General features: G+C 66.5%; 43 protein-coding genes and 1 tRNA gene. 35 read left to right on the top strand and 9 right to left on the bottom strand.

What is annotated here, in order from left to right:
• Positions 1–245: 245 nt before the first annotated feature.
• The 18 genes from rpe to E3O54_RS06300 all read left to right on the top strand — a co-directional run bounded on the left by rpe (position 246) and on the right by E3O54_RS06300 (position 19843).
• Positions 246–914, top strand: coding sequence for a ribulose-phosphate 3-epimerase (rpe, locus tag E3O54_RS06385; RefSeq protein ID WP_134401186.1), 669 nt, complete (start codon positions 246–248; stop codon positions 912–914).
• 12 nt (positions 915–926) lie between these two features.
• Positions 927–1190, top strand: coding sequence for a phosphoribosyl-ATP diphosphatase (locus E3O54_RS06380; RefSeq protein ID WP_104100525.1), 264 nt, complete (start codon positions 927–929; stop codon positions 1188–1190).
• Between the two features lie 78 nt (positions 1191–1268).
• Positions 1269–2108: an ATP phosphoribosyltransferase gene (gene hisG, locus E3O54_RS06375; RefSeq protein WP_104100526.1), complete on the top strand. Its 840-nt coding sequence runs from the start codon at positions 1269–1271 to the stop codon at positions 2106–2108.
• A gap of 51 nt (positions 2109–2159) precedes the next feature.
• Entirely contained in the window at positions 2160–2921 is a 762-nt protein-coding gene (gene hisF, locus E3O54_RS06370; protein ID WP_104100527.1) for an imidazole glycerol phosphate synthase subunit HisF, read from the top strand.
• Positions 2922–2959: 38 nt separating this feature from the next.
• Entirely contained in the window at positions 2960–3379 is a 420-nt protein-coding gene (gene hisI / locus E3O54_RS06365; protein ID WP_104171001.1) for a phosphoribosyl-AMP cyclohydrolase, read from the top strand.
• Between the two features lie 2 nt (positions 3380–3381).
• Entirely contained in the window at positions 3382–4923 is a 1542-nt protein-coding gene (locus tag E3O54_RS06360) for an anthranilate synthase component I (protein WP_134342453.1), read from the top strand.
• On the top strand, positions 4924–5580 hold the full coding sequence (locus tag E3O54_RS06355; protein WP_241976773.1) for a Trp biosynthesis-associated membrane protein: 657 nt from the start codon (positions 4924–4926) through the stop codon (positions 5578–5580). It abuts the gene before it with no gap.
• Between the two features lie 100 nt (positions 5581–5680).
• The gene (locus E3O54_RS06350; RefSeq protein ID WP_104100531.1) at positions 5681–5905 is read left to right on the top strand and encodes a DUF6704 family protein; all 225 of its coding nucleotides are present in this window, start codon (positions 5681–5683) and stop codon (positions 5903–5905) included.
• 4 nt (positions 5906–5909) lie between these two features.
• Positions 5910–6680: an indole-3-glycerol phosphate synthase TrpC gene (gene trpC, locus E3O54_RS06345; RefSeq protein WP_104194870.1), complete on the top strand. Its 771-nt coding sequence runs from the start codon at positions 5910–5912 to the stop codon at positions 6678–6680.
• Positions 6681–7898, top strand: a complete 1218-nt coding sequence (gene trpB, locus E3O54_RS06340; protein ID WP_104100533.1) for a tryptophan synthase subunit beta — start codon at positions 6681–6683, stop codon at positions 7896–7898.
• Complete coding sequence (gene trpA / locus E3O54_RS06335) at positions 7895–8731, top strand: tryptophan synthase subunit alpha (RefSeq protein ID WP_104100534.1); 837 nt, start codon at positions 7895–7897, stop codon at positions 8729–8731. The genes trpB and trpA overlap by 4 nt, the downstream gene beginning before the upstream one ends.
• Before the next feature lie 72 nt (positions 8732–8803).
• Positions 8804–9799, top strand: coding sequence for a prolipoprotein diacylglyceryl transferase (gene lgt / locus E3O54_RS06330; protein ID WP_134401185.1), 996 nt, complete (start codon positions 8804–8806; stop codon positions 9797–9799).
• Between the two features lie 124 nt (positions 9800–9923).
• Positions 9924–14501: a glutamate synthase large subunit gene (gene gltB, locus E3O54_RS06325; protein ID WP_134401184.1), complete on the top strand. Its 4578-nt coding sequence runs from the start codon at positions 9924–9926 to the stop codon at positions 14499–14501.
• Entirely contained in the window at positions 14494–15951 is a 1458-nt protein-coding gene (locus E3O54_RS06320; RefSeq protein ID WP_104100537.1) for a glutamate synthase subunit beta, read from the top strand. The genes gltB and E3O54_RS06320 overlap by 8 nt, the downstream gene beginning before the upstream one ends.
• Before the next feature lie 110 nt (positions 15952–16061).
• Positions 16062–17507, top strand: coding sequence for a pyruvate kinase (gene pyk / locus E3O54_RS06315; RefSeq protein WP_104100538.1), 1446 nt, complete (start codon positions 16062–16064; stop codon positions 17505–17507).
• A 322-nt stretch (positions 17508–17829) separates the two neighbouring features.
• Positions 17830–18324, top strand: coding sequence for a hypothetical protein (locus tag E3O54_RS06310; RefSeq protein WP_104100539.1), 495 nt, complete (start codon positions 17830–17832; stop codon positions 18322–18324).
• A 122-nt stretch (positions 18325–18446) separates the two neighbouring features.
• Positions 18447–19367, top strand: a complete 921-nt coding sequence (locus E3O54_RS06305) for a DUF6545 domain-containing protein (protein WP_134401183.1) — start codon at positions 18447–18449, stop codon at positions 19365–19367.
• Positions 19364–19843: a hypothetical protein gene (locus tag E3O54_RS06300; RefSeq protein ID WP_233191355.1), complete on the top strand. Its 480-nt coding sequence runs from the start codon at positions 19364–19366 to the stop codon at positions 19841–19843. Before E3O54_RS06305 ends, E3O54_RS06300 begins: the two co-directional genes overlap by 4 nt.
• Before the next feature lie 101 nt (positions 19844–19944).
• Here the strand turns inward: E3O54_RS06300 and E3O54_RS06295 are convergent.
• A tRNA-Leu gene (locus E3O54_RS06295) sits at positions 19945–20030 on the bottom strand.
• A 38-nt stretch (positions 20031–20068) separates the two neighbouring features.
• On the opposite strand from E3O54_RS06295, the gene E3O54_RS06290 reads away from it, so the two are divergent.
• A complete protein-coding gene (locus tag E3O54_RS06290; protein ID WP_104100541.1) occupies positions 20069–20674 on the top strand; it encodes an ANTAR domain-containing response regulator in 606 nt (201 codons plus the stop codon).
• Between the two features lie 19 nt (positions 20675–20693).
• On the opposite strand, the gene E3O54_RS06285 is transcribed toward E3O54_RS06290, so the two are convergent.
• A complete protein-coding gene (locus tag E3O54_RS06285) occupies positions 20694–21170 on the bottom strand; it encodes a hotdog fold thioesterase (protein ID WP_104100542.1) in 477 nt (158 codons plus the stop codon).
• Positions 21171–21226: 56 nt separating this feature from the next.
• Between E3O54_RS06285 and polA the strand changes: the two genes are divergently transcribed.
• The 15 genes from polA (at position 21227) to E3O54_RS06210 (ending at position 41684) form a co-directional block, all read left to right on the top strand.
• Complete coding sequence (gene polA / locus E3O54_RS06280; protein ID WP_134401182.1) at positions 21227–23905, top strand: DNA polymerase I; 2679 nt, start codon at positions 21227–21229, stop codon at positions 23903–23905.
• Between the two features lie 75 nt (positions 23906–23980).
• A complete protein-coding gene (locus E3O54_RS06275) occupies positions 23981–25657 on the top strand; it encodes a DUF885 domain-containing protein (RefSeq protein WP_134401181.1) in 1677 nt (558 codons plus the stop codon).
• A 178-nt stretch (positions 25658–25835) separates the two neighbouring features.
• Positions 25836–27293 (top strand): 30S ribosomal protein S1, encoded by a 1458-nt coding sequence (gene rpsA / locus E3O54_RS06270; RefSeq protein WP_104100545.1) that lies wholly within the window; start codon positions 25836–25838, stop codon positions 27291–27293.
• A 99-nt stretch (positions 27294–27392) separates the two neighbouring features.
• Positions 27393–28022 carry a dephospho-CoA kinase gene (gene coaE / locus E3O54_RS06265; protein WP_104100572.1) on the top strand — a complete coding sequence of 210 codons (630 nt, stop codon included), beginning with the start codon at positions 27393–27395 and terminating at the stop codon, positions 28020–28022.
• Positions 28023–28032: 10 nt separating this feature from the next.
• Entirely contained in the window at positions 28033–30096 is a 2064-nt protein-coding gene (gene uvrB / locus E3O54_RS06260) for an excinuclease ABC subunit UvrB (protein WP_134342446.1), read from the top strand.
• Between the two features lie 98 nt (positions 30097–30194).
• A complete protein-coding gene (gene uvrA / locus E3O54_RS06255) occupies positions 30195–33062 on the top strand; it encodes an excinuclease ABC subunit UvrA (protein ID WP_233191356.1) in 2868 nt (955 codons plus the stop codon).
• 17 nt (positions 33063–33079) lie between these two features.
• Positions 33080–34948, top strand: coding sequence for an excinuclease ABC subunit UvrC (uvrC, locus tag E3O54_RS06250; RefSeq protein ID WP_104100548.1), 1869 nt, complete (start codon positions 33080–33082; stop codon positions 34946–34948).
• A 62-nt stretch (positions 34949–35010) separates the two neighbouring features.
• Positions 35011–35886 carry an RNase adapter RapZ gene (rapZ, locus tag E3O54_RS06245; protein WP_104100549.1) on the top strand — a complete coding sequence of 292 codons (876 nt, stop codon included), beginning with the start codon at positions 35011–35013 and terminating at the stop codon, positions 35884–35886.
• Between the two features lie 98 nt (positions 35887–35984).
• A complete protein-coding gene (whiA, locus tag E3O54_RS06240; protein WP_104100550.1) occupies positions 35985–36965 on the top strand; it encodes a DNA-binding protein WhiA in 981 nt (326 codons plus the stop codon).
• Between the two features lie 125 nt (positions 36966–37090).
• Positions 37091–37717, top strand: a complete 627-nt coding sequence (locus E3O54_RS06235; protein ID WP_104100551.1) for a superoxide dismutase — start codon at positions 37091–37093, stop codon at positions 37715–37717.
• 83 nt (positions 37718–37800) lie between these two features.
• Positions 37801–38805 carry a type I glyceraldehyde-3-phosphate dehydrogenase gene (gene gap / locus E3O54_RS06230; RefSeq protein WP_134371569.1) on the top strand — a complete coding sequence of 335 codons (1005 nt, stop codon included), beginning with the start codon at positions 37801–37803 and terminating at the stop codon, positions 38803–38805.
• Between the two features lie 11 nt (positions 38806–38816).
• A complete protein-coding gene (pgk, locus tag E3O54_RS06225) occupies positions 38817–40031 on the top strand; it encodes a phosphoglycerate kinase (protein ID WP_134342444.1) in 1215 nt (404 codons plus the stop codon).
• Positions 40022–40822: a triose-phosphate isomerase gene (tpiA, locus tag E3O54_RS06220; RefSeq protein ID WP_104100554.1), complete on the top strand. Its 801-nt coding sequence runs from the start codon at positions 40022–40024 to the stop codon at positions 40820–40822. Before pgk ends, tpiA begins: the two co-directional genes overlap by 10 nt.
• 162 nt (positions 40823–40984) lie before the next feature.
• Positions 40985–41236, top strand: a complete 252-nt coding sequence (gene secG, locus E3O54_RS06215; RefSeq protein WP_104100555.1) for a preprotein translocase subunit SecG — start codon at positions 40985–40987, stop codon at positions 41234–41236.
• Positions 41237–41315: 79 nt separating this feature from the next.
• Positions 41316–41684 carry an RNA polymerase-binding protein RbpA gene (locus E3O54_RS06210; RefSeq protein ID WP_104100556.1) on the top strand — a complete coding sequence of 123 codons (369 nt, stop codon included), beginning with the start codon at positions 41316–41318 and terminating at the stop codon, positions 41682–41684.
• A gap of 95 nt (positions 41685–41779) precedes the next feature.
• Here the strand turns inward: E3O54_RS06210 and pgl are convergent, their stop codons facing one another.
• The 6 genes from pgl to tkt all read right to left on the bottom strand — a co-directional run bounded on the left by pgl (position 41780) and on the right by tkt (position 50016).
• Positions 41780–42550, bottom strand: a complete 771-nt coding sequence (gene pgl / locus E3O54_RS06205; protein ID WP_104100557.1) for a 6-phosphogluconolactonase — start codon at positions 42548–42550, stop codon at positions 41780–41782.
• On the bottom strand, positions 42547–43515 hold the full coding sequence (locus E3O54_RS06200) for a glucose-6-phosphate dehydrogenase assembly protein OpcA (RefSeq protein ID WP_104100558.1): 969 nt from the start codon (positions 43513–43515) through the stop codon (positions 42547–42549). Before E3O54_RS06200 ends, pgl begins: the two co-directional genes overlap by 4 nt.
• Complete coding sequence (gene zwf, locus E3O54_RS06195) at positions 43512–45053, bottom strand: glucose-6-phosphate dehydrogenase (protein ID WP_134401180.1); 1542 nt, start codon at positions 45051–45053, stop codon at positions 43512–43514. The genes E3O54_RS06200 and zwf overlap by 4 nt, the downstream gene beginning before the upstream one ends.
• A gap of 69 nt (positions 45054–45122) precedes the next feature.
• Positions 45123–46730: a glucose-6-phosphate isomerase gene (locus E3O54_RS06190; RefSeq protein WP_104100560.1), complete on the bottom strand. Its 1608-nt coding sequence runs from the start codon at positions 46728–46730 to the stop codon at positions 45123–45125.
• Positions 46727–47863 (bottom strand): transaldolase, encoded by a 1137-nt coding sequence (gene tal / locus E3O54_RS06185; RefSeq protein WP_134401179.1) that lies wholly within the window; start codon positions 47861–47863, stop codon positions 46727–46729. The genes E3O54_RS06190 and tal overlap by 4 nt, the downstream gene beginning before the upstream one ends.
• A 59-nt stretch (positions 47864–47922) precedes the next feature.
• Positions 47923–50016, bottom strand: coding sequence for a transketolase (tkt, locus tag E3O54_RS06180; RefSeq protein WP_134371581.1), 2094 nt, complete (start codon positions 50014–50016; stop codon positions 47923–47925).
• A 283-nt stretch (positions 50017–50299) separates the two neighbouring features.
• On the opposite strand from tkt, the gene E3O54_RS06175 reads away from it, so the two are divergent.
• Positions 50300–51220: a heme o synthase gene (locus E3O54_RS06175; protein ID WP_370247426.1), complete on the top strand. Its 921-nt coding sequence runs from the start codon at positions 50300–50302 to the stop codon at positions 51218–51220.
• A gap of 76 nt (positions 51221–51296) precedes the next feature.
• Here E3O54_RS06175 and E3O54_RS06170 read toward each other — a convergent pair whose 3' ends face one another.
• Positions 51297–52187: a heme A synthase gene (locus tag E3O54_RS06170; RefSeq protein WP_241972974.1), complete on the bottom strand. Its 891-nt coding sequence runs from the start codon at positions 52185–52187 to the stop codon at positions 51297–51299.
• Positions 52188–52550 lie beyond the last annotated feature (363 nt).

Below are 52550 nucleotides of genomic sequence, written 5' to 3'. Positions count from 1 at the left end.
CGCCCTCATCGCCCTCGCCATGCTCAGCCTCGGCGGCCACAAACCAGTGCTCCCCGGCCGGGTTTAACCCACGGATGAAGCAGGAGAGCCGAGATTCTGGTTGAAAACTACTTTTTTGAAAGGTTCTAGGCCCATTTCGGCAAAATCTCCGTCGAATTCGTTCGGGACGGGATCGCTCCAGGGCCTTGGACTCGACCGGCAGGGGACTTTCGAGCCGCCGGGGCTCGCCGCAGTAGGGTGAAGGCATGGTCACCCGGATTAACCCCAGCATCCTCGCCGCCGACTTCGCCAATCTCGAACGGGACCTGGGGCGCATCCGCACCGCCGACCTGGTGCACGTCGACATCATGGACAACCATTTTGTACCGAATCTGACGTTCGGACCGCCCGTCGTCGACCGCCTCGCCCAGGTCTCCCCGCTGCCCTTCGACCTGCACCTGATGATCGAGACCCCGGAGCGTTGGGCGCTCGGCTACGCAGAAGCCGGCGCGTTCTCGGTCACCTTCCACGCGGAGGCCACGACCAACCCGGTCGGCCTGGCCCGCAAGCTGCGCTCGATCGGCGCCCGGGCCGGCATCGCCCTCAAGCCCGGCACGGCCATCGAGCCCTACCTCGAGCTTCTGCCCGAATTCGACCAGGTGCTCGTGATGACCGTCGAACCCGGCTTCGGGGGGCAGAGCTTCATGCCCTCCACCATGCGCAAGCTCCGCACCCTGTCGGAGGCCGTGAAGAAGTCCGGCCTGGACGTCTGGCTGCAGGTCGACGGCGGCATCACCGAGGACACCATCGTCATCGCCGCCGAGGCCGGGGCGAACACGTTCGTCGCCGGCTCCAGCGTGTTCAACGCCGCGGACCCGGCGAAGCAGATCGCCCTGTTGCGCGCCGCCGCGACCGAACACCAGCACGCGCACTAGTACCCTAGTCAGGTGAAGACTTTTGACGACCTGTTCGCTGAACTGAGCGACAAGGCACGGACCCGCCCCGACGGTTCGGGGACCGTGCGCGAACTCGACGCCGGCGTACATGCCATCGGCAAGAAGATCGTCGAAGAAGCCGCCGAGGTCTGGATGGCCGCCGAGTTCCAGAGCGACGACGAAACCGCCGCCGAGATGAGCCAGCTGCTGTACCACGTACAGGTGATGATGCTGGCGAAGGGGCTGACCCCCGCCGACCTGTACCGCCATCTGTGACGCGTCATCAGAGAGACTCCACCCGGTTGACCCCGTGAGACCTGTTCGCCAGAACCTGAAGACGCAGAGAGTGCCCAAATGCTGAGAATTGCCGTGCCCAATAAGGGCTCGTTGTCCGAAACCGCCGCGCAGATGCTGTTCGAGGCCGGCTACACCGGCCGCCGCGACCCGCGCGACCTCGTCGTCGCCGACCCCCGCAACGACGTGGAGTTCTTCTACTTGCGTCCCCGCGACATCGCCACCTATGTGGGCTCCGGAGCCCTCGACGTGGGAATCACCGGGCGCGACCTGCTGCTCGACTCGGGCTCCACCGCCCAGGAGATCGCCAGCCTCGACTTCGGCGACTCCACCTTCCGCTTCGCCGGCCCCGCAGGCCGCTTCACCGACCTGGCCGACCTGTCCGGCCATCGCGTCGCCACCAGCTACCCCGGACTGGTCGAGGCCTTCCTCGCCGAGCACGACGTCAGCGTGACACTGGTCACCCTCGACGGCGCGGTCGAGTCAGCCGTTCAGCTCGGCGTGGCGGATGCCGTCGCCGACGTCGTCTCCACCGGCTCCACGCTGCGCAAGGCCGGCCTCGAGATCTTCGGCCCGGTCATCCTGCAGTCCACGGCCGTGCTGATCAGCTCCGAGAACGACAAGCCCGGCATCGCGACCCTCCTGCGCCGCTTGCAGGGCGTGCTCGTGGCCCGCCAGTACGTGCTGATGGACTACGACATCCCGCAGACGCTCCTCGACGACGCCTGCCTGCTGGCGCCCGGCATCGAGTCGCCCACCGTATCGTCCCTGCACGACCCGGAATGGGTTGCCGTGCGTGTGATGATCTCGCGCCTGAACACGAACCACGTCATGGACGCCCTCTACGAGCTCGGGGCGCGCGCCATCCTGATCAGCTCCATTCACAACGCCCGCTTGTAACGGGCTGACCGGCGGTACCCAGATGCGGCGACACACAATGGAGGCACAATCGTGAGTCTTTCGGTGCGGGTCATACCCTGCCTCGACGTGGCCGACGGCCGCGTGGTCAAGGGCGTGAACTTCCAGAATCTGCGAGACGCGGGCGATCCGGTCGAACTCGCCCGCCGGTACTACGAGCAGGGAGCCGACGAACTCACCTTCCTCGATGTGACCGCCACGGTGGACAACCGTGCCACCACCTATGACGTCGTGCGCGCCACCGCAGAGCAGGTCTTCATCCCGCTTACGGTGGGCGGCGGCATCCGCACGGTCGAGGACGTGTCCCGGCTGCAGGCCAGTGGTGCCGACAAGGTCGGAGTCAACAGCGCCGCCATCAAGCGGCCCGCCCTGATCGGCGAGATCGCCGACCGGTTCGGCTCCCAGGTACTCGTGCTCTCGCTTGATGTGAAGCGTAGCGGGCGCACCGAGTCCGGCTTCGTCGTCACCACCCACGGTGGCCGCACCGAAACCGACCTGGACGCTCTCGCCTGGGCGCAGACGGCCGTCGGGCTGGGGGTCGGCGAGCTGCTCGTCAACTCCATCGACGCCGACGGCACGAAGGCGGGCTTCGACGTCGAACTCATCACGCTGATGCGCGCCCTGAGCACCGTTCCGGTGATCGCCTCCGGCGGCGCCGGCCGGGTCGAGGATTTTCCCCCGGCCATCGCGGCGGGGGCGGATGCCGTGCTCGCGGCATCCGTGTTCCACAGCGGCCAGCTGACCGTCGGCGACATCAAGGCGGAGCTCCGGCACGCCGGAATGCCCGTGCGCTGATGATGCTGTGCCTTACCCGACCCGAAACGGCTCCGTAAATGACCGATGTACTCTCCACCCTCGACGACGCCCTGGCCAGGGCCGTCTTCAACTCCGACGGCCTGCTGCCGGCGGTGATCCAGCAGTGGGACACCGGTGAGGTGCTCATGCTCGGCTGGATGAACCGGGAAGCGCTGCGCCGCACGCTCACCGAGGGGCGCGTGACGTTTTGGTCGCGCAGTCGCCAGGAATTCTGGCGCAAGGGCGACATCTCCGGCCACGGCCAGTATGTGAAGTCCGCCGCGCTCGACTGTGACGCGGACACCCTCCTGGTGCAGGCGGACCAGGTCGGAGCAGCCTGCCACACCGGCTCCCGCACCTGTTTCGACGGGCGCGGCATCGAGGTCGTGACCGGCGCCCGCCCCGCGGCACCCGACGTGGCAGCAGACCGGGCAACCACCCAAAAACCGAAGGACTGACCATGGCACCGAACAGCTCCGGCCCAGCCCCGACGACCACCGCCGGGCAGTTCGCGCTCCAGATCGACGACCACCGGGTGTTCCCCGTGGTGCGCGAACTCTTCGCCGACGGCGAAACCCCGGTGGGCATCTACCGCAAGCTCGCTGCCGGCCAGCCCGGTAGCTTTCTCCTCGAGTCCGCCGAGCAGGGCGGCATTTGGTCGCGGTTCTCGTTCGTGGGCGTGTCCTCGTTCGGCGTGCTCACCCAGCAGGGCGACGAGACCCGCTGGCTCGACTATGGCCTCTCGGCTGAGCGCGCCCTCGGCGACGCCACCGGCCTCGGCCCGCTGGCGGCTCTCGCGGCCCTCCACGAACGCTGGGAAACCCCGCGGATGCCCGGCCACCCACCCCTGACCGGCGGCCTCGTCGGATTCATCGGCTGGGAGGCGATCCGCCAGATCGAGCGCCTGCCGAATCGCCCGCCGGCGGACTACGACGTGCCGGGCCAGGCCTTCAGCTTCGTGGCCGACCTCGTCGTGATCGACCACAAATTCGGCACCGTGCAGCTCATTGCCAACGTTCTCAACGACGGCCACGACGAACCGGATGCCCTCTGGGCCGCCGCCCAGGACCGGCTCGACGCCCTGCAGTCTCGCCTGGCCGAGCCCTCCGAGACCTGGCTCGCAGAGGTCGACCTCGCCACGCCCGCCTCCCCGACGAACCGCACCCGACGTGAGGACTTCCTCGCCGCTGTCGACGTCGCCAAGGAGCACATCGTCGACGGTGACGTGTTCCAGGTGGTCGTCTCCCAGCGGTTCGACCAGGAGTGCACGGCGGACCCCATCGACGTCTACCGGGTGCTGCGCAGCCTCAACCCGTCGCCCTACATGTACCTGCTGAGCCTGGAATCGCCGGAGAAGGAGACTTACTGGATCGTGGGCTCCTCCCCGGAGGCCTTGGTGAAGGTGCAGAACGAACGCGTGTTCACGCATCCGATCGCGGGCTCGAAGCCGCGCGGCACGACCCCGGAGGCCGACGCCGACTTCGAAGCCGAGCTCGCGGGCGACGCCAAGGAACGCGCCGAGCATCTGATGCTCGTGGACCTGGCCCGCAACGACCTGCTCAAGGTGTGTGCACCCGGCTCGGTCGAGGTGACCGAGTTCATGCGCATCGAGCGGTTCAGCCACATCATGCACCTCGTCTCCTCGGTGGAGGGGAACCTGCTGCCGGGCCGGTCCGCGATCGACGTCTTCCGCGCCACGTTCCCGGCCGGCACTCTCTCCGGGGCCCCGAAACCGCGCGCCCTCGAGATCATCGACGCGCTCGAGCCCGCGCAGCGCGGCGTGTACGGGGGGGTGGTCGGCTACTTCGGGTTCGCCGGGGACGCGGACCTGGCCATCGCCATTCGGACCGCAACGATCATGAATGGCGTCGCCCGCGTGCAGGCCGGCGGCGGCCTCGTCGCGGACTCCGACCCGGCGTCGGAATACCAGGAGTCGCAGAACAAGGCCGCGGCGCCCCTTCGCGCAGTCGCGGTCGCGAACGCCATGAAGCGGGTGCGCTAGGTGGCATCCGCACGGCGCCTCAAGCTCGGGCACATCCTCGTGATGCTGGCGGCCAGCGGTCTGGCCCTGCTGGCCTGGACCCAGGTCTGGGTGAACGTCATCGTGGAGCAGTCCGGCTCGGCTGTGCATAGCCTCGAGGTGTCCGGCTCCACGGCCGCCCCCGGGGTGACAGCCCTTGCCCTCGCCGGACTGGCCCTCGCCGGTGCCCTGAGCATCGCCGGTCCCGGCATCCGGGTGGTCCTCGGCCTGCTTCAGGTTCTGCTCGGCTTCTCCGTGTGCCTTTCGGCTATTTTGGCCGTCACCGATCCGGCGGCGGCCAGTGCCGGCGCGGTCACCGATGCCACCGGAATCTCCGGCGCAGACTCGGTCGTCGACGCCGTCGCCTCAGCGGCCGTGACCCCGTGGCCGTTCATCGCGCTGCTCGCCGGCGTGGTCATGGGCGGCGCCGGGGTCGGGGTGCTCGTCACGTCCCGGCGTTGGCCCGGACCGACGTCCCGCTACCAGGCCGTGCGATTCGAAGCGGCCGAGTCGGCCGAGTCGGCCGAGGCGACGGATGCCGGCGATTCCGACGCCGCGGACGTTTCCGCACCCGAACGTGACGCCATCGACGACTGGGACGGGCTGAGCCGCGGCGAAGACCCCACCACCCCGCAGTGAATCGAGACCTGATTCCCGGTTTCACCTGGTGCGCTGGGGAGGCCGGGGAACCGTGGGGCCGCTAGACTTGACTTGTCCGTCAGCGCACAAGAGGAGAATCATGAGCTTTGAATCGGTAGACCCAGGTGAAGGCCATTCGATCGCGGCCTGGACCGCCGTCACCATCATGCTTCTCGCCGTCGCGATCGGCACCGTTGCCTTCTTTCTGGTGATCCCTTGGCTCGTCTGGGCATCCGTCGGCCTGCTGGTGGTTGGCCTGCTGGTCGGCCGGATCCTCGCCAAAATCGGTTACGGCGTAGCCGATACGGCTCACCTGGGCCACTAGTCGAGTGCTGTCTGATCTTCTAGCCGGGGCCGTCGCCGACGCTGAACTTCGTCGGGCCGCCCGTCCGTTCGCCATCGTCGAGGCAACCGCTCTCGACCAAACTCCCGCGATCGATGCCCTGGCGGTGCTCGCACCCGCCGATCAGGTCAAGATCATCGCGGAGGTCAAGCGCGCCAGCCCGTCCCGGGGCACCCTGGCCGAGATTTCGGACCCTGCCGCCCTCGCCGTCTCCTACGAGTTCGGCGGCGCCAGCGCGATCAGCGTGCTCACCGAAGGTCGCAAGTTCCTCGGCTCCCTGTCAGACCTCGAGCAAGTGCGATCCGCCGTGCGCATCCCGGTGCTGCGTAAAGACTTCATCGGCTTGCCGTACCAGGTCTTCGAGGCCAGGGCGGCAGGTGCCGACATGGTTCTGCTCATCGTCGCCGCACTCGACCAGACCACCCTGGTCTCCCTGCACGACCTCGTGCGCCAGCTCGGCATGACCGCGCTGGTCGAGACCCATAGCGCCGAGGAGGTCGACCGTGCCCTGGCCATTGGCGCAAGCCTCGTCGGGGTAAACGCCCGCGACCTGTCCACGTTCCAACTCGATCAGGACCTGTTCGGCAGGCTCGCGGACCGGATCCCCTCGGGCGTCGTCCGCGTCGCCGAATCGGCCGTCAAGACCGCCGCCGACGTGGCGCACTACCGCGCCGCCGGCGCCGACATCGTGCTCGTCGGCGAGGCCCTCGTCACAAACGATCCCATCCGAACCCTCTCCGAATTCCTGGCGGTTTAAATGTCAACGTCCCTCAGAACAGAAGCAGGCCCGTACTTCGGCGACTTCGGCGGGAGGTTCGTGCCGGAGTCCCTCGTGGCTGCCCTCGACGAGCTGACCGACGAGTACGCTCTGGCACGGCAGGACCCGGCCTTCGCGGCCGAATTGATGGAATTGCACCGGAGCTACACCGGGCGCCCGTCCATCATCACCGAGGTGCCCCGGTTCGCCGCGCACGCCGGCGGTGCCCGCATCATCCTCAAGCGGGAAGACCTCAACCACACCGGCTCGCACAAAATCAACAATGTGCTCGGCCAGGCTCTTCTCACCAAGCGCATCGGCAAGTCCCGCGTCATCGCCGAGACGGGCGCCGGGCAGCATGGCGTGGCGGCCGCGACGGCCGCCGCCCTGTTCGGGCTCGACTGCGTCGTCTACATGGGCGAGGTCGACACGGAGCGCCAGGCCCTGAATGTGGCCCGGATGCGACTGCTCGGCGCCGAGGTCGTGCCGGTCAAGACCGGGTCCCGCACCCTGAAAGACGCCATCAACGACGCCATGCGTGACTGGGTCACCAACGTTGAGACCACCAACTACATCTTCGGTACCGTCGCCGGGCCGCATCCGTTTCCGGCCATGGTGCGCGACTTCCAGAAGATCATCGGCGAGGAGGCCCGCCAGCAGGTGTTGGACCTCACCGGCCGCCTCCCCGACGCGGTCACCGCCTGCGTCGGCGGTGGTTCGAACGCCATGGGTATCTTCCACGCGTTCCTCGACGACCCGGAGGTGGCGCTGGTCGGCTACGAGGCCGGCGGTGACGGCGCGGAGACCCTGCGCCATGCGGCGACGATCACCAAGGGGCGCCCCGGCATCCTGCACGGCGCCCGCAGCTTCCTGCTGCAGGACGAAGACGGTCAGACCGTGGAGTCGCACTCCATCTCTGCGGGTCTGGACTACCCGGGGGTGGGCCCGGAACATGCGTGGCTCGCCAGTATCGGCCGGGCCACCTACCTGCCGGTCACCGATGACGAGGCGATGAGCGCCCTCCGGCTGCTCAGCCGCACGGAGGGCATCATCCCCGCCATCGAGTCGGCGCACGCCCTCGCCGGCACCTTGGACCTCGGCAAGCAGCTCGGACCTGACGCCACCATCCTGGTAAACCTCAGCGGACGCGGCGACAAGGACATGGAAACCGCGGGTCGGTACTTCGACCTGCTCGACAAGGGCGCGGAACAGTCATGAGCACGGAAACAGGTACGGGTTCCACGACCGGAACGACGAGCACGGTCGAGGCGACAATCGCCCGTCGCCGCTCCGAGGGCGGCGGTGCTCTGATCGGCTACCTGCCCGTCGGGTTTCCCACCCTGACCGAGAGCATCGACGCGGCCGTGGCACTCGCGCAGAACGGTGTCGACGTCATCGAGCTGGGCCTGCCGTACACCGATCCCGTCATGGACGGGCCAGTGATCCAGGCGGCCACCCAGCAGGCTCTGGCCAACGGCTTTCGGCTGCGGCACGGGATCGAGGCCGTCGCGGCGATCACCGCCCAGGTGAACGTGCCCGTTCTGGTCATGACCTACTGGAACCCGATCATGCAGTACGGCGTGGACCGGTTCGCCGACGACCTGCTCGCGGCGGGAGGCGCCGGGCTGATCACGCCCGACCTCATCCCCGACGACGCGGCCGCCTGGGTGGGAGCCAGCACGCGAACCGGACTCGACCGTGTCTTCCTCGCCGCCCCGTCGTCGTCCGACGCCCGGCTGCGTCAGGCAGTGGACGCCAGCCGAGGCTTCGTCTACGCGGCCTCCACCATGGGAATCACCGGCGCCCGCGGCGACGTGGACTCCGCCGCGCGGGTGCTCGTCGACCGCCTCCGCGCCGTCGGGTCCACCAGCGCGTGCGTCGGACTCGGCATCTCCACCCCGGAGCAGGTGCGGGAGATCCTCGCCTACGCCGATGGCGCCATCGTCGGTTCCGCCCTGGTCAAGGCACTGTCCGACGGGGGAGTGCCGGCCCTGGCCGTCCTCACCCGTGACCTCGCGGCCAGTGCCCGGGATCTGCGCCCCGCCGTCTGATCCCCGCCATCGAAGCACCCAAAAGCTAAGGTAAGTTGACCGAGGCGGTCACGGGGCCTCCCCGGCGCCACGATGAAAGGTAGTCCCCAGGTGTCTTTTCTTCTGAGCATCCCGAGCCCGAGCCCCGAATGGAGCTCGTTCACCCTCGGCCCGTTCACCATCCACGCCTACGCCCTCTGCATTCTGGCAGGGATCATCGCCGCCACCGTCATGACGAGCCGCCGACTGTCTGCGCGCGGCGGAGAGCCGGGCGTGGTGCTGGACATCATCCTGTGGGCCGTTCCGCTCGGCATCGTCGGCGCGCGCTTCTACCATGTGTTCACGCACCCCTCCGACTACTTCTTCGAGGGTGCCAACCCTCTCGAGGTGTTCGCCATTTGGAACGGCGGCAACGCCATCTTCGGAGCGCTCCTGGGCGGGGCCGTCGGCGCTTACATCGGCTGCCGCATCTCGGGCATCCGGTTCTGGGCCTTCGCGGACGCCCTGGCACCGGGGATGCTCGTGGCGCAGGCCATGGGCCGTCTCGGCAACTGGTTCAACGAGGAGCTCTTCGGTCTGCCGACCGACCTGCCCTGGGGCCTCGAGGTGTCCGCGGCGAACCCGGCCCTCCCGATCGGGCTTCCCCCCGAAACGTTGTTTCACCCAACCTTCCTCTACGAGATGGTCTGGAACGTGGTCGGCGTCGTCCTGATCCTCGCGATCGAACGCAAGGTCGCGCTCCGCTGGGGCAAGGCCTTCGGCGTCTACCTGATTTGGTATGGCCTCGGCCGCAGCTTCTTCGAATCGATCCGGGTCGACCCGAGCGAGATGTTCTTCGGCCTCCGCACCAATGTGTGGGCCGCTTTCGCCGCCATCCTGCTGGGAATCATCCTGATCGTCGTGCAGAGCAAGCGCCACACGGGCCTGCCCGCGAGCGTGTACATTCCCGGCCGCGAGTGGAAGGGGCCCGACGCTGAGGTAGAATCTGATGAGTTTGATTCGGACCCCAAGGATCACGGTGATAAGGCCGTCGGTCTCGCCGGATCAGACGACGTTGCAGCCACAAGCACCAGCAACTCGCGCCTCTAGGCTCAAGGTTGACTCCAACCTGTTCCACGGCTTGTGACCCGGTATGACGGGCCGCCGCGCACATGTCTACCTGAGCGGGCCAGCGTCGTCCCCACTCGCCAGTTACTTTTGTGAGGACGGTCCAATGCCGCAAACACCCCTCTTCTCGCGCTTCAGCGCAGTGCCGAAGCCGCAGGGCTTGTACAACCCGGCCGATGAGCGCGATGCCTGCGGCCTCGCCATGGTTGCCACGCTTCGGGGCACCGCCGGGCACGACATCATCACCCTCGCCCTCGACGCGCTGCGCAACCTCGAGCACCGCGGTGCGGTCGGATCGGATGCCGGCACCGGAGACGGCGCGGGCATCATCACTCAGGTTCCCGACGAGTTCCTGCGGTCGGTCACCGATTTCGCCTTGCCCGCGGCGGGCCGCTACGCCGTCGGCAATGTGTTCCTGCCGATCGATCCCACCAAGCGCAGCGGCATCAAGCGCCAGATCAACCGGATCGCCCTCGAAGAGGGACTGGTGATCCTCGGCTGGCGCGAAGTTCCCGTGCGCCCCGACGAGGTCGGCACCCTGGCGCGCGCGGCCATGCCGGCCATCCAGCAACTGTTCGTGCAGAGCGCCCGCACGACCGAGGCCGGCGACACGCTCGGCGACATCGCGCTGGACCGCCAGGCAGTCAGGCTGCGGAAGCGTGCCGAACGCGAGCTGGAGATCTACTTCGCCTCACTGTCCTGTCGCACCGTGGTCTACAAGGGTATGGTCACGACGCTTCAGCTGGAGCCGTTCTACCCGGACCTGTCCGATCCGCGCTTCGTCTCCAAGCTCGCCCTCGTGCACTCCCGCTACTCCACCAACACGTTCCCGTCCTGGCCGCTCGCGCAGCCGTTCCGCATGATCGCGCACAACGGCGAGATCAACACGGTTCAGGGCAACCGCAACTGGATGCAGGCGCGCCAGTCGCAGCTCGAATCCGACCTGCTCGGCGACCTGGCGCCGCTGCTCCCGATCGTCACCCCCGGCGGCAGCGATTCGGCCTCGTTCGATGAGGTCGTTGAGCTGCTCAGCCTGTCGGGGCGTTCGCTCCCGCACGCCGTCATGATGATGGTGCCGGAGGCCTGGGAGAACCAGACCGACCTCGACGCCGAACGCCGTGCGTTCTACGAGTACCATTCCATGCTGATGGAGCCGTGGGACGGCCCGGCCGCGATCGTGTTCACCGACGGATCCCTCGTCGGCGCCACCCTCGACCGCAACGGGCTGCGCCCCGGCCGCTACCTCATCACCGACGACGGCCTCGTCGTGCTCGCCAGCGAGATCGGGGTGCTCGACATCGACCCCAACCGGGTGGTGCGCAAGGGCCGCCTGCGTCCCGGCAAGATGTTTCTGGTCGACACGGTCGCCGGACGCCTGATCGAAGACGACGAGATCAAGGCCGACCTCGCGGCCAGCGAGCCGTGGGGAACCTGGCTGGACGCTGGGCGCATCAACCTCAAGGATCTGCCCGAGCGGGAGCACATCGTGCACCCGCCGGCATCCGTCGTGCGCCGCCAGCGCACCTTCGGCTACACCGAGGAGGAGGTGCGCATCCTGCTCGCGCCGATGGCTCGCCTCGGCGGGGAACCGCTCGGCGCGATGGGCTCCGACACCCCCATCGCCGTGCTCAGCGACCGACCCCGGCTGCTCTTCGATTACTTCACGCAGCAGTTCGCTCAGGTGACCAACCCGCCGCTCGACTCGATCCGCGAGGAAGTTGTCACTTCCCTCAAGCTCGGGCTCGGTCCGGAACGCAACCTCCTCTCGGTGGGCCCCGAGCACGCCCGGCAGGTCGTGCTCGATTTCCCCGTGATCGACAACGACGAGTTGGCGAAGATCCAGCACATCGACACCGCGCCGGGCAGCCGCACCACCAGGACCATTCGCGGGCTCTACCGGTTCGAAGACGGGCCGGACGCCTTGGAGGCCCGCATCAAGGAGATGTGCGCCGAGGCCGACGCCGCCATCGACGACGGCGCGATGTTCCTCGTCCTGTCCGACCGGGATTCCACCAAGGATCTGGCCCCGATCCCGTCGCTGCTGATGATTGCCGCGGTTCACCACCACCTGATCCGCACCGAGAACCGCATGAAGGTCGGCATCGTGGTCGAGGCCGGCGATGTGCGCGAGGTGCACCACGTCGCCCTCCTGATCGGCTACGGCGCATCCGCCGTGAACCCGTACCTTGCGATGGAAACGTGCGAGGATTTGGTGCGCAGTGGCTACATCACGACCGGCACGCCCGAACAGGCCGTGCGCAACGTGATCAAGGCCCTCGGCAAGGGCGTGCTCAAGATCATGTCCAAGATGGGGATCTCGACCGTCTCCTCCTACGCCGGCGCGCAGACCTTCGAGGCCGTGGGACTGAGCCAGGAATTCATCGACCAGTACTTCACCGGCACCACGAGCAAGCTCGGCGGCATCGGCATCGAGGTGGTCGCGGCCGAGAATGAGGCCCGGCACCGGGCCGCCTACCCCGAGGATGCCGCGGTCACCGCGCACGAACGCCTCGCGACCGGAGGTGAGTACCAGTGGCGCCGCGACGGGTCTCCGCACCTGTTCAACCCGGACACCATTTTCCGGCTCCAGCATTCCACCCGCACGCGCAGCTACGACATCTTCCGCGAGTACACGAAACTCGTCGACGACCAGGCGACGAGCCTGATGACGCTGCGCGGCATGTTCACCTTCACCACCGGCAAGCGCCACCCCGTGCCGCTGGACGAGGTGGAACCGATCTCCTCGATCGTGAAGCGCTTCGCGACGGGGGCGATGAGCTACGGATCGATCTCCGCCGAGGCGCACGAGACCCTCGCCATCGCAATGAACCGCCTTGGGGGCAAGTCCAACACCGGTGAGGGTGGAGAAGACCTTGACCGCCTGCTCGACCCGGAGCGACGCAGCGCCGTCAAGCAGGTGGCATCCGGCCGGTTCGGTGTGACCAGCATGTACTTGTCCCACGCCGACGACATCCAGATCAAGCTGGCGCAGGGAGCCAAGCCCGGCGAGGGCGGCCAGCTGCCGCCCACGAAGGTCTACCCGTGGATCGCCCGCACCCGGCACGCGACCGCCGGCGTCGGCCTGATCTCGCCGCCCCCGCACCACGATATCTACTCGATCGAAGACCTCAAACAGTTGATCTTCGACCTGAAGCGGGCGAATCCGGCCGCACGCATCCACACCAAGCTGGTCAGCCAGTCCGGTATCGGCGCGGTCGCCGCCGGAGTGGCCAAGGCCCTGTCCGACGTCATTCTCATCTCCGGTCACGACGGCGGAACCGGCGCGAGCCCGCTCAACTCCCTCAAGCACGCGGGGACCCCCTGGGAACTCGGCCTGGCCGAAACGCAGCAGACCCTGATGCTCAACGGGATGCGCGACCGGGTCGTGCTGCAGGTCGACGGCCAGTTGAAGACCGGCCGTGACGTCATCATCGGAGCGTTGCTCGGCGCCGAGGAGTTCGGCTTCGCTACCGCCCCGCTGATCGTGGAGGGCTGCGTCATGATGCGCGTCTGCCACCTGGACACCTGCCCCGTCGGGGTGGCCACCCAGAATCCCGAGCTGCGCAAACGTTTCACTGGCAAGGCCGAGCACGTGATCAACTTCTTCGAGTTCATCGCTCAGGAGGTGCGCGAGTACCTCGCCGAGCTCGGATTCCGCAGCCTCGACGAGGCCATCGGCCACCGGGAGGTGCTCGACGTCAACGGGGCGCTTACGCACTGGAAGGCCTCCGGACTCGACCTGTCGCCCATCCTCGTCGGTCCGGACTTCTCCGCGGGGGAGCCCCGGCAGTCCGGTCGCCCTCAGGAGCACGAACTTGAGCTCCACTTCGACAACGAACTGATCCGGCAGAGCGCCAGTGTGCTTGAACATGGTGGGCAGGTCTCGATCTCCCTGCCCATCCGAAACACCGAGCGGGCCGTGGGCACCATGCTCGGCCACGAGGTCACCGTGCGCCACGGCGAGAACGGGCTGCCGTCCGGTTCCATCGACGTCACCCTCACCGGTAGTGCCGGACAGTCCTTCGGCGCGTTCCTGCCGAGCGGCATCATCCTGCGGCTCGAGGGTGACTCCAACGACTACGTCGGCAAGGGTCTCTCCGGTGGCCAGATCACCGTGCGACCCGACCGGGGCAGCCTGTTCCCGGCCGAGCAGAACGTGATCGCCGGTAACGTCATCGGCTACGGCGCGACCCAGGGCAGCATGTTCATCCGCGGCATCGTGGGCGAACGCTTCCTGGTGCGCAACTCCGGGGCCACCGCCGTCGTCGAGGGCGTCGGAGATCACGCCCTCGAATACATGACCGGGGGACTGGCGGTCATCCTGGGCGAAACGGGGCGCAACCTGGGTGCCGGTATGTCTGGCGGAACCGCCTACGTCTACGGTCTTCGTACCGAGAATGTCAACCGGCAGGCCCTCGACTCCGGCGAACTCACACTTCTGCCGCTCGGCGGCGCGGACCGCGAGATCGTGCGCGACTTGCTCGGACAGCATCATGACCAGACCGAGTCCGCCCTGGCGGCCCGGCTGCTGGCCGATTTCGAGACCACCATGTCCACATTCGTCAAGGTGCTACCGCGCGACTACGCGGCCGTCCTGGCAACCAGGCAGATCGCCGTCGACGAGGGCCTCGACCCCGATGGCGTCGTCGTTTGGAACCGCATTCTGGAGGCAACCAATGGCTGATCCGAAAGGATTCCTCAAGACCACGGACCGGGAGCTTCCGGCCCGCCGTCCCGTATCCGTTCGTCTGATGGACTGGAAAGAGGTCTACGAGCAGGGCGACGCGACGCAACTGAAACGCCAGGCCGGCCGCTGTATGGACTGCGGTGTGCCGTTCTGTCAGCAGGGCTGCCCGCTCGGCAACATCATTCCGGAATGGAACGACCTCACCTGGCGGGACGAGGGTCGACAGGCCATCGAACGTCTCCATGTCACCAACAACTTCCCGGAGTTCACCGGGCGTCTCTGCCCGGCACCCTGTGAGTCGGCCTGCGTTCTCGGAATCAGTCAGCCGCCGGTCACGATCAAGCAGGTTGAGGTCTCCATCATCGACCAGGCCTTCGCCAACGGATGGGTGCAGCCCCAGCCGCCCGGACGCCTCACCGGCAAGACGATCGCGGTCGTCGGCTCTGGCCCGGCCGGCCTCGCGGCCGCGCAGCAGCTCACGCGGGCCGGTCACACGGTGGCGGTCTTCGAGCGCGACGACCGGATCGGCGGGCTTTTACGTTACGGCATCCCGGACTTCAAGATGGAGAAGAAGCACCTCGAGACCCGACTCGGCCAGATGACGGCCGAGGGCACCCGCTTCCGAGCAGGCGTCACCATCGGGGTCGACATCACCTGGGATGACCTCCGGGCCCGCTATGACGCTGTGGTGGTCGCCACGGGGGCCCTGGTACCCCGCGACCTGCCGATCCCCGGGCGCGACCTGCCCGGAGTGCACTTCGCCATGGAATACCTCGTGCAGCAGAACAAGGTCGGCGCCGGCGACACTGTTGACCAGCAGATCACCGCCGAGGGCAAGCACGTGGTCGTACTCGGCGGCGGCGACACCGGCGCCGACTGTATCGGTACCGCGCACCGCCAGGCCGCGGCATCCGTCACGAATCTCGCCATCGGCCGCCAACCGGGCATGGAACGGGCGGAACACCAGCCGTGGCCGCTGTCACCGACGCTGTTCGAGGTGTCGAGCGCCCACGAAGAGGGCGGCAACCGCGAGTACCTGGTGTCGACGGTGGAGTTCCTGGCCAACGAGGCGGGTGAGGTGCGCGCCATCCGCGTGGCCGAGACCGAATTCCGGGGCGGACGCCGGGTGCCCAAGGCCGGAACGGAGCGCGAGATCCCTGCGGATCTGGTTCTCCTGGCCATGGGCTTCACCGGTCCTGAATCACGCGAGCTGACCGACCAGCTGCACGTGCCGGTCGATGGGCGGAGTAATGTCGAGCGTGACGTTAATTACCAGACCAGCCATGAAGGCGTGTTCGTTGCTGGTGATGCCGGCCGTGGCCAGTCGCTCATCGTCTGGGCGATCGCCGAAGGTCGGGCTGCTGCGGCAGCCGTCGACAAATTCCTCGAAGGCGAGACGCAACTGCCTGCACCGGTCAAACCGTCCGATCATGCCTTCGCAATCTGATTGGTCACTGATCCAGTGATTCGATTCCAAGAGATCCACCACCCCGTGGTCTCCCAACCATCAACAGAGAATATGCGCCGAAACAGCGCGGAAACCGGAGTTCTTTCAGAATGAGACGCGCCAAAATTGTCGCCACGCTCGGGCCGGCAGCAGCCAGCTACGATCAAATTCGTGCCCTTATCGATGCCGGTGTCGACGTCTGCCGGATGAACCTGAGCCACGGGGACTACCAGGTCCACGAGGGTGTTTATGCGAATGTACGCAAAGCAGCGAACGACTCCGGTCGTGCCGTCGCCGTCATGGTCGACCTGCAGGGACCGAAGATCCGTCTCGGAAAATTCGAAGGCGGCCCTTACGAACTTGCCCTCGGAGACATTTTTAAGATCACCACAGAAGAAATCCTGGGTACCAAGGAACTCTCCGGCACCACGTACAAGGGCCTGCCCCAGGACGTCAGGCCCGGCGACTTCCTGCTGATCGACGACGGCAAGGTCAAGGTCGAGGTGGTGGCCACGAACGACACCGTCGTGACGACCAAGGTGATCGTTGCCGGCCCCGTGTCGAACAACAAGGGCATCAACCTGCCCGGTGTCGCCGTCAACGTGCCGGCCCTGTCCGAAAAGGACGAGGCCGACCTGCGCTGGGGTCTCCGCCTCGGCACGGACCTGATCGCGCTGTCGTTCGTTCGGGACGCCGCCGACATCACCCGCGTGCACGAGATCATGGCCGAAGAAGGACGCCGCGTTCCCGTGATCGCGAAGATCGAGAAGCCGCAGGCCGTGGAGAACCTCGAGGGCATCGTCGACGCGTTCGACGCCATCATGGTGGCCCGTGGCGACCTGGGCGTGGAGCTGCCGCTCGAGGCCGTTCCGATCGTGCAGAAGCAGGCGGTCGAGCTCGCTCGTCGCATGGCCAAGCCGGTCATCGTGGCGACGCAGATGCTCGAGTCCATGATCCACAGCCCGGTGCCGACCCGCGCGGAGACGTCTGACGTCGCCAACGCCGTGCTCGACGGCGCGGATGCGGTCATGCTCAGTGGCGAGACCAGCGTCGGCGAGTACCCCGTCGTCACGGTCCAGACGATGGCGCGGATTGTCGCGTCGACCGAGGACCACGGCCTGGAGCGTATCGTTCCGCTGACGAACAAGCCGCGTACCCAGGGCGGTGCGATTACCCTCGCCGCCATCGAGGTCGCCGAGTTCGTCGAAGCGAAGTTCCTGTGCATCTTCACGGAGTCCGGTGACTCGGCCCGACGGATGTCCCGGCTGCGGTCGAAGATCCCCATGCTGGCTTTCACCCCGGAGCCCGGTATCCGTCGTCGACTGGCCCTCACCTGGGGCATCCAGACCTACCTGGTCGACCGGGTCACCCACACGGATGCCATGTTCGGACAGGTGGATGACATCCTGCTGGGCCAGGGTCTGGCACAGCTCGGTGACAAGGTCGTCGTCATCAGCGGTTCCCCTCCCGGCATCGCGGGTTCCACGAACGACATCCGTGTGCACCGCGTCGGCGATGCCCACAATGAAGTTCACCCGGCGTACGCGAAGAAGTAGCGCCGCGACGGAGAAAGCCCCGCCGCCCGGCTTCGGGTGGCGGGGCTTTCTCGTGTTGTCAAATCTGCGCGGCACAGCCGAGCGCCGTGATTCTGTGACCCACCGCCCCCGGGCGACACCCTGTTCCCCTTCAGTGTCGCCCATGAGGCTGTGCGCGTGAACACTCCGAACCGGAGCGTGACTGGACGGTCCGTGGCGTGCGCGGGTCCCCCGACCCGGTAGCGTGGACATGTCCAACCTCATTTCAGGCTAACACCTGTTGGACATGTCTAATGTCACGGTCCGGCGCCACGGGACAGCGGCGCACAGGGGGGAGCAGGACGTGAACTACGAAGCACGCACCGAGCGGGCGCGCGAACTGGTGGCCACCCTCACCCTCCCGCGTCCGCTGACCGCCGCGACGCTGCACCGGTACATGGAAGGTCTGCGCGGCAAGGCGATCCTGATTCGTGCGGCGAGTCCGCGGCTCGTAGAATCCGGAGTCTGCGGGCTGTGGATCGAGGTCGCCGGGGAGAATTTCGAGCGCATCCACCATGCGCCGACGGACTCCGCCGTGCACCGCCAGCAGTTCATCAACCATGAGTTCGGCCACATGATCCTGCGGCATGAGAAGCAGCTGATGCCGGCCGAGCGGGTCGCGCTGCTCGCACCCCTCATCCCGCTCGACTCGATCGCATACGCGCTGTCCCGCAGCAACTTCACCGACGAGCAGGAAGCCCTGGCCGAGGCGATCGGCGACCGGCTGGCCCTGATCATGTTCGGAGACAGCGCCGAAACGGCCAACGGCCCCCGAACCGGTTTCGGCCGGGTGCTGTAGTGCAGATCATCCTGCTATCGGTGTCGGCGTTGATCTGGATCGCCACAATATTGTGCGTGCCGTCACTCCTTCGCGGTCGTCGTCGCCGTCTCTTCTGGGTCCTCGTTGCTTTCGGGACGACAATGACCCTGCAGCCTTACGTCGTGTACAACGCCGTCGACGGACTACTGGGTGGGGACAACGTCGCCTACTTCAGCTTTCATGCAACGGCGATCGTTACCATTGGTCTCCTGGACGGCATCGTGCAGGAGGCCGTGTCCGTGGGCGGTCTCACGCGGCGTAGGAATCAGGTGACCGCACTCGTCACCGGCGCAATTGTCACCGCCCAAGCTGTCCTATTCTTCGGCGGAGACTGGCGTTTTCGAGACCAGATCCACGAGGCTTTTCCGAATCGTTGGGATTTCGCCGCCTACTCGTCCACCACGTGGATTGCGATGGCCCTCTTCTCCGTGTCGGTAGGTGCGGCATGCGCGTCCGATCTACGCCTTCAGCATCGGTTGATCACTCGGGCGTCTCTCGCTCTCGTTGTGCTCGGTTGCCTCGGGGTTCTGGTCTACACGATCGTCAGCTTCGCGAGCGTGACCGCAGCCCTTCTCAGTCCGGACTTCTCCTTTGACGGGTGGCCCTACACCGCTTACCACATCGCCCTCGCCACCGCTCCCGTCTGCCTCGGCCTGGGTCTGGGTCTGACTGCCATGGAAGTGGGTATCCAGGCCCTGGCGAAGACCAGCCGCAACCGGGTGCTGCTGTGGCAGATCACTCCGTTGTGGGAGCGCCTGCTGGCCGGATCTCCGGAGCTCAGCATCGAGCGCGACCTCTCGCGCGTCGGGCTGCTCCTCGTGCGGGCTCCCGGCGCTCACCTGTACCGGCGTTACGTCGAGGTGCGGGATAGCCTGCTCCTCAACCCAGACCAGAGCCTGACGGTATCCGAACGGACACTGGTCAACGCCGCCGAGAACCACGTGCGGGCCATCCCCGCCGCAGCTTCGATCGTCACCACCCTTGCCCGCCCCGCGACACCCCGACAGGACCACACATCGTGATTGACCCGCGAGCAGCCGACGACGGGCCCAGCATCCCCGGCGAACCGATCAGTCCGCAGCGGGAACTGGCACGCAAGCTCAACCTCCTGCTTGACGTGGTCGTCGCCGAGGGCAACACGCCGCACACCTACAAGCAGATCGCCGCGGGACTGCAGGCGCGGGGCCTGTCGCTCTCCCGAGCCCGGTGGGCCTACATGATCACCGGGGACGGGCCTCTCGTGACAGACGTCGACCTGCTCACGGGCATCGGCGAGTTCTTCCGTATCCCGCCGGAGTACCTGCTGGGCTCTGACTGCGACCTCCCCGACCGCGTCGATTCCCAGCTCGCGTTCGTGAAAAGCCTGCGTGCCCAGCGCGTGGTCAACTTCGCGGCACGCACGCTCGGGGATGTGTCCCCGGAGACGCTGCGGTCGATCACCGCGCTCCTGGAAGAGGACATGCAGCGCGGCGATGCCGCGCGACCCGCTGAGGGCTGACGGGCTGACGGGCTGACGGGCTGGCCGATGCGCCGACTGGCGCTGACGCCCCGGCAGAGCCGAAACGGCCCGACTCGGCGGAAATTTCTGCCTGGGGGTGTTGGTACCGGTGGTGGGACTCGAACCCACACGTCCTTGCGAACAAAGCATTTTGAGTGCTCCGCGTCTGCCATTCCGCCACACCGGCTCACAACACCTGCTCCAGAATACCGTAGGCTTTCCCCCGTGACCGACCAAGACTCCACCCCAGTACCTCCTCGCCGCGTTGTCGTTGCCGAGGATGAGTCCCTCATCCGCCTCGACATCGTCGAAATCCTCCGTGACGCCGGATTCGAGGTGGTCGGTGAAGCCGGCGACGGAGAAACCGCTGTCGCCCTGGCCACCGAGCTGCGGCCCGATCTGGTCATCATGGACGTGAAGATGCCGCACCTCGACGGAATTTCCGCGGCCGAGCGCATCACCAAGGCGCACATCGCCCCCGTCGTGCTGCTGACCGCGTTCAGCCAGAAAGAACTCGTCGAGCGCGCCACGGAAGCGGGCGCGCTGGCCTACGTGGTCAAGCCGTTCACCCCAAACGACCTGCTGCCCGCCATCGAGATCGCGCTGTCGCGCTACAGCCAGATCATCACCCTCGAGGCCGAGGTGGCCGACCTCGTCGAGCGCTTCGAGACCCGCAAGCTCGTCGACCGGGCCAAGGGCCTGCTCAACGAGAAGATGGGGCTCACCGAGCCCGAGGCCTTCCGGTGGATCCAGAAGGCGTCCATGGACCGCCGGCTCACCATGCACGACGTCGCCCAGGCGATTATCGAGCAGCTCAGCGCCAAGAAGTAACCTTCGGCAGCCGGGCAGATCACCCTTCGAGGTTGATGCCTGGCCGTTTTTCAAGCCTCGGGTCTTGCGCCTCGGGCCGGTTCGTCAGTTCCTTGATCAGATTGGTGATCCGGATCGTCGAGCAGCGCCGGCCCTGATCATCCGTGACCGCGATCTCGTGCGTCGTGAGCGTACGGCCCAGGTGCACCGGCGTGCAGACACCCGTGACGAAGCCCGACGTCGCCGACCGGGTATGTGTGGCATTGATCTCGATCCCCACCGCCAGGCGGCCGGGACCGGCGTGCAGATTGGCGGCCATCGAGCCCAGCGACTCGCCCAGCACGACATAGGCGCCACCGTGCAGGAGCATCGCCGGTTGCGTGTTGCCCTCGACGGGCATCCGTGCCACCGCGCGCTCGATGGTGAACTCGACGAACTCGATGCCCATCTTTTCGGCCAGGGAGCCGGCTCCCCGCTGCTGGACCCACTCGAGGGCGTCCGTGGTCTGCTGGATCATAGTCACCTTCGGTCGCTGCACCTGCCCGCGCCGGATGACGCTTGTAGGCTATCTCTGTGTCAGATTCCGAAAAGCCTACCCTGATGATCATCGACGGCCATTCCCTGGCCTACCGGGCGTTCCACGCCCTCCCCGTGGACAGTTTCCAGACCCACGACGGGCAGCACACCAACGCCATCCACGGGTTCCTGTCCATGCTGCTCAGTCTGCTGCGCAACGAGAAGCCCACGCACATCGCCGTGGCGTTCGACATCTCGCGGTTCTCCTTTCGAACGCGCGAATACGCCGATTACAAGGGCACGCGGGCCAGCACGCCAAGCGAGTTCATCGGGCAGGTGCCGCTGCTGCAGGAGGCCCTGGCTGCGATGAACATCACGACGCTGACCAAGGAAGACTTCGAGGCCGACGACATCCTCGCAACACTGTCCGTGCGCGGCAACCAGGAAGGCTTCCATGTCCTGGTGGTCTCGGGGGACCGGGACACGATCCAACTCGTCAACGAAAACGTCACCCTGCTCTACCCGGCCAGCCAGGGCGTCTCGGCGCTCACCCGCTACGACCCGGCCCGGGTGCGCGAGAAGTACGGCATCGAGCCGGCACAATACCCGGATGTCGCGGCCCTGGTCGGCGAGACCAGCGACAACCTGATCGGGATCTCCAAGGTGGGGGAGAAGACCGCCGTGAAATGGCTCGGCCTCTACGGCAGCCTCGACGGCATCCTGGAACACGCCGAGGAGATCAAGGGCGTCGTCGGCAACAACCTGCGCGAGCAGAAAGAGAACGCGATCCGCAACCGGCGACTCAACCACCTCGTCACCGACCTCGACCTCCCGGTGGAGCTCCCCGACCTCGTGCGGCGCCCCATCGACGAACCGGCCGTGCGCGCTGTGTTCGGTCGGCTCGAGTTTCGCACCCTGCTTGACCGCGTGATCAAGCTTGAGGGCGCCGGCGCGACCGGAGGCGTCGCCGTGGTCGTGCCGGAGGAAGTGCTGGTCGCCGCGCCTCAGGCACCCGCCGCCCAGGACCTGCTCGACGAGGAGCTGGCCGCGTGGATCGCCCGGGCCACGGTCGCCTCCCCGCAGGGCCTCGCTCTCTCCGTCGAGGTACACGAGGGCAAGGCCATCGGCTTCGGAGTGTCCGGACCGACCGAGTCGGTAAACCTGCCCTGGCAGCCCGGACGCACGGACTACCTCGCATTCGAGGCCTGGCTGGCCAGCGACTCGCCCAAGATCATGCACGACGCCAAGAGCCAGATCAAGGCGCTCCGCCGCAGCAACCTGGACTTTTCGGGGCTGGTGTTCGACAGCCTGATCGCGGGCTGGCTACTGCGCCCCGGGGTGCCGGACAAAACCCTCGCCACCCTCGTCTTGCGATACCTGGGCGAAACCCTGCCGGTGACCGACCCCAACCAGCTGATCCCGGCCGAGAACGAGGCCGGGGGCGTGCCGGTGGAGTCCTGGTACACGTTCCGGGTGGCCGCGGCCATCGACGCGCTGCTCGACGACGGGTCCCGCGAGGTGCTCACCACCATCGAGATGCCCACCCTGCTGGCACTCTCCGACATGGAACTGGCCGGCGTGGCCGTCTCCCATGACCAGTTGTCGGCACTGTCCGGCCAGCTGGGCGAGCGCGCCGCCGGGTTGGCCGCCGGCGCCTACGCCGAGATCGGCCGCGAGGTGAACCTCGGTTCACCCAAGCAGTTGCAGGAGGTGCTGTTCGACCAGCTCGGCATGCCCAAGACCCGGGCGAACAAGACCGGGTTCTCCACGGATGCCGGGGCTCTGGCCGACCTGCAGGCCAGCAACCCGCATCCGTTCCTTGACATGCTGTTGCAGCACCGCGACGCCACCAAGCTGCGCCAGATCGTGGAGACCCTGGACAGGGCCATCGACGAGACGGGACGTATCCACACCACGTACGTGCAGATCGGCACGGCCACCGGTCGGATCTCCTCCACCGACCCCAACCTGCAGAACATCCCGGTGCGCACCGAGGAGGGCCGCCGCATCCGGGCCGCATTCCACGCGGCCAACGGGGCCGACTGCCTGCTCACCGCCGACTACTCACAGATCGAGATGCGCATCATGGCGCACCTTTCCGGCGACGCGGGACTGATCGAGGCCTTCAACGCCGGCGAAGACCTGCACCGGTTCGTCGGCGCAAGCGTGTTCGGCGTGGCGCCGGAAGACGTCACGAACGAGATGCGCTCCAAGGTCAAGGCCATGTCCTACGGCCTGGCCTACGGATTGAGCGCCTTCGGGCTGTCCCGGCAGCTGCGCATCGAGACGAAGGAGGCCAAGCAGCTCATCACAGACTACTTCGCCCGGTTCGGCGCGGTACGCGACTACCTGCGCAATGTCGTCGAGCAGGCCAAAATAGATGGTTACACGGCCACCATATTCGGCCGCCGCCGCCCGTTCCCCGAGCTGCACAGCGCCAACCGGGTCGTACGCGAGAACGCGGAGCGCGCGGCCCTCAACGCGCCGATCCAGGGGTCGGCCGCCGATATCATGAAGATCGCGATGAACGGGATCGCCGTGGACCTGATCGACGGCAATTTGGAGTCGCGCATGCTGCTTCAGGTACACGACGAACTGATCTTTGAGGTTGCCCCGGGGGAGTGGGATGCGCTCCGCCAGGTCGTGACGCACCGGATGGAGACCGCAGCGGACCTGTTGGTGCCGCTCGACGTGCAGGTCGGCCGCGGCGACAACTGGGATGCCGCCGCCCACTAGGCAGCGACTACCAGCCGCCCGAATGCAAGGTCCGGCGCTCCGCCCGCGGTCGAGCGCGTGTTCTAGGCTCGGGTCATGACAACCGACAAGCAGCGCACCCCCACGCCGATCGACCGGATCGCCGAGGACTGGGTGGACACCCTCGTCGGTATCGACCCGACCGTGGGCACGTACATCGGCCGCACCGAGGTTGACGGCCGCTTCGGCGACTACTCCCCGGACGGCCTGGACCGCAGGGTCGACGCGGCCCGATCCTTCATCACCCGCCTCGACGCGGCCACGGCCGTCGACGACGTCGACGTCGTCACCCGCACCGACCTGCGCAGCTCGCTCGCCCTCGACGTCGAGAGCGCCGAAGCCGGATTGCCGCTGCGCGACCTGAACGTGATCGCGTCGCCGGCCCAGGGCATCCGGGAGGTCTTCGACCTGATGCCCACCGCCACCGTCGCCGACTGGGACACCGTTTGCGCCCGTCTGCGCGCACTGCCCGGGGCCATCGACGGCTACATCCAGACCCTGCGTCTCGGCATCGAGCGCGGCAGTATGCCTGCCCGGCGTCAAGTGCAGGAAGTCATCCTGCAGGCCCGGCGCCACGCGGCGAACGACGGCTTCTTCGCCGAGCTCGCCGCCAACGCCGGCCACGACACGGGAGCGCTCCCGGCCTCGCTGGCCAAGGATCTCGACACCCGGGCGCGTGCCGCTGCCGCGGCCTATGGAACGCTGGCGGACTTCCTCGGCACCGAGCTCGAGGGCAGGGCCCCCACCCGTGACGCCATCGGTCGCGACCTCTACCTGCTGCAGTCCCGCCGTTTCCTCGGCGCGACCATCGACCTCGACGAAACCTATGAGTGGGGCGTGGAGGAGCTGGCGCGGATGGTCGCCGAGCAGGAGAGCATCGCCGACCTGATCAAGCCGGGCGCGAGCGTGCCCGAGGCCATTGCGTTCCTCGACACCGAACCCAGCCGCAAGCTGCACGGCACCGACGCCCTGCAGAAATGGATGCAGGAGACCAGCGACCGAGCCGTCGCCGAGCTCTCCGAGACCCAGTTCGACATCCCCGACGAGATCAAACGCCTCGAGTGCCTGATCGCCCCCACCCAGGAAGGCGGCATCTACTACACCGGGCCTACGGACGACTTCTCCCGCCCGGGCCGGATGTGGTGGTCGGTGCCGGTCGGGATCACCGAATTCGACACCTGGCGCGAATTGACCACCGTTTACCACGAGGGCGTGCCCGGCCACCATCTGCAGATCGGCCAGGCCGTCTACAACCGGGCCAAGCTGAACACCTGGCGCCGCCAGCTGGCCGGCACCTCGGGTCACGCCGAGGGCTGGGCGCTCTACGCGGAACGTCTGATGGAGCAGCTGGGCTACCTCGATGACCCGGCCGACCGTCTCGGCATGCTGGACGGGCAGCGGATGCGCGCCGCCCGCGTCGTCCTCGACATCGGCGTGCACCTCGAGAAGCAGCTGCCCGACGGTTCGGGCCCCTGGACCGCCGACTACGCCTTGGAGTTCTTGGGCCGGAACGTGAACATGAACGCGAGCTTTGTCAAGTTCGAGGTGAACCGGTACCTCGGCTGGCCGGGGCAGGCCCCGTCCTACAAGGTCGGCCAGCGCATCTGGGAGCAGCTGCGGGACAGGTACAGGGAGCGCGAGGGTGACGCCTTCTCGATCAAGGAGTTCCACCGCAAGGCCCTCGATCTCGGCGGGGTCGGCCTGGACACCCTCCAGGCGGCGATGCTCGGTTAACGTTCGGGGTCGATCGGCGTAGCTTCCGTGGGGGACGGGCAAGTTGCCGGCCTCTCCCGCAAACAGCTAAGCTTGATTGTCACGCTTGTGACGAACTGTCCACCGCCATGCATGGTGCACGAGCACGAGTTTTTCCCGTGTGTGGCCCGAACTATGTCCATCCTGGAGCAACTACTACATGACAAACGCAACGACCGAACGGGCACCCAAGCAGGTCGCCATCAACGACATTGGATCTGCTGAAGACTTTCTTGCCGCGGTCGAAAAGACTCTGAAATTCTTCAACGACGGAGACCTCATCGAGGGCACCGTGGTGAAGATCGACCGCGACGAGGTTCTCCTCGACGTGGGCTACAAGACCGAGGGCGTCATTCCCTCCCGCGAACTTTCCATCAAGCACGACGTCGACCCCTCTGAGGTCGTCAAGGTCGGCGACCTGGTTGAGGCCCTCGTTCTTCAGAAGGAAGACAAAGAAGGCCGTCTCATCCTGTCCAAGAAGCGTGCTCAGTACGAGCGTGCATGGGGCGACGTTGAGAAGATCAAGGAGTCGGATGGCGTTGTCACCGGTTCGGTCATCGAGGTTGTCAAGGGTGGCCTCATCGTGGACATCGGACTCCGCGGGTTCCTCCCGGCTTCGCTCATCGAGTTGCGCCGTGTTCGCGACCTGACCCCGTACCTGGGCCAGGAGATCGAGGCCAAGATCCTCGAACTCGACAAGAACCGCAACAACGTCGTGCTGTCCCGTCGTGCGCTGCTCGAGCAGACTCAGTCCGAGAGCCGCACCACGTTCCTCAACAACCTTCAGAAGGGACAGGTCCGCAAGGGTGTTGTCTCGTCGATCGTCAACTTCGGTGCGTTCGTCGACCTGGGTGGCGTTGACGGTCTGGTTCACGTCTCCGAGCTCAGCTGGAAGCACATCGAGCACGCCAGCGAGGTCGTCGAGGTTGGCCAGGAAGTCACCGTCGAGATCCTTGAGGTCGACCTCGAGCGCGAGCGCGTGTCGCTCTCCCTCAAGGCCACGCAGGAAGACCCGTGGCAGGTCTTTGCTCGCACCCACGCCATCGGCCAGGTTGCACCGGGTAAGGTCACCAAGCTCGTTCCGTTCGGCGCGTTCGTTCGCGTTGCCGAGGGCATCGAGGGACTCGTTCACATCTCCGAGCTCTCCGGCAAGCACGTCGAGCTCGCCGAGCAGGTCGTGTCGGTCGGCGACGAGGTCTTCGTCAAGGTCATCGACATCGACCTCGAGCGTCGCCGCATCTCGCTGAGCCTCAAGCAGGCCAACGACGGTGTCGACCCCGAGGGCACCGAGTTCGACCCGGCGCTCTACGGAATGCTCACCGAGTACGACGACCAGGGCAACTACAAGTACCCCGAGGGCTTCGACCCGGAGACCAACGAGTGGCGCGAAGGCTTCGAGACCCAGCGCGAGAAGTGGGAGCAGGACTACGCTGCAGCCCAGGCTCGCTGGGAAGCCCACAAGAAGCAGGTTGCCTCCGCGAACGACGAGATCACCGCCGTCAGCGATGTCCCGTCCGCCGCAGGCAACACCTTCTCGAACGAGACGGCCGGCGCCGGCACGCTCGCGGACGACGAGGCCCTCGCAGCACTGCGCGAGAAGCTCTCCAGCTCCAACTAGCACCGAGCTGACTGAAGGCCGCACCCTCCGGGGTGCGGCCTTTTTTCGCTTCGCCGGCGGATGCCGGTTCGTCCATCGAGGGCCGTTAGCATGGCAAGTGTGTACTTGATTGGACTGACCGGCGGGATCGCATCCGGAAAAAGCACCGTCGCGCGGCGGCTAGTGCAGCACGGGGCCGTGCACATCGACGCCGACCAACTCGCGCGGGTCGTGGTCGGGCCCGCCACCCCGGGGCTCGTCAAGATCGCGGATGCTTTCGGTGACGCGGTGCTGCTGCCCGACGGCAGCCTGAACCGGGTGGCGCTCGGCGCGGTCGTGTTCCGCGACCCGGAGGCGTTGGACCGCCTCAACGCGATCGTGCACCCCGAGGTGCGCGCGCGCTCGAACGCACTGATCCGCGAGGCGGAAGATGCCGACCGCAACGCGATCGTCGTGTACGACGTGCCCCTGCTGGTGGAGGCAGGCGTCGACCATCCTTTCGACCTCGTCGTCGTCACCCAGGCCGACGAGCCGACCCGGGTGCGCCGCATGGTGGAGCTGCGGGCGATGGATGTCGGCGAAGCGGAGCGCCGGATCCGCGCCCAGGCCAGTGACGCCGACCGTCACAGGATCGCCGACGTCGTCATCGACACGGGCGGCACTCTTGAGCAGACCCTGGAGCAGGTCGACGTGCTGTGGGACCAGGTGCGGGGTCAGGGTCAGCAGCGCATTGTCAGAGGCGCTCCGTAGACTGACGAGCATGGAACCCACGCGCTCTGTTAATCCGTTCGAGGTGGTGAGCGAGTACACGCCGAGCGGCGACCAGCCCACAGCGATCGCCGAGCTGGCCGGCCGCATCAACGCCGGAGAGACCGACATCGTGCTGCTCGGCGCCACCGGAACGGGCAAATCGGCGACCACGGCCTGGCTGATCGAACAGGTGCAGCGGCCGACCCTGGTGCTCGCCCATAACAAGACCCTCGCCGCGCAGCTCGTGAACGAATTCCGTGAGCTGATGCCCAACAATGCCGTCGAGTATTTCGTGTCGTATTACGACTACTACCAGCCCGAGGCCTATGTGCCCCAGACCGACACCTTTATCGAGAAGGACTCCTCGATCAACGCGGAGGTCGAGCGCCTACGGCACTCCACCACGAACTCCCTGCTCAGCCGGCGCGACGTCATCGTGGTCTCCACGGTCTCCTGCATTTACGGCCTCGGCACGCCCGAAGGCTACCTCGAGGCCATGGTCGCTCTCCAGGTCGGTCAACAGGTCAACCGGGACTGGCTGATCCGCAAGTTCGTTGCCATGCAGTACCAGCGCAACGACATCGACTTCTCTCGCGGCCACTTTCGGGTGCGCGGCGACACCATCGAGATCATCCCGATGTACGAAGAACTCGCCATCCGCATCGAGATGTTCGGCGACGAGATCGAGGCGCTCTACAGCCTGCATCCGCTCACCGGCGACATCGTGAGGAAGCTCGACTCCGTTGCCGTCTTCCCCGGCTCGCACTACGTGGCCAGCACGGACGTGATGGAGCGCGCCATCGGCACCATTCAGGAGGAGCTCGCCGAACGGCTTGAACAGCTGGAGCGCGAGGGCAAACTGCTCGAGGCCCAGCGCCTGCGCATGCGCACGCAGTTTGACCTGGAGATGATGGAGCAGATCGGTTTCTGCTCCGGCATCGAGAACTATTCCCGGCACATCGACCAGCGGCAACCGGGGGAGGCGCCGCATTGCCTGCTCGACTATTTTCCTGACGACTTCCTGATGGTCATCGACGAGTCCCACGTCACGGTGCCGCAGATCGGCGCCATGTACGAGGGCGACTCCTCGCGCAAGCGCACACTCGTCGATCACGGGTTCCGGCTCCCGAGCGCCCTCGACAACCGACCGCTCAAATTCGGGGAGTTCAAGGGGCGCGTCGGCCAGACCGTCTACCTCTCCGCCACCCCCGGCAAGTACGAGTTGGGCATCGCCGACGGCATCGTTGAACAGATCATCCGTCCCACCGGGCTGATCGACCCGCAGATCATCGTCAAGCCCAGTAAGGGCCAGATCGACGACCTTCTCGAGGAAATCCACAAGCGCGTCGACCGCAACGAACGCGTCTTGGTCACCACGCTCACCAAGAAGATGTCCGAGGAACTCACTGACTTCCTCACCGAGGCCGGCGTGCGGGTGCGGTACCTGCACTCGGATGTCGACACGCTCCGTCGCGTCGAACTCCTCACTGAGCTGCGGGCCGGCGTCTACGACGTCCTCGTGGGCATCAACCTGCTCCGCGAGGGGCTCGACCTGCCCGAGGTGTCGCTTGTCGCCATCCTCGACGCCGACAAGGAGGGCTTCCTCCGTTCGGCGACCTCGCTGATCCAGACCATCGGCCGCGCGGCCCGCAACGTCTCCGGCGAGGTGCATATGTACGCCGACCGGCTCACAGCCTCGATGGAGCGCGCGATCGACGAGACCGACCGCCGCCGCGAGAAGCAGGTGGCCTACAACACCCTTCACGGCATCGATCCCACCCCGCTGCGCAAACGGATCGCTGACATCACTGAGGTTCTCGCTCGGGAAGAGGCGGACACCGCCGAGCTTTTGGCCGGCCGCGACACCCGCCGCAAGGGCGTCGCGGCGACACCGCGCCGGCAGGGACTGGCCGCGAACGGCGCGAACGACCTCGAGTCGATTATCGCCGACCTGAACGGCCAGATGCTCGAGGCGGCGGGGGAGCTCAAGTTCGAGCTCGCGGCCCGGCTCCGCGACGAGGTATCCGAGCTGAAGCGCGAGCTGCGCCAGATGGAGAAGGCCGGCCACATCTGATCGGATGATTGGACTGGCTGGCTAGACTTCGAACATTTGTTCGCTCAGGGCGTGCTGATTCGCAGGGTTGGACGCGTGACGCTGCATAGAATCGAATGGTGTCAATTTCCAAGGTAGAGACCGGATCAAAACTCAACGTTCGTGGCGCCCGTGTGCACAACCTGCACAACGTGGACCTCGAGATTCCGCGCGATTCGCTCGTCGTCTTCACGGGGCTGTCCGGCTCGGGCAAGTCTTCGCTCGCGTTCGACACCATCTTCGCGGAGGGCCAGCGGCGCTACGTCGAATCGCTGTCCGCGTACGCCAGGCAGTTCCTGGGCCAGGTCGACCGACCCGACGTCGACTTCATCGAGGGCCTGAGCCCTGCCGTCTCCATCGACCAGAGATCGACCAACCGCAACCCTCGGTCGACCGTGGGCACCATCACCGAGGTCTACGACTACATGCGGCTGCTCTGGGCGCGCATCGGTGTGCCGCACTGCGCCGTCTGCGGCGAGGTCATCCAGGCACAGACCGTGCAGCAGATCGCCGACCAGCTGATGGGACTCGATGAGGGCGTCCGTTACCAGGTGCTCAGCCCGGTCGTATCCCAAAAAAAGGGCGAGTTCGTCGACCTGTTCAAGGAACTGGCAGCGGGCGGTTATTCCCGCGCCATCGTCGACGGCACCCCGATCCAGCTCAACGAGCCGCCCGTTCTGAAGAAGCAGCTCAAACACGACATCTTCGTGGTCATCGACCGTCTGGTCGCCGGCCCCGACCTGTTGAGCCGGCTCACAGACTCCCTTGAGACGGCGCTCAAGCTGACCGATGGCATCGTGCAGATCAACTACGTCGACCGGGAGGGCGACGAGGCCTGGCAAAGCTACTCGGAGAAGCTCTCCTGTCCCAACAACCACCCCGTGCAGCTCACCGAGATCGAGCCGCGCACATTCTCCTTCAACGCGCCCTTCGGCTCCTGCCCTGAGTGCTCCGGGCTCGGCACGCGCATGTCGGTCGACGCAGACCTGCTTCTCGGCGACCCCGAGCTCAGCATCGCGGACGGCGTCGTGCTGCCCTGGACCACGCAGGGCAAGGGACTGTTCCAGTACTACGAGAAGCTCCTCGACGGGCTCGCCCGAGACCTGGACTTCTCCCTCGACACCCCGTGGGGCGAACTGCCCGCCGAGGTGCAGGACGCCGTTCTGCGCGGCGACAACTTCGAGGTCAAGGTGAAGTGGAAGAACCGCTACGGCCGGGAGATGAGCTACACCTCCGGCTTCGAGGGCGTCGTGCCCTACATTGAACGTCAGTACCTGCAGGCGGAGTCCGACACCCAGCGCGCCCGCTGGGGAGAATACCTGCGCGAAGTCGACTGCCCCGTCTGCTCCGGAACCCGGCTCAAGCCCGAGGTCCTCGCCGTGCTCGTGCACGGGGCCAGCATCGCTGATGTCTGCAACCTCAGTCTCACCGACGCCCGCGATTTCATGAACAAGCTCGAGCTGACCGACCGGGAGGCCGTCATCGCCGCGCAGGTGCTGCGAGAGATCAAGGCGCGCCTGGACTTCCTGATCCGCGTCGGCCTGAACTACCTCAATCTGGCCCGGGCCGCGGCGACCCTGTCCGGCGGCGAGGCGCAGCGCATCCGTCTGGCCACCCAGATCGGGTCCGGCCTGACCGGGGTGCTGTACGTGCTCGACGAACCGAGCATCGGCCTGCACCAGCGCGACAACCGACGGCTGATCGAGACCCTGGTTACCCTGCGCGACCTCGGGAACACCCTGATCGTGGTTGAGCACGACGAAGACACCATCAAGACGGCCGACTGGGTCGTCGACATCGGTCCGGGCGCCGGCGTCAACGGCGGCCATGTCGTGCATTCCGGTTCCTACGCCGACCTGCTCACCAACACGGAGTCGCTGACCGGGGACTACCTTGCCGGCCGCAGATCCATCCCGACCCCGGCCACCAGGCGCGAGATCGACCCGGCGCGCGAAATCTCGGTTATCGGCGCGGAGGCCAACAATCTCAAGAAGGTGTCGGTCAGCTTCCCGCTCGGCACGTTCACGGCCGTGACCGGCGTCAGCGGATCGGGCAAGTCGTCTCTCGTCAACGACATCCTGTACCGGGTACTGGCCAACCGGCTCAACGGCGCCCGCAAACTCCCCGGCCGGCACACTCGCGTCACCGGGCTCGAGCAGCTCGACAAGGTCATCCACGTCGACCAGGCCCCGATCGGGCGCACGCCGCGCTCCAACCCTGCCACCTACACCGGCGTCTTCGACAAGATCCGCACCCTCTTCTCCGAGACGATCGAGGCTAAGGCGCGCGGCTACCTGCCCGGCCGGTTCAGCTTCAACGTCAAGGGCGGCCGCTGCGAAGCCTGCTCCGGCGACGGCACGATCAAAATCGAGATGAACTTCTTGCCCGACGTCTACGTTGCCTGCGAGGTCTGCGGGGGAGCGCGCTACAACCGCGACACCCTCACCGTGCACTACAAGGGCAAAAGCATCGCCGAGGTGCTGGACATGCCGATCAGCGAGGCCGCCGATTTCTTCGAGGCGATCTCGTCCATCCACCGGTTCCTGAACACCCTCGTCGAGGTCGGCCTCGGCTACGTGCGCCTCGGCCAGAGCGCCACGACGCTGTCCGGCGGCGAGGCCCAGCGCGTCAAGCTGGCCACCGAGCTGCAGCGCCGGTCCAATGGCCGCAGCGTGTACGTGCTCGACGAGCCCACGACCGGCCTGCACTTCGAAGACGTGCGCAAACTGCTGCTTGTGCTGAACAGCCTGGTCGACAAGGGCAACACCGTAATCGTGATCGAGCACAACCTCGACGTGATAAAATCCGCGGACTGGGTGATCGACCTTGGTCCCGAGGGCGGCTCCGGCGGGGGCCGCGTGCTTGCCACCGGAACCCCGGAGCACGTCGCCACCGTGAAGAAGAGCCACACGGGCGTGTTCCTGAAGGAGATCCTGGCGGCACACTGACCGCCTCAGGAACCATCATGTCCGATGCGCTGAGCTACCGCCCCAAGACGGGCGAGATCCCCACGAGTCCCGGGGTGTACCGATTTCGTGACGAAACCGGGCGGGTACTCTATGTCGGCAAGGCCAAGAACCTGCGGGCGCGGCTCGCGAACTACTTCGCCCCGCTGAGCAGCCTGCATGAGCGCACCCGGCGCATGGTCACCACGGCCAGCTCGGTTGAGTGGACGGTCGTCGGCACCGAGGTCGAGGCCCTCCAGCTGGAGTGGACCTGGATCAACGAGTTCGACCCGCCCTTCAACGTGCGGTTCAAGGACGACAAGTCCTACCCGTACCTCGCGGTGACCCTCGCCGACGAGGCGCCGCGGGCTCTCGTCACCCGCACCACCGGCATCCGCGGCGCCCGGTATTTCGGACCGTACCCGAAGGTCTGGGCCGTGCACGAGACAATCGAGCTGATGCTCAAAGCCTTCCCCATCCGCACCTGCAACAACGCCAACTACAAACGGGCCATTCAGTCCGGCAAGCCCTGCTTCGGCGGGCAGATCGGGCGGTGCTTCGGCCCCTGCTCCGGCCTGGTCTCCATCGAGGAGCACCGGGTGATCGTAAATGAGTTCGTCAGCTTCATGGGCAGCCAGGATCGCAAGCTGATCAACCAGCTGACCGCGGAGATGAAGGATGCCGCGGTGGGCCAGAACTACGAGGTCGCCGCCAAACGGCGCGACCAGGTGCGGGCGCTGAACGCCGTTCTGGAGAAGAGCGCCGTCGTGCTCCGCGACAGCGTCGACATCGACCTGTTCGCCATCGACCAGGATGAACTCGCCGCGGCGGTGCAGTTGTTCATCGTGCGGGGCGGCCGCATCCGCGGTGTGCGCGGCTGGATGGTCGACAAGGAACTGGACCTCACGACGAGCGACCTGATCGACTCGATCATGCTGACGGCCTACGGCTCCGGAGCCGTGCCTCCGCGGGAGATCGTTGTGCCGGAGTTGCCCGACGACGCCGCGGCGCTGGAAACCTGGCTGGCCGGCGTCGGCAAACGCAAGGTCCGGCTTGTCGCTGCCCAGCGGGGCGAGAAGGCCGCCCTGCTCGCCACGGCGACCCAGAACGCCAAGCATGCCTTGATGCTCTACAAGACCCGGCGGAGCTCCGACTTCGTCGCCCGGTCCAAGGCCCTCGAAGACATCCAGGAGGCGTTGGAGATGCCCTCCGCGCCGCTCAGGATGGAATGCTACGACGTCTCGCACCTGAGCGGCACCAACATCGTCGCCTCCATGGTGGTGTTCGAAGACGGGTTGCCGCGAACCGACGAGTACCGCCGGTTCAGCATCCCCGAGTCCACGGATGACACGGACTCCATCTACCGCACGCTTACCCGCCGCCTGGCCTACCTGATCCCCGACGAGGAAGCGGCGCCGGAGAGCGAGGCCGATGCCACGGTGACGCGCAAGAAGTTCCGGTACCAGCCGAACCTGCTCATCGTCGACGGCGGCCAGCCTCAGGTGGCCGCGGCGGCGCGGGCGCTGCGCGAATCCGGCGTCACCGGTATCCAGCTGTGCGGAATCGCGAAGCGGCTCGAGGAAATCTGGTTGCCGGACTCCGACTACCCGGTGATCCTGCCGCGCAACAGTGACGCCCTGTTCCTGATCCAGCGCATCCGCGACGAGGCGCACCGGTTCGCGATCATGCACCAGCGCTCGAGAAGGAAGCGGGACATCACGTCGGTGCTGAACGAGGTCCCCGGTCTCGGCCCGGCCAGAGTCAAGGTGCTCCTGCAGCATTTCGGCTCCGTCACCCGGCTCAAGGAGGCGCCGGCGGAGGCGATTGCCGACGTTCGCGGCATCGGTCCGGTGCTGGCCGAGGCGATTCATCGCCACTTGCGCGCCTGAACGGTCCGGCTGATCGGTAGGCTGGACACTTAGGTTCCACCCGATCGAAGGCGCAGTCCAGAATGACAACGGAGAACGACAGGCAGGAAATGCTTATCGTGACGGGGATGTCCGGCGCAGGCCGCTCCACCGTGGCCAACGCGCTGGAAGACCTGGGCTGGTACGTCGTCGACAACCTTCCGCCGCAGATGCTGCGCCCGCTGGCCGAACTCGTCGGCCGGGCCGGCACCAGCCTGCCGAAGATCGCTGCCGTGGTCGATATCCGCGGCCGAGACTTCTTCACCGATTTCCAGGAGATCCTGCACTCGCTGCGCAAGACGTCCCAGGTACGGGTCATTTTCCTCGAAGCCCGCGACGACGTGCTCGTGCGACGGTTCGAATCCGTGCGACGACCGCATCCGCTGCAGGGCGACGGCACGATCCTTGACGGCATCGCGGCCGAGCGCGTCAAGCTCAGCGCCGTGCGCGAGTCCTGCGACCTCGTCATCGACACCTCCGATCTCAACATCCACCAGCTGGCCACGTCGATCTCGGACCGCTTCGCCGCCGAGGACGCCGCCGGGGTGCACGTCACGCTGATGAGTTTCGGCTTCAAGTACGGCCTTCCCACCGACGTCGACATGGTCGCCGATGTGCGTTTCCTTCCCAACCCGTTCTGGGTTCCCGAACTGCGCAGCCACAACGGCCAAGACTCCGAGGTACGGGATTTTGTTCTCGCCCAGACCGGGGCGCGGGAGTTCATCTCGCACTACGCGGCGGCCCTGGAACCGGTCCTCGCGGGGTACCAGCGGGAGAACAAACGCCACGCGACCATCGCGGTCGGGTGCACGGGCGGCAAGCACCGCTCGGTCGCCATGGCCGCGGAAATCGCGGCCCTGGTCAAGGACTTCCCCGGTGTCGCGGTCAGCGTCAAGAACCGCGACCTCGGACGGGAATAACCCGGTCACGGGCGACTGCATCCAGCAGACGCCCACTCCGGCCAGAACGACTACAACTCGGCCCCACATCAGGCCAGGACGACAGAATGGACAAGCGATTGGCACTCACCGCCGACGTCAAAGACGAGCTTGCTCGCGTCGAAATTTCAAAGACCACGGTGCGTGCAGCGGAACTGGCCACCATTCTCCGCTTCTCCGGCGGACTGCACATGATTTCCGGCCGGATCGCCATCGAGTCAGAGCTCGACACCCCTCTCCTCGCCAGGAGGGTGCGCAAAGATCTCGCCGAGCTCTACGGCGTGCGCAGCGACGTGACCGTGATCCCCGCCGCCGGCCTGAGGCGCGCCAGCCACTACCTGGTGCGAGTGCTTGACGGCGGCGAAACCCTCGCGCGCCAGACCGGGCTGCTCGACGCGAGACGGCGCCCGATTCGCGGTCTGCCGAACCGGCTCACCACGGGCTCGAAGGAAGAGATCGCCGCTGTCTGGCGTGGAGCCTTCCTCGCCCACGGCTCGTTGACCGACCCGGGTCGTTCGGCGGCGCTGGAGGTCACCTGCCCCGGGAACGAATCTGCCATGGCCCTCGTGGGAGCCGCCGGCCGCCTCGGAGTCGTCGCCAAGGCGCGTGAGGTACGGGGCGTGCACCGGGTCGTCATCCGCGACGGCGACGCCATCGGCGCCATGCTCGTGCAGATGGGGGCGCAGGAGACCGTGCTCAACTGGGAGGCCCTCCGCCAGCGTCGGGAAGTGCGCGCGACTGCGAACCGACTGGTCAACTTCGACGACGCGAACCTGCGCCGCTCCGCTCAGGCCGCGGTGGCCGCGTGCGCGCGCGTGCAGCGCGCCATGGAAATCCTTGACGAGGAGATCCCGGAGCACCTCCGGTATGCGGGCGAGCTGCGCCTCTCCTTCCGCGACTCCAGCCTCGACGAGCTCGGTCACCACGCGGACCCGCCCATGACGAAGGATGCCGTCGCCGGCCGCATCCGTCGCCTGCTGGCCATGGCCGACAAGAAGGCCGCCGACCTGGGCATCCCGGGCACGGACGCGAACCTCCCGGCCGACCTCGATGACGTCTGACCTGCCCGGCGTTCAGCGTTCATCCACGTTCGTCACAGCCACAGCGCATCCTGAGTAGACTGGAATGGTTGCTCACGAACGGGTGGCGGAGCGTTTCGCGCCGACAACTACAGAGGAGATGCACCTTGGCTGAATACACACTTCCGGCTCTGGCCTACGACTACTCGGCTCTTGCGCCGAGTATCAGCGGCACCATCATGGAACTCCATCACGGAAAGCACCACCAGGCCTACGTCACCGGGGCCAACACAGCCCTGGCCCAGCTGGCCGAGGCTCGCGACAGCGGCAACCTCACCTTTGTGAACAAGCTCGAGAAGGACCTCGCGTTCAACCTGGGCGGCCACGTCAACCACTCGATCTTCTGGACCAACCTGTCGCCCGATGGCGGAGACAAGCCCACTGGTGACCTGGCTAGCGCAATCGAGGACAACTTCGGTTCCTTCGACAAGTTCCAGGCCCACTTCGCGGCCGTGGCCCTTGGCGTTCAGGGCTCCGGCTGGGCGGTTCTCGCCTGGGACTCGATCGGCCAGCGCCTGATCATTCAGCAGTTCTTCGACCAGCAGGCCAACTTTGCGGCCGGCACGATTCCGGTGCTGATGCTCGACGTCTGGGAGCACGCGTACTACCTCGACTACCGCAACGTTCGTGCGGACTATGTGAAGGCGTTCTGGAACATCGTCAACTGGGCCAACGTACAGGAACGCTTCACCATCGCACGCGAAAAGACCACCGGACTGCTGCTCCTTTCCTGAGAGGAGGGGCCCCCACGGGGGCCCGCAGCCCGTCCGATTCACCCACCACAACGCGCCTCGGCGCACAAGAATAGGAGACATTCGTGTCTGTAAAGATTGGTATTAACGGATTTGGCCGCATTGGCCGTAATTATCTTCGCGCCGCCCTGGCCCAGGGCAGCGACATCGAGATCGTCGCCGTGAACGACCTCACCGAGGCGAAGACGCTGGCTCACCTTCTTAAATATGACTCCATCACCGGTCGCCTTCCCGCCACCGTCGAGGTCGATGGAGACACCATCCTCGTCAACGGCAAGCCGATTAAGGTTCTTGCCGAGCGCGACCCCGCCAACCTGCCCTGGGCAGCCCTGGGCGTCGACATTGTGATCGAATCCACCGGACGCTTCACCAAGGCTGAGGATGCGCGCAAGCACATCACCGCCGGTGCCAAGAAGGTCATCGTTTCCGCTCCTGCCTCCGGCGAGGCGGCAACCATCGTCATGGGCGTCAATGAGGCAGACTACGACCCGGCCAAGTTCGACATCATCTCCAACGCGTCGTGCACCACGAACTGCCTCGCGCCCCTCGCGAAGGTGTTCAACGACAACTTCGGCATCAAGCACGGCCTGATGACCACGATCCACGCGTACACGGCCGACCAGAACCTGCAGGACGGCCCGCACTCTGACCTGCGTCGTGCCCGCGCGGCCGCTCTGAACATCATTCCGACCACGACCGGTGCCGCCAAGGCCCTCGGCCTGGTTCTGCCGGAGCTCAAGGGCAAGCTTGACGGCTTCGCGCTGCGCGTTCCGGTTCCCACCGGCTCCATCACCGACCTCACCGTCGTTGCCGAGCGTCCCGTCACCGTCGAGGCCATCAAGGCCGCGTACAAGGCTGCCGCCGAGGGTCCCCTCAAGGGCATCCTCATGTACACGGAAGACGAGATCGTCTCCAGTGACATCGTCACCGACCCGCACTCCTCGATCTTCGATGCCGGCCTGCTTCGCGTCATCGGCGACCAGGTCAAACTGTCCGCATGGTACGACAACGAATGGGGCTACTCCAACCGCATGGTTGACCTCACTGCGCTCGTCGCCAAGAGCCTCTAACGGAGTCCGCAGTGACGCTGCGTACTATTGATTCACTGGGGCAGCTCGGCGGAAAGCGCGTCATCGTCCGTTGTGACCTGAATGTGCCGTTGCAAGACGGTCAGATCACCGACGATGGGCGTGTCCGGGCATCCTTGCCCACCATCAAGGCCCTCATCGAGCAGGGCGCGCGAGTTGTGATCGTGTCGCACCTCGGTCGACCGAAGGGCGCACCGGAAGCCAAGTACAGCCTGGCTCCCGTTGCCGACCGTCTCGGCGAGCTCCTGGGCGCGGACGTGGCATTCGCCACGGACACGGTCGGGGCGTCGGCTCAGGCTGCCGTTGCCGCCCTCACCGACGGTGACGTGGTTGTTCTCGAGAACCTCCGCTTCAACGCGGGGGAGACCGCCAAGGACGACGCCGAGCGCGGCGCCTTCGCCACGGAGCTTTCCGCTCTGGGCGATGTGCTCGTCTCGGATGGCTTTGGCGTCGTGCACCGCAAGCAGGCCAGTGTGTACGACCTCGCCGGGATCCTTCCCAGCGCGGCCGGCCTCCTGATCGCCGCTGAGCTCGAAGTCCTGGACCGCCTCACCGAGAAGCCCGAAGCGCCGTACGCGGTCGTTCTGGGCGGCTCGAAGGTGTCCGACAAGCTCGGCGTCATCGGGCACCTGCTGCCCCGCGTCAACTCGCTGCTCATCGGCGGCGGCATGGCATACACGTTCCTCGCCGCTCAGGGCCACAAGGTGGGCGCAAGCCTGCTGGAGGCCGACCAGATCGAAACCGTTCGCGGTTACCTTCAGGAAGCGGAGCGCCTGGGCGTGCGGATCGTGCTGCCGACGGATATCGTCGTTGCCTCCAAGTTTGGGGCAGACGCCGAAGTGGCGGTCACCCCGGCCGACGCGATCGAGAGCACCACGTTCGGTGCCTCCGGTCTCGGTCTGGACATCGGACCGGAGACCGGTGCGGCGTTCGCCGACATCATCCGGTCGTCGAAGACGGTCTTCTGGAACGGCCCGATGGGCGTGTTCGAGTTGGCGCCGTTCGCGGAGGGCACCCGTGCGGTGGCCGGCGCGCTGACCGAGGTCGACGGCCTGAGTGTCGTCGGTGGTGGAGATTCGGCCGCGGCCGTGCGCATCCTCGGTTTCACCGATGACCAGTTCGGTCACATTTCTACCGGCGGCGGCGCGAGCCTCGAGTTCCTCGAGGGTAAGCGCCTGCCAGGACTGGAGGTCCTCGGATGGCAGTAAACGAACACCCACGACGCACTCCGCTGATTGCCGGAAACTGGAAGATGAACCTGGACCACCTCCAGGCCATCGCGTTCGTCCAGAAGCTCGCTTGGAATCTCAAGGATGCGAAGCACGATGTCGCAGCGGTCGAGGTCGCGGTGTTCCCACCGTTTACCGACCTCCGCTCCGTGCAGACGCTCGTCTCCGCTGACAAGCTCCCGATCGTCTTCGGCGGCCAGGACCTGTCGGCCCAGGATTCGGGCGCGTACACCGGTGAAATCTCCGGCGCGTTCCTCGCGCAGCTCGAGTGTAAGTATGTGTTGATCGGTCACTCCGAGCGCCGCACACTGCACGCCGAGACTGACGAGATCGTCTCGGCGAAGGTCACGGCAGCGCTCAAGCACAACCTGGTTCCGATCATCTGCGTCGGCGAGTCTGCCGCGGACCTGGAACTGCACGGCCCGAGCGCCGTACCGGTCGCCCAGCTGCGCGCGGCCCTGGCCGGCGTGACCAACGCGGCCGACTTCGTCGTCGCCTACGAGCCCGTCTGGGCGATCGGTTCCGGCAAGGCGGCAACGCCGGAGCAGGCCGAGCAGGTGGCGGCGCAACTGCGTCTCGTGCTCACGGAGACGCTGGGCCAGGATGTGGCCGACAAGACCCGTATCCTGTACGGCGGTTCCGTGAAGGGTTCGAATATCGCGGGCTTCATGCGCGAGCCGAACGTGGACGGCGCCCTGGTGGGCGGCGCCAGCCTGGATATCGACGAATTCTCGAGCATCGTCCGGTTCCAGCAGCACGTCGGTCTGTAACAAGACAACTGCACCACATCTGCTGTCTCAACTCGGCAGCAGGCCTCGAAGCAGCCCATCGGCCCCCAACAGGGGGTCGGTGGGCTGGTTCGTGAGTCAGGCTATGATTATCACTGATCTTGATGGGTTTTTTGGGCCCATCGCACTGTGAAAGGTTTTTGCGTGGAGATTCTCCAGGTTGTGCTGCAGGTGTTGCTCGGAATTACGAGTCTCCTGTTGACCATGCTCATTTTGCTTCACAAGGGGCGTGGTGGCGGTCTGTCCGACATGTTCGGCGGAGGTGTCACTTCCAACCTCGGTGCGTCCGGTGTGGCGGAACGCAACCTCAACCGCATCACCGTCATCCTGGGGTTGCTCTGGATTACCTGCATCGTAATCCTGGGACTCCTCACCAAGTTCGACACGGGGCTTTAGCCTCCCGTTTCACAGTTTCGACGAGCTCTAGCTCAACCGGTCAATCGGCTACAACGCCCTTTTCAAGCGGAGGAACATAATGGCATCTGGTGGCAGCGCAATCAGAGGATCCCGGGTCGGTGCCGGCCCCATGGGCGAGCAGGACCGCGGTTTTCACGCGGACCGCATCAAGGTGTCCTACTGGGACGCCCTCGGCAACGAGACCGTGCGTTACTTCGCGGCAAACCTCCCCGATGAGGAGATTCCGGTGACCATCGACTGCCCGTCGTCGGGGCTCCCGGCCGGGCGGGACAAAGAGAACCCGCCGTCGGTGGTCAAGCTTGAACCGTACAAGACGCACCTTGCCTACGTGAAGGAACGCCGCACCGAGGAAGAGGCAGAATCGCTCCTCGAAGAAGCGTTGGAGCAGTTGCGCGTGCGCCGGGGCAAGCTGTCCGCGACGAACTGACGTTTGGACGCGCACGCCTGTCGTTCACTGAGAAAGGCCCCGACTCCGGTCGGGGCCTTTCTCGGTGTGCGGGTCTGCCCGAGCGGGTGACTGTTCTAGAACGTCGACGCGGTGAGGTTCTCGGGGACCTCCGCAGCGGCCTCCCGGTCGACGAAGAAGTTCGTGTACCGGCGGCCCTTGATGCCCGCCACGGGCACTTCGTCGCGGCTGGCGCCGGCTAGGGCGAGACCGAGCGCCGATGCCTTGTCCGGCCCGGCCAGCACCATCCACACGCACCGTGAGGAGTTCAGGGCCGGTCGGCTGAGGCTGAGCCGCTCCGCCGGGGGCTTGGGAGAGTTGCGCACGGCGAGCACGCTCTTGCTATGTTCGCGGATGCCGGCCTGGTGCGGGAATAGGGAGGCGACGTGGCCGTCCGGCCCGACGCCGAGGAAGGTGATGTCGAAGCGCGGCAGGTCGGTTCCCTCGATCGAGGCGGACTCGAGCAACGCGGCGTAGCTCTCGACTGCGGTGTCGAGGTCGACTCCTTCGTCCGAGGCGGCGAAGGGGTGGATGTTCGCCTCCGGGATCTGGATGTGGTCGAGTAGGGCGGTGCGAGCCTGGCGCTCGTTGCGGTCGGGGTGCTCCTTGGGCACCCAGCGCTCGTCACCCCACCAGAACGTGACCAGGGCCCAGTCGATGGTGTCGCGGGCCGCGGAGGCGTTGACAGCTTCCAAGACCTCGATCGCGACGCTGCCGCCGGCCAGGACCACGTTGACTTCTCCCTGTTCGTGCAGGAGGTCCACGGTCGTTGTGATGAATCGGGCCGCCACCGAGGCGGCCAGGGCCGCGCGATCGGTGTGCACAAGTACGCGTCGTTCGTTGGTCACGGTCGTCCTTCGTTGTGTTCTGCGACCACATCGTCAAGGTGCGGTAGGCCGCGCGTGATGACCTCACCATACAGCTCATCGGGGTCGAGGCGGCGCAGCTCGTCGCTGAGGCAGTCCCGCAGGCTCCGCCGCTTGAGGGTGAGGTCCTGAACGGGCTGGCCGGGCTGGGTGAGTCTGGCGATGTCGGGCACTTCTCGTTCGAGCGAGATGAGCCCGGCGGAGCGCGTCAGGTGCACACTCCGGATGCCGTGGGACAGCGGCCCCGTAGTGAACTCGTAGTCCACCGAGACCTGCAGCTGCAGAGCGAGCCAGGCGGCGAGGAGTGTCGTGGACGGCGAATCCGCGGCACCGGTCACCTGCACGGCGGTCACAGGCAGGTAGGGCGGCTGGTCGAGGACCGCCGCCAGCTGGGCGCGCCAGAGGGTGAGGCGGGTCCAGGCGAAGTCCGTGTCGCCGGGACGGTATGAACCGCAGAGGTGATGAAGCGCGGCCTGCGGGTCGGGCTGCGCGGAAGCATCCGTGATGCGCCGGTGGGCGATGCGCCCGAGGGGCGAATCCGCTGGCACAGTGGGCGCCACACCGGGCCACCAGGCCACGACGGGGGCGTCGGGCAGGAGCAGACCGGTGACTAGGCTTTCCGGGTCGCTGGCGGCCTCACCGTAGGCGCGCAGCACGATGACCTCGCTGGCGCCCGCGTCCCCGCCGACACGGATTTCCGCGTCGACGCGGGGGGCGAGTGGGGAGGCCGTGTCATCCTGGTCCATCGTCGACAGCACGATCACGCGCATAGGGTGTTCCCTGGACGCGTCGTTCGCGGCCTCGATGGCCTCCTCCTCGCGGCCCATGGTGGACGCGATGATGAGCGTAAGCACGCGGCCGAGGGCCACCGCGCCGCCTTCTTCGCGGATGCGCACCAGGGCCTTGGAGATCTTGGAGGTGGTCGTGTTGGGCAGATCGACGATCATGGGCGTCTCCAATGTCGGCCGTCGCGGGACAGCAGTTCGTCGGCCGAGACCGGACCCCAGGTTCCCGGCCGGTATTGCTCGGGCTGGCCCTGCTTCGCCCAGAACTCCTCGATCGGGTCGAGGATCTTCCACGACAGCTCGACCTCCTCGTGCCGGGGAAAGAGCGGCGGGTCGCCCAGGAGCACGTCGAGGATGAGCCGCTCATAGGCCTCGGGGCTGGCCTCGGTGAAGGCGTGGCCGTAGCCGAAGTCCATCGTCACGTCGCGCACCTGCATGCCGGCACCGGGCACCTTGGAACCGAAACGGATGGTGACGCCTTCGTCGGGCTGCACCCGGATGACCAGGGCGTTCTCGCCCAACGGTGCGGAGTTTCCCTTGCCGAAGAGGTGCTGGGGGGCTCGTTTGAACACCACGGCGATCTCGGTGACCCGGCGGCCCAGACGCTTGCCCGCACGCAGGTAGAAGGGCACCCCTGACCACCGGCGGTTCTCAATGGTCAGCCGCAGCGCGGCATACGTTTCGGTGAGGGATTCGGGGTCCATCCCGTCCTCGTCCAGAAACCCCACGACCTTCTCGCCGCCCTGCCAACCGCCGGCATACTGGCCGCGGGCCGTGCCACGGGCGAGGTCGTCGGGAAGCCGGACGGAGGCGAGAACCTTCTCTTTCTCCGTGCGCAGGTCGGCAGCGTCGAAGGAGATTGGTTCCTCCATGGCGGTTAGCGCTAGAAGCTGCAGCAGGTGGTTCTGGATGACGTCCCGGGCTGCGCCGATGCCGTCGTAGTAGCCGGCCCGACCGCCCACGCCGATGTCCTCGGCCATGGTGATCTGCACGTGGTCGACGTAGTTGGCGTTCCAGATCGGTTCGTACAACTGGTTCGCGAAGCGGAGGGCCAGAATGTTTTGCACCGTCTCCTTGCCCAGGTAATGGTCGATGCGGAAGACCGAGTCGGGCGGGAAGACCGACTCGACCACGGCGTTGAGTTCGCGCGCGGTCCGCAGGTCACTGCCGAACGGCTTCTCGATCACGACCCGCCGCCACTGCCCGTCCGTCTGATCGGCCAGGCCCGAGCGGCGCAGCTGCTCCGTGACCTGCGGGAATGCCTTCGGCGGGATCGACAGGTAGAACGCATGGTTGCCCATCGTCCCGCGCTCCCGATCGAGTTGCGCGATGGTGTCCTTGAGCAGTTGGAACGACGCGGCGTCGTCGAACGACCCCGGCACGAAACGGATGCCCTCGGCCAGCTGAGTCCAGACGTCCTCGTTGAACTCGGTGCGCGCGTACTCCTTGACCGAGTCGTGCACGACTTTCATGAAGTCCTCGTTGGTCCAGTCGCGGCGTGCGAATCCGACGAGCGCGAAACCCGGCGGAAGCAGGCCGCGGTTGGCGAGGTCATAGACGGCCGGCATGAGTTTCTTCCGCGACAGGTCACCGGTGACGCCGAAGATCACCAAGCTGCTGGGCCCGGCGATGCGATTCAGACGGTAGTCGTTTGGTGAACGCAGTGGATTGAACTCCGGGGTGATTTCCACCGGGGACATGCAGCTCCTTCGAGGTGTGGCGTTCGAGCACGTTGTTCGGCGCCGGCCCGCGGGCCGGCGCCGAACGGGTTAGCGCAGTGCGTCGAACAGGGTGGCGATGTTCATGGCCGGGTCGGTCAGCGTCAGCGTCAGTACGGGGCGACCGTGGTCCGCCAGCACGCTGGCGTCACCGCTGGCTTGGGCCAGGATTAGTTCCCCGAACGTGAAGGGGCGCTCCGGGATGTCGAGGTCGACGTCCGGGGTGGTGAGGATCTGCAGGAACACTCCGGTGGCCGGTCCGCCCTTGTGCAGCTGGCCGGTGGAGTGCAGGAACCGCGGTCCCCAGCCGAACGTGACCGGGCGCTTGGCCAGTGCGGCCAGCAGATCACGGATTTCGGCGAGCTGGGGCAGTTCCAGCCGGTTGACGTAGGCCTGCACGGAGATGTAGCCGTCCGTGCCCAGCTCCTCGATCAGGGCATCGATAGCGGAGGGCAGGTCGCTGGCGGCGCCGATCACGTGCGCGGTGCCGCGGATCTCGATTCCGTCCGTGATGAACGCGGCGGGGACCGGTTCGGGACGGGCGTCGAGGAGACCGCGGGTCGCGTTTTTGGCGGCCTCGACATCCGGCTGGTCGAACGGGTTGATGCCCAGCAAGCGGCCGGCGACGGCGGTGGCATACTCCCAGACGAGGAACTGCGCGCCGAGGGTGCCGCTGATCCGGATCTCGTCGTGTCCGCCGTTATCGGAGAACACGTCGCGGCCGGCGTCGGAGACCAGGCGAACAACCTGCAGGTCAGGCAGGTCCAGGGTCAGCTCGGGGGCATCCAGGTCGAGCACGACGGGAAGGATGCCGATGCCCTGTTTGCCGGTGGATTCGGCGATCAGCTGTTCGGCCCAGTCGGCGAAACCGACGATGTGGGTGCCATCCTCGACGATTGCGAGCTTGTCGCGGCGCGGGGTGGTCGCGGCGATGGCCGCACCCAGGATGAGCCCCGGGTTCTCGGCGGTGTCCACGGCAAGGGAAAGCGAAACGGCCTCGGCCTCGTCGAGCAGCTCGGCGATGTCCACGCCGGCAAGGCCGGACGGAACGAGTCCGAACGCAGTCAACACCGAGAAACGTCCACCGACCGTGGGGTCCGCGTTGAAGACGCGGTAGCCCACGGAACGGGCATCCGCGTCGAGGGGGGAGCCAGGGTCGGTCACGATGATGATGCGCTCGACCGGGTCGATGCCGGCCTCGCGGAAGGCGCGCTCGAAGACACGGCGCTGACTGTCGGTCTCGACCGTGGAGCCGGACTTCGACGACACCACGAGCGCGGTGGCGGCCAGGTTCTCGCCGAGGGCCGCGAGGACCTGACCGGGGTCGGTGGAGTCGAGCACGGTGAGGTTCACGCCGGCGGTGCGGGTGATGACCTCGGGGGCCAACGACGAGCCACCCATGCCGGTGAGGGCGATACGGGTGACTCCGCCGGCCCGCAGGGAGTCGCGCAGGGCAAGGATCTCCGCGACCAGCGGACGGGAATCCGTAACGGACTCGGTCCAGCCGAGTCGCTTCGCGGCTTCGGCTTCGGCTTCGGGGCCCCAGAGGGCCGGGTCAAGGGCGGTGATCCCGGATGCGACGAGGTCGGCCACCAGGGTCGGGACGGTGGTGCGAACGGCCTCGGCCGCCGCGCCGCTCACGGAGATGTGGAAGCTCACAGTGCGGCCCCGTTCTTGGTCGTCGTGGCGGTCTCGAGGGCAGCGGTCACGGTCTCGAGGAGTTCATTCCACGAGACGATGAACTTGGCCACGCCTTCGGCCTCGAGTACCTGGGTGACGTCGTTGTACGAGACACCCTCGTTCGCGAGTGCGTCGAGAACCAGGTTGGCTTCGTCGTACGCGCCGGTGATGGAGTTCGCGGGGATGACGCCGTGGTCGAGTGTGGCCTCGAGGGTCTTCTCCGGCATGGTGTTGACGACCTCGGGCGCGACCAGGTTGGTCACATACAGGGTGTCGGGGAGGCTGGGGTCCTTGACGCCGGTGGAGGCCCAGAGGGGGCGTTGCTTGTTGGCTCCGGCGCTGATCAAGCCGCGGGCGCGTTCGGTGGAGAAGGCTTCCTCGTAGACCTGATAGGCGAGCTGGGCGTTCGCGACGCCGGCCTTGCTCTTGAGCGCAAGCGCGGCTGTCGTCCCGATGACCTCAAGGCGGGTGTTGATCTCGGTGTCGACCCGCGAGACGAAGAACGACGCAACGGAGTGGATCACGCTGAGGTCGAGGCCGGCCGCCTTGGCCTTCTCCAGGCCGGACAGGTACGCGTTGATGACCTGGCGGTGACGTTCGAGGCTGAAGATCAGGGTGACGTTGACGCTGATGCCGAGGGCGATCGTCGCGGTGATCGCCTCGAGACCTTCCACCGTTGCGGGGATCTTAATCATGGCGTTGGGTCGATTGACCTTCGCCCACAGTTCCTGGGCCTGCGTGACCGTGCCGGCCGCGTCGTGGGCCAGCCCGGGCTCGACCTCGATCGACACGCGCCCGTCGACGCCGCGGGTGCGATCGTAAACCGGGCGGAAGATATCGCTGGCCGCGGTCACATCGTCGGTGGTGATCTCGAACACGGCGTCGTGCACGCTGGTGCCGGCGGCGGCAAGAGCGGCCACCTGCTCCGCGTACGCCTCGCCCTTGCTGAGGGCGCCGGCGAAGATCGTCGGGTTGGTGGTCACGCCGACGATGTTCTTCGTGTCGATCAGGTTCGCCAGGTCGCCGGAAGCGATGCGTTCCCGGGACAGGTCGTCCAGCCAAATGCTGACGCCGGCCAATGACAGCTCGGCTAGGGGAGTGTTCTCAGTCATATTTCGTATCTCCTTGGAATGCAGGGTATTCAGGTGTGTGGTGTCGCGGCGCAGCGGGTTCAGTGCGCGGCGAGAGATTCCTTGGCGGCGGCGACGACGGCATCCGTCGTGATGCCGAATTCACGGAACAGGGTCTTGTAATCGGCCGACGCACCGAAGTGCTCGATCGAGACGCTGCGGCCACGGTCGCCGACGTACTTGTCCCAGGTCAACGCTATGCCCGCCTCGACGGATACCCGGGCGGTGATCGATGCGGGCAGGACAGCCTCGCGGTACTCGGCGCTCTGCTCCCGGAACCATTCGAGGCTGGGGGCCGACACGACGCGCGCGCTGATGCCTTCGGCCTGGAGCTGCTCGCGGGCCGCCAGGGCCAGCTGCACCTCGGAGCCGGTGCCGATCAGGATCACATCAGGTGTGCCGCCCGCAGCCTCAGCGAGCACGTAGGCGCCCCGGGCCACGTTTCGGGCGGATGCGAGCACGTCGCCGGTGGCGTCGCCCTCGCCGCGCTCGAACACGGGAATGTTCTGGCGGGTCAGCACGATGCCGGCCGGTCCCTGGCGGCGCTCGAGGATCGTCTTCCACGCCCAGGACACCTCGTTGGCGTCGCCGGGGCGCACCACATCGAGTCCGGGGATGGCGCGCAGGGTCGCGAGCTGCTCGATCGGCTGGTGGGTGGGGCCGTCTTCGCCGAGGGCGACGGAGTCGTGGGTCCAGACGAAGATCGAGGGGGCCTGCATCAGCGCGGCCAGGCGGATGGCCGGTCGCATGTAGTCGCTGAAGATCAGGAAGGTGCCGCCGAAGGGGCGGGTGTTCCCATGCAGCACGATGCCGTTCAGGATGGCGGCCATGGCGTGTTCGCGAATGCCGAAGTGCAGCACGCGGCCGTAGGGGTTGCCGGTCCATTCATTGGTGGAGTGCTCGCTCGGAATGAAGGAGGCAGCACCGCCGATGGTGGTGTTGTTCGATTCTGCGAGGTCGGCGGAGCCACCCCACAGCTCGGGGATGACCTTGCCGAGCGCGGTGAGGACCTTGCCGGACGCGGCACGGGTCGATACCTCCGTGCCGGCGGGGAAGACGGGCAGGGCCGCCTCGACGCCGTCGGGCAGGTCGCCGGAGAGCACCCGATCGAGTAGGTTCTTGCGCTCAGGGTTGGCGGTCGCCCAGGCCTCGAACTCGACGTTCCAGGCGGAGTGGGCGACGGCCCCGCGGTCCACGGCCTGTCGGGTGTGCGCGATGACCTCGTCGGCGACCTCGAAGGCCTGCGCGGGGTCGAAACCGAGGACCGTTTTGACGGCGGCCAGCTCCTCGGCGCCGAGCGCCGAGCCGTGGATCTTGCCCGTGTTCTGCTTCTTCGGGCTGGGCCAGCCGATGATGGTCTTCAGGATGATCAGCGACGGCTTGTCGGTGACTGCCTGGGCCGCCTCGATCGCGTCGTGGAGTGCGGCGATGTCCTCGACGTAGGCGCCGGTCTGCTTCCAGTCGACTGTCTGCACGTGCCAGTCGTAGGCCGAATAGCGGGCCGCGACATCCTCGGTGAAGGCGATGTTGGTGTCGTCCTCGATGGAGATCTGGTTGCTGTCGTAGATCGCGATCAGGTTGCCGAGCTGCTGGTGGCCGGCGAGGGAGGAGGCCTCGCTCGTGATGCCTTCCTGCAGGTCGCCGTCGCCGACGATCACGTACACGAAGTGATCGAACGGGCTCGTGCCGACCGACGCCTCCGGGTCGAACAGTCCGCGCTCGAAGCGGGAGGCGTAGGCGAAGCCGACGGCGGAGGCCAGACCCTGGCCCAGAGGACCGGTCGTGATCTCGACCCCGTCGGTGTGGCCGTACTCCGGGTGCCCGGGCGTCTTGGAACCCCAGGTGCGCAGAGCCTTCAGATCTTCGAGCTCGAGTCCGTAGCCACCGAGGTACAACTGCACGTACTGGGTGAGCGAGCTGTGGCCGACCGAGAGAATGAAACGGTCCCGACCGATCCACTCGTTGTCGGACGGGTCACGCCGCATCACCTTCTGGAACAGGAGGTAGGCCGCGGGAGCGAGGCTCATGGCGGTACCGGGATGCCCGTTCCCGACCTTCTCCACGGCATCGGCCGCGAGGAGGCGCGCGGTGTCGACCGCCTTGCTGTCAATTGAATCCCACTGCAGTGCTGCCACTTGGTATTGACCCTTCTGAAGACAGGGGAGAAGGTTGCTGAGAACCCGCACCCGCTATTGTGCGCGCCCGAGGACATCAGCGTCATCACGGTGTCGCAGCAGATGCCCGGTTCCGGTGGATCAGCATGCATGCACCGAGATTGGCGAGCACCCCCAGTATAGGCAACGCCGGTTCGGACCCGTGATGTGTCGTCTCGTCACGCACCCCGGGCGGCCCGTCGACGGTTTCGGTTCCGACAGTTCGCCTAGAATCACAGTCACTGTCACCAGCGTTGGAGGAGCTTTGCCCGGAGCCGCCGAAACCCACATCCTGAGCGCCCCACGCACGCTCCGGCGCACGGCAGGGGCCTACCTCTCGCTGACCAAGCCGCGGGTCGTGGAACTGCTCCTGGTGGTTACCGCTCCCACGATGATCCTGGCCGAACAGGGCATCCCGAGCCTGTGGCTGGTCGTGGCAACCCTGATCGGCGGTTCGCTTAGCGCCGGCTCTGCCGGGGCGTTCAACTGCTACATCGACCGGGACATCGACCGGCTGATGAAGCGTACCCAGAATCGCCCGCTCGTCACGGGGGAACTCACCGACCGGCAGGCCCTGGTGTTCGCCTGGCTGGTCGGTCTGGCATCGATTCTCTGGCTGCTGGCCTTCACGAACTGGCTCGCCGCGGCCCTGTCGCTGGGCGCCATCCTGCTCTATGTCGTCTTCTACACGATGGTTCTGAAACGCCGCACGGCCCAGAACATCGTCTGGGGCGGCATCGCGGGCTGCATGCCCGTGCTCATCGGCTGGGCCGCCGTGACCGGCGACCTGTCATGGCCGCCCTTCGTCCTGTTCCTGATCATCTTCCTGTGGACGCCGCCGCACTACTGGCCGCTTTCCATGAAATACCGTGACGACTATCAGGCCGCCGGGGTGCCGATGCTCGCCGTCGTGCGCGGCCGCAGCCAGGTGGGCCTACAGGTCATCCTGTACGCCTGGGCGACCGTCGCCTGCTCGCTCCTGCTCGTACCGATCGCGGACATGGGCCTGCTGTACCTTTTTGTGGCCCTGGTGACCGGCGCCTGGTTCATCTCCGAGACGCACCGGCTGTACGGCCTGGCGATCCGTCACGTGGAGGTGTCGCCGATGCGCCTCTTCCACGGTTCGATCGCCTATCTCACCCTGTTGTTCCTGGCCGTCGGAGTTGATCCGCTGCTCCCGTTCTAGCCCGCAGCTCGCGTTCGACACCGGGCACGGCGTTCGGGCCGTGATGATCACAACTAAACGACGAGGACTTACGTCGCTACCGGCGACCGACCAAGTCGGGGGTGGTCGCTCTGGGGGACACCCGCACGTCCACCGGTTTGCTGAGGTTCAGGACGAGCGCGGTCAGGATGGCCACGAGCACGCAGGAGAGCACCATGTGGATGCCGACCAACCCGGCAGGGAGCCCCGTGTTGGACTGGATCAGGCCGACGCCGACCTGCATGGCCTCGACGAGCAGAAGGAGAAGGGCCCAGCCCTGCGTCGGCAGAGCGCGCGAGAAGGCCACGACGAGGAGAACCACGGTGAGGGCAACGGTGACGTAGGCCGGCCAGCTGTGCACGTGCTGCAGGATTTCGGGGTCAAGGCCCGTGCGGGGAGCATCCGCGTCCCCGGCGTGCGGGCCCGAGCCGGTGGTGAGAATGCCGACGAGGATCGTGACGAACACGACCGCGCTCGTGGCATACGCCAGCGTCCGATACCAGACCGGAACCGCGAGGGTGCGCCGCACCCGGCCGGTGTAGACCCGGTGCACGAAGACGGTGCACAGCAGGACCAGGATCACGGAGATCACGAAGTGGATGCCGACCACATAGGGGTTCAGCTGGGCAAGAACGCTGATGCCGCCGATAACGGCCTGCGCGGGGATGCCCAACCCCGCGAGCAGGGCGACCCAGAACAGGTCGGGGCGTTCCTTGCGGAGGCGCACCACGGCGAGGAAGGCCGCGATCGCGACCAGGCCGAGGGCAACTCCGAGCAGGCGATTGCCGAATTCGATGTAGCCGTGGATGCCCATCTCGGGCGTGTTGACCACTGAGTCCGCGGTGCACTTGGGCCAGGTGGGGCAACCGAGGCCCGAGCTGGTCAGGCGCACCAGGCCTCCCGTCCCGACCAGCAGAATCTGGGCGGCGAGGTAGATCCACGCGATCACACGCACACGCCTGTCAATCCTGGTCGGCAACCACGCCGTAATTCGATTCACCGGTTCTGCTCCCTCTTCGATGACCACATGTGAAAACGCCGGATCGCACTGCTGAACCCGTCGCCAGCCTGTAGAATTAAGTTTTTCATGGGCGGGAACGTTGCGGTTGCCACAACCGCGGCGCGCGTCGTCCTTAAACATCTTAGGTACGCAACGTAGCCGCCCACACAACCGATCCCTGACTGGGTCTCCGCTGGAGGCCATTCTGGGAACGACCGGACTAATATCCGGGTTGCCGGGGTGGCAGAAGAGGTAAATATGTCTGACGTCCTTCTTGACCGCCCCGAACTTGCGGGGCTCGGTGTCTACGAG

This window comes from Cryobacterium sp. TMT2-4, from assembly GCF_004402575.1.
Taxonomy (GTDB): Bacteria; Actinomycetota; Actinomycetes; order Actinomycetales; family Microbacteriaceae; genus Cryobacterium; species Cryobacterium sandaracinum.
Note: the sequence above shows the minus strand (reverse complement) of the source record. Positions and strands in the feature narration are given on the sequence as shown.

Coding starts and splice junctions, on each gene's coding strand:
- hisG (WP_104100526.1), top strand. CDS start 1,269: ATGCTGAGAATTGCCGTGCCCAATAAGGGCTCGTTGTCCGAAACCGCC.
- gltB (WP_134401184.1), top strand. CDS start 9,924: ATGCCGCAAACACCCCTCTTCTCGCGCTTCAGCGCAGTGCCGAAGCCG.
- E3O54_RS06350 (WP_104100531.1), top strand. CDS start 5,681: ATGAGCTTTGAATCGGTAGACCCAGGTGAAGGCCATTCGATCGCGGCC.
- E3O54_RS06285 (WP_104100542.1), bottom strand. CDS start 21,170: ATGATCCAGCAGACCACGGACGCCCTCGAGTGGGTCCAGCAGCGGGGA.
- trpA (WP_104100534.1), top strand. CDS start 7,895: ATGAGCACGGAAACAGGTACGGGTTCCACGACCGGAACGACGAGCACG.
- E3O54_RS06360 (WP_134342453.1), top strand. CDS start 3,382: ATGGCACCGAACAGCTCCGGCCCAGCCCCGACGACCACCGCCGGGCAG.
- E3O54_RS06320 (WP_104100537.1), top strand. CDS start 14,494: ATGGCTGATCCGAAAGGATTCCTCAAGACCACGGACCGGGAGCTTCCG.
- hisI (WP_104171001.1), top strand. CDS start 2,960: ATGACCGATGTACTCTCCACCCTCGACGACGCCCTGGCCAGGGCCGTC.
- E3O54_RS06305 (WP_134401183.1), top strand. CDS start 18,447: ATGACCCTGCAGCCTTACGTCGTGTACAACGCCGTCGACGGACTACTG.
- rapZ (WP_104100549.1), top strand. CDS start 35,011: ATGACAACGGAGAACGACAGGCAGGAAATGCTTATCGTGACGGGGATG.
- E3O54_RS06275 (WP_134401181.1), top strand. CDS start 23,981: ATGACAACCGACAAGCAGCGCACCCCCACGCCGATCGACCGGATCGCC.
- uvrC (WP_104100548.1), top strand. CDS start 33,080: ATGTCCGATGCGCTGAGCTACCGCCCCAAGACGGGCGAGATCCCCACG.
- zwf (WP_134401180.1), bottom strand. CDS start 45,053: ATGTCCCCGGTGGAAATCACCCCGGAGTTCAATCCACTGCGTTCACCA.
- lgt (WP_134401185.1), top strand. CDS start 8,804: ATGAAAGGTAGTCCCCAGGTGTCTTTTCTTCTGAGCATCCCGAGCCCG.
- trpB (WP_104100533.1), top strand. CDS start 6,681: ATGTCAACGTCCCTCAGAACAGAAGCAGGCCCGTACTTCGGCGACTTC.
- E3O54_RS06210 (WP_104100556.1), top strand. CDS start 41,316: ATGGCATCTGGTGGCAGCGCAATCAGAGGATCCCGGGTCGGTGCCGGC.
- tpiA (WP_104100554.1), top strand. CDS start 40,022: ATGGCAGTAAACGAACACCCACGACGCACTCCGCTGATTGCCGGAAAC.
- pyk (WP_104100538.1), top strand. CDS start 16,062: ATGAGACGCGCCAAAATTGTCGCCACGCTCGGGCCGGCAGCAGCCAGC.
- tal (WP_134401179.1), bottom strand. CDS start 47,863: ATGACTGAGAACACTCCCCTAGCCGAGCTGTCATTGGCCGGCGTCAGC.
- uvrB (WP_134342446.1), top strand. CDS start 28,033: ATGGAACCCACGCGCTCTGTTAATCCGTTCGAGGTGGTGAGCGAGTAC.
- rpe (WP_134401186.1), top strand. CDS start 246: ATGGTCACCCGGATTAACCCCAGCATCCTCGCCGCCGACTTCGCCAAT.
- rpsA (WP_104100545.1), top strand. CDS start 25,836: ATGACAAACGCAACGACCGAACGGGCACCCAAGCAGGTCGCCATCAAC.
- E3O54_RS06200 (WP_104100558.1), bottom strand. CDS start 43,515: ATGATCGTCGATCTGCCCAACACGACCACCTCCAAGATCTCCAAGGCC.